53 protein-coding genes and 1 pseudogene (2 of these 54 running past the window's edge) are annotated in these 57,671 nt (G+C 59.1%); 42 read left to right on the forward strand and 12 right to left on the reverse strand.

The annotated features are described in order from the left end of the window. The 6 genes in view from ACQZ5K_RS19385 to ACQZ5K_RS19410 are tightly spaced (at most 52 nt apart) and all read left to right on the forward strand, a layout consistent with a single transcriptional unit that may run on beyond the window. Positions 1–561, forward strand: the 3' portion of a protein-coding gene (locus tag ACQZ5K_RS19385; protein WP_149622396.1) for an ABC transporter ATP-binding protein. 384 nt of this gene lie to the left of the window's left edge; the window shows 561 of its 945 coding nt (coding positions 385–945); its start codon lies off the left edge, out of view; the stop codon is at positions 559–561. 4 nt (positions 562–565) lie between these two features. Next, positions 566–1,519 carry an ABC transporter permease gene (locus ACQZ5K_RS19390; protein ID WP_149622397.1) on the forward strand — a complete coding sequence of 318 codons (954 nt, stop codon included), beginning with the start codon at positions 566–568 and terminating at the stop codon, positions 1,517–1,519. Further along, positions 1,516–2,466 (forward strand): ABC transporter permease, encoded by a 951-nt coding sequence (locus ACQZ5K_RS19395; protein ID WP_149622398.1) that lies wholly within the window; start codon positions 1,516–1,518, stop codon positions 2,464–2,466. The genes ACQZ5K_RS19390 and ACQZ5K_RS19395 overlap by 4 nt, the downstream gene beginning before the upstream one ends. Before the next feature lie 21 nt (positions 2,467–2,487). Next, a complete protein-coding gene (locus ACQZ5K_RS19400; RefSeq protein ID WP_236775762.1) occupies positions 2,488–4,188 on the forward strand; it encodes a peptide ABC transporter substrate-binding protein in 1,701 nt (566 codons plus the stop codon). Positions 4,189–4,240: 52 nt separating this feature from the next. Beyond that, complete coding sequence (locus ACQZ5K_RS19405; protein ID WP_236760056.1) at positions 4,241–5,218, forward strand: D-2-hydroxyacid dehydrogenase family protein; 978 nt, start codon at positions 4,241–4,243, stop codon at positions 5,216–5,218. Positions 5,219–5,265: 47 nt separating this feature from the next. Continuing rightward, positions 5,266–6,468 (forward strand): MFS transporter, encoded by a 1,203-nt coding sequence (locus tag ACQZ5K_RS19410; RefSeq protein WP_448741149.1) that lies wholly within the window; start codon positions 5,266–5,268, stop codon positions 6,466–6,468. Here ACQZ5K_RS19410 and ACQZ5K_RS19415 read toward each other — a convergent pair. Then, on the reverse strand, positions 6,465–7,376 hold the full coding sequence (locus ACQZ5K_RS19415; protein ID WP_448741150.1) for a LysR family transcriptional regulator: 912 nt from the start codon (positions 7,374–7,376) through the stop codon (positions 6,465–6,467). The genes ACQZ5K_RS19410 and ACQZ5K_RS19415 overlap by 4 nt on opposite strands. Before the next feature lie 123 nt (positions 7,377–7,499). Between ACQZ5K_RS19415 and ACQZ5K_RS19420 the strand changes: the two genes are divergently transcribed. The 8 genes and pseudogenes from ACQZ5K_RS19420 to ACQZ5K_RS19455 all read left to right on the forward strand — a co-directional run bounded on the left by ACQZ5K_RS19420 (position 7,500) and on the right by ACQZ5K_RS19455 (position 14,400). After that, on the forward strand, positions 7,500–7,700 hold the full coding sequence (locus ACQZ5K_RS19420; protein WP_236760055.1) for a rubredoxin: 201 nt from the start codon (positions 7,500–7,502) through the stop codon (positions 7,698–7,700). A gap of 25 nt (positions 7,701–7,725) precedes the next feature. After that, a complete protein-coding gene (locus tag ACQZ5K_RS19425; protein ID WP_149622403.1) occupies positions 7,726–8,937 on the forward strand; it encodes an NAD(P)/FAD-dependent oxidoreductase in 1,212 nt (403 codons plus the stop codon). Further along, positions 8,870–9,712: a hypothetical protein gene (locus tag ACQZ5K_RS19430; protein ID WP_236760054.1), complete on the forward strand. Its 843-nt coding sequence runs from the start codon at positions 8,870–8,872 to the stop codon at positions 9,710–9,712. The genes ACQZ5K_RS19425 and ACQZ5K_RS19430 overlap by 68 nt, the downstream gene beginning before the upstream one ends. Positions 9,713–9,758: 46 nt before the next feature. Further along, positions 9,759–10,487, forward strand: coding sequence for a transporter substrate-binding domain-containing protein (locus ACQZ5K_RS19435; RefSeq protein ID WP_174057913.1), 729 nt, complete (start codon positions 9,759–9,761; stop codon positions 10,485–10,487). An 85-nt stretch (positions 10,488–10,572) separates the two neighbouring features. Then, positions 10,573–11,307 (forward strand): PIG-L deacetylase family protein, encoded by a 735-nt coding sequence (locus ACQZ5K_RS19440; RefSeq protein ID WP_149622406.1) that lies wholly within the window; start codon positions 10,573–10,575, stop codon positions 11,305–11,307. A 22-nt stretch (positions 11,308–11,329) separates the two neighbouring features. After that, on the forward strand, positions 11,330–12,292 hold the full coding sequence (locus ACQZ5K_RS19445; protein WP_149622407.1) for a VOC family protein: 963 nt from the start codon (positions 11,330–11,332) through the stop codon (positions 12,290–12,292). A 1-nt stretch (position 12,293) separates the two neighbouring features. Further along, a pseudogene (locus tag ACQZ5K_RS19450) lies at positions 12,294–12,527 on the forward strand (RraA family protein); the annotation flags it as partial. A gap of 190 nt (positions 12,528–12,717) precedes the next feature. Beyond that, the gene (locus ACQZ5K_RS19455; RefSeq protein ID WP_149622408.1) at positions 12,718–14,400 is read left to right on the forward strand and encodes a carboxylesterase family protein; all 1,683 of its coding nucleotides are present in this window, start codon (positions 12,718–12,720) and stop codon (positions 14,398–14,400) included. A 474-nt stretch (positions 14,401–14,874) separates the two neighbouring features. Here ACQZ5K_RS19455 and ACQZ5K_RS19460 read toward each other — a convergent pair whose 3' ends face one another. Both ACQZ5K_RS19460 and ACQZ5K_RS19465 read right to left on the reverse strand, forming a co-directional pair. After that, positions 14,875–16,158 carry a HAMP domain-containing sensor histidine kinase gene (locus tag ACQZ5K_RS19460; protein WP_149622556.1) on the reverse strand — a complete coding sequence of 428 codons (1,284 nt, stop codon included), beginning with the start codon at positions 16,156–16,158 and terminating at the stop codon, positions 14,875–14,877. Next, on the reverse strand, positions 16,158–16,847 hold the full coding sequence (locus ACQZ5K_RS19465; protein ID WP_149622409.1) for a response regulator transcription factor: 690 nt from the start codon (positions 16,845–16,847) through the stop codon (positions 16,158–16,160). Before ACQZ5K_RS19465 ends, ACQZ5K_RS19460 begins: the two co-directional genes overlap by 1 nt. A 148-nt stretch (positions 16,848–16,995) precedes the next feature. Between ACQZ5K_RS19465 and ACQZ5K_RS19470 the strand changes: the two genes are divergently transcribed. The 4 genes from ACQZ5K_RS19470 (at position 16,996) to ACQZ5K_RS19485 (ending at position 24,089) form a co-directional block, all read left to right on the forward strand. Continuing rightward, positions 16,996–18,444, forward strand: a complete 1,449-nt coding sequence (locus ACQZ5K_RS19470) for an efflux transporter outer membrane subunit (RefSeq protein WP_149622410.1) — start codon at positions 16,996–16,998, stop codon at positions 18,442–18,444. Beyond that, entirely contained in the window at positions 18,444–19,517 is a 1,074-nt protein-coding gene (locus tag ACQZ5K_RS19475; protein ID WP_149622411.1) for an efflux RND transporter periplasmic adaptor subunit, read from the forward strand. The genes ACQZ5K_RS19470 and ACQZ5K_RS19475 overlap by 1 nt, the downstream gene beginning before the upstream one ends. Further along, positions 19,514–22,576, forward strand: coding sequence for an efflux RND transporter permease subunit (locus ACQZ5K_RS19480; RefSeq protein WP_174067484.1), 3,063 nt, complete (start codon positions 19,514–19,516; stop codon positions 22,574–22,576). Before ACQZ5K_RS19475 ends, ACQZ5K_RS19480 begins: the two co-directional genes overlap by 4 nt. Positions 22,577–22,820: 244 nt before the next feature. After that, positions 22,821–24,089, forward strand: coding sequence for a patatin-like phospholipase family protein (locus ACQZ5K_RS19485; RefSeq protein WP_236760052.1), 1,269 nt, complete (start codon positions 22,821–22,823; stop codon positions 24,087–24,089). A 31-nt stretch (positions 24,090–24,120) separates the two neighbouring features. Here the strand turns inward: ACQZ5K_RS19485 and ACQZ5K_RS19490 are convergent, their stop codons facing one another. Continuing rightward, complete coding sequence (locus ACQZ5K_RS19490) at positions 24,121–24,648, reverse strand: MarR family winged helix-turn-helix transcriptional regulator (protein ID WP_149622412.1); 528 nt, start codon at positions 24,646–24,648, stop codon at positions 24,121–24,123. 158 nt (positions 24,649–24,806) lie between these two features. On the opposite strand from ACQZ5K_RS19490, the gene ACQZ5K_RS19495 reads away from it, so the two are divergent. The 17 genes from ACQZ5K_RS19495 to ACQZ5K_RS19575 all read left to right on the forward strand — a co-directional run bounded on the left by ACQZ5K_RS19495 (position 24,807) and on the right by ACQZ5K_RS19575 (position 41,902). Next, entirely contained in the window at positions 24,807–25,355 is a 549-nt protein-coding gene (locus tag ACQZ5K_RS19495; protein ID WP_149622413.1) for a flavin reductase family protein, read from the forward strand. A gap of 47 nt (positions 25,356–25,402) precedes the next feature. Then, a complete protein-coding gene (locus tag ACQZ5K_RS19500; protein ID WP_149622558.1) occupies positions 25,403–26,695 on the forward strand; it encodes an acyl-CoA dehydrogenase family protein in 1,293 nt (430 codons plus the stop codon). Positions 26,696–26,751: 56 nt separating this feature from the next. Continuing rightward, positions 26,752–28,074, forward strand: a complete 1,323-nt coding sequence (locus ACQZ5K_RS19505) for an MFS transporter (RefSeq protein ID WP_448741151.1) — start codon at positions 26,752–26,754, stop codon at positions 28,072–28,074. Further along, positions 28,071–29,483, forward strand: a complete 1,413-nt coding sequence (locus ACQZ5K_RS19510) for a carbohydrate porin (protein WP_236760051.1) — start codon at positions 28,071–28,073, stop codon at positions 29,481–29,483. The genes ACQZ5K_RS19505 and ACQZ5K_RS19510 overlap by 4 nt, the downstream gene beginning before the upstream one ends. Positions 29,484–29,515: 32 nt before the next feature. Then, positions 29,516–29,923 carry a nuclear transport factor 2 family protein gene (locus ACQZ5K_RS19515; RefSeq protein ID WP_149622415.1) on the forward strand — a complete coding sequence of 136 codons (408 nt, stop codon included), beginning with the start codon at positions 29,516–29,518 and terminating at the stop codon, positions 29,921–29,923. A 37-nt stretch (positions 29,924–29,960) separates the two neighbouring features. Then, positions 29,961–30,563 (forward strand): glutathione transferase GstA, encoded by a 603-nt coding sequence (gene gstA, locus ACQZ5K_RS19520; protein ID WP_149622416.1) that lies wholly within the window; start codon positions 29,961–29,963, stop codon positions 30,561–30,563. A 194-nt stretch (positions 30,564–30,757) separates the two neighbouring features. Further along, positions 30,758–31,657, forward strand: coding sequence for a VOC family protein (locus ACQZ5K_RS19525; RefSeq protein WP_149622417.1), 900 nt, complete (start codon positions 30,758–30,760; stop codon positions 31,655–31,657). Positions 31,658–31,715: 58 nt separating this feature from the next. Beyond that, the gene (mhpA, locus tag ACQZ5K_RS19530) at positions 31,716–33,272 is read left to right on the forward strand and encodes a bifunctional 3-(3-hydroxy-phenyl)propionate/3-hydroxycinnamic acid hydroxylase MhpA (protein ID WP_448741152.1); all 1,557 of its coding nucleotides are present in this window, start codon (positions 31,716–31,718) and stop codon (positions 33,270–33,272) included. Continuing rightward, positions 33,250–34,404 (forward strand): MFS transporter, encoded by a 1,155-nt coding sequence (locus ACQZ5K_RS19535; protein ID WP_174057911.1) that lies wholly within the window; start codon positions 33,250–33,252, stop codon positions 34,402–34,404. The genes mhpA and ACQZ5K_RS19535 overlap by 23 nt, the downstream gene beginning before the upstream one ends. A 36-nt stretch (positions 34,405–34,440) precedes the next feature. Beyond that, positions 34,441–35,334 carry an acetoacetate decarboxylase family protein gene (locus ACQZ5K_RS19540; RefSeq protein ID WP_153315413.1) on the forward strand — a complete coding sequence of 298 codons (894 nt, stop codon included), beginning with the start codon at positions 34,441–34,443 and terminating at the stop codon, positions 35,332–35,334. A 13-nt stretch (positions 35,335–35,347) separates the two neighbouring features. After that, a complete protein-coding gene (locus tag ACQZ5K_RS19545) occupies positions 35,348–36,196 on the forward strand; it encodes a fumarylacetoacetate hydrolase family protein (RefSeq protein ID WP_149622420.1) in 849 nt (282 codons plus the stop codon). Positions 36,197–36,207: 11 nt separating this feature from the next. After that, positions 36,208–37,653 carry an aldehyde dehydrogenase gene (locus tag ACQZ5K_RS19550; protein WP_448741153.1) on the forward strand — a complete coding sequence of 482 codons (1,446 nt, stop codon included), beginning with the start codon at positions 36,208–36,210 and terminating at the stop codon, positions 37,651–37,653. Positions 37,654–37,836: 183 nt separating this feature from the next. Then, positions 37,837–38,553, forward strand: a complete 717-nt coding sequence (locus tag ACQZ5K_RS19555; protein WP_149622422.1) for a CoA transferase subunit A — start codon at positions 37,837–37,839, stop codon at positions 38,551–38,553. A 1-nt stretch (position 38,554) separates the two neighbouring features. Next, entirely contained in the window at positions 38,555–39,178 is a 624-nt protein-coding gene (locus tag ACQZ5K_RS19560) for a 3-oxoacid CoA-transferase subunit B (protein ID WP_448741154.1), read from the forward strand. Positions 39,179–39,678: 500 nt separating this feature from the next. Continuing rightward, the gene (locus ACQZ5K_RS19565; RefSeq protein WP_149622424.1) at positions 39,679–40,035 is read left to right on the forward strand and encodes a hypothetical protein; all 357 of its coding nucleotides are present in this window, start codon (positions 39,679–39,681) and stop codon (positions 40,033–40,035) included. 108 nt (positions 40,036–40,143) lie between these two features. Next, positions 40,144–40,758, forward strand: coding sequence for a hypothetical protein (locus ACQZ5K_RS19570; protein WP_448741155.1), 615 nt, complete (start codon positions 40,144–40,146; stop codon positions 40,756–40,758). Further along, positions 40,682–41,902 carry a methyl-accepting chemotaxis protein gene (locus ACQZ5K_RS19575; RefSeq protein ID WP_236760049.1) on the forward strand — a complete coding sequence of 407 codons (1,221 nt, stop codon included), beginning with the start codon at positions 40,682–40,684 and terminating at the stop codon, positions 41,900–41,902. The genes ACQZ5K_RS19570 and ACQZ5K_RS19575 overlap by 77 nt, the downstream gene beginning before the upstream one ends. A gap of 188 nt (positions 41,903–42,090) precedes the next feature. Here ACQZ5K_RS19575 and ACQZ5K_RS19580 read toward each other — a convergent pair whose 3' ends face one another. The 4 genes from ACQZ5K_RS19580 to ACQZ5K_RS19595 all read right to left on the reverse strand — a co-directional run bounded on the left by ACQZ5K_RS19580 (position 42,091) and on the right by ACQZ5K_RS19595 (position 46,269). Beyond that, positions 42,091–43,596 carry a tripartite tricarboxylate transporter permease gene (locus ACQZ5K_RS19580; protein WP_210247477.1) on the reverse strand — a complete coding sequence of 502 codons (1,506 nt, stop codon included), beginning with the start codon at positions 43,594–43,596 and terminating at the stop codon, positions 42,091–42,093. Between the two features lie 13 nt (positions 43,597–43,609). Then, positions 43,610–44,080: a tripartite tricarboxylate transporter TctB family protein gene (locus ACQZ5K_RS19585; protein WP_149622426.1), complete on the reverse strand. Its 471-nt coding sequence runs from the start codon at positions 44,078–44,080 to the stop codon at positions 43,610–43,612. A gap of 30 nt (positions 44,081–44,110) precedes the next feature. After that, entirely contained in the window at positions 44,111–45,187 is a 1,077-nt protein-coding gene (locus tag ACQZ5K_RS19590) for a tartrate dehydrogenase (protein ID WP_149622427.1), read from the reverse strand. A gap of 113 nt (positions 45,188–45,300) precedes the next feature. Further along, entirely contained in the window at positions 45,301–46,269 is a 969-nt protein-coding gene (locus ACQZ5K_RS19595; RefSeq protein ID WP_149622428.1) for a tripartite tricarboxylate transporter substrate binding protein BugD, read from the reverse strand. A 148-nt stretch (positions 46,270–46,417) separates the two neighbouring features. On the opposite strand from ACQZ5K_RS19595, the gene ACQZ5K_RS19600 reads away from it, so the two are divergent. Further along, complete coding sequence (locus tag ACQZ5K_RS19600; protein ID WP_149622429.1) at positions 46,418–47,161, forward strand: GntR family transcriptional regulator; 744 nt, start codon at positions 46,418–46,420, stop codon at positions 47,159–47,161. Here ACQZ5K_RS19600 and pyk read toward each other — a convergent pair. Genes pyk through ACQZ5K_RS19620 form a run of 4 tightly spaced genes read right to left on the reverse strand, consistent with a single transcriptional unit; the run spans position 47,158 to position 52,269 of the window. After that, complete coding sequence (gene pyk, locus ACQZ5K_RS19605; protein ID WP_149622430.1) at positions 47,158–48,588, reverse strand: pyruvate kinase; 1,431 nt, start codon at positions 48,586–48,588, stop codon at positions 47,158–47,160. The genes ACQZ5K_RS19600 and pyk overlap by 4 nt on opposite strands. 7 nt (positions 48,589–48,595) lie before the next feature. Then, positions 48,596–49,864, reverse strand: coding sequence for a glycerate kinase type-2 family protein (locus ACQZ5K_RS19610; RefSeq protein WP_149622431.1), 1,269 nt, complete (start codon positions 49,862–49,864; stop codon positions 48,596–48,598). Next, positions 49,861–50,949: a tartrate dehydrogenase gene (locus ACQZ5K_RS19615; protein ID WP_149622432.1), complete on the reverse strand. Its 1,089-nt coding sequence runs from the start codon at positions 50,947–50,949 to the stop codon at positions 49,861–49,863. The genes ACQZ5K_RS19610 and ACQZ5K_RS19615 overlap by 4 nt, the downstream gene beginning before the upstream one ends. A 21-nt stretch (positions 50,950–50,970) precedes the next feature. Beyond that, positions 50,971–52,269 carry an MFS transporter gene (locus ACQZ5K_RS19620; protein ID WP_149622433.1) on the reverse strand — a complete coding sequence of 433 codons (1,299 nt, stop codon included), beginning with the start codon at positions 52,267–52,269 and terminating at the stop codon, positions 50,971–50,973. A gap of 118 nt (positions 52,270–52,387) precedes the next feature. Between ACQZ5K_RS19620 and ACQZ5K_RS19625 the strand changes: the two genes are divergently transcribed. The 6 genes from ACQZ5K_RS19625 to ACQZ5K_RS19650 all read left to right on the forward strand — a co-directional run. Beyond that, on the forward strand, positions 52,388–53,302 hold the full coding sequence (locus ACQZ5K_RS19625) for a LysR family transcriptional regulator (RefSeq protein ID WP_149622561.1): 915 nt from the start codon (positions 52,388–52,390) through the stop codon (positions 53,300–53,302). 137 nt (positions 53,303–53,439) lie between these two features. Further along, positions 53,440–54,459 carry a LacI family DNA-binding transcriptional regulator gene (locus ACQZ5K_RS19630; RefSeq protein ID WP_149622562.1) on the forward strand — a complete coding sequence of 340 codons (1,020 nt, stop codon included), beginning with the start codon at positions 53,440–53,442 and terminating at the stop codon, positions 54,457–54,459. 49 nt (positions 54,460–54,508) lie between these two features. Then, positions 54,509–55,744 (forward strand): ABC transporter substrate-binding protein, encoded by a 1,236-nt coding sequence (locus ACQZ5K_RS19635; RefSeq protein WP_149622434.1) that lies wholly within the window; start codon positions 54,509–54,511, stop codon positions 55,742–55,744. Between the two features lie 94 nt (positions 55,745–55,838). Beyond that, a complete protein-coding gene (locus ACQZ5K_RS19640; protein ID WP_149622435.1) occupies positions 55,839–56,759 on the forward strand; it encodes a carbohydrate ABC transporter permease in 921 nt (306 codons plus the stop codon). Continuing rightward, a complete protein-coding gene (locus ACQZ5K_RS19645) occupies positions 56,756–57,619 on the forward strand; it encodes a carbohydrate ABC transporter permease (protein ID WP_149622436.1) in 864 nt (287 codons plus the stop codon). Before ACQZ5K_RS19640 ends, ACQZ5K_RS19645 begins: the two co-directional genes overlap by 4 nt. A gap of 14 nt (positions 57,620–57,633) precedes the next feature. Continuing rightward, positions 57,634–57,671, forward strand: partial view of a glycoside hydrolase family 127 protein gene (locus ACQZ5K_RS19650; RefSeq protein WP_149622437.1) — the 5' end (the start) only. It continues 1,918 nt past the right edge of the window; 38 of the gene's 1,956 nt are visible here — the first part of the coding sequence; it begins with the start codon at positions 57,634–57,636; its stop codon lies beyond the right edge, outside the window.

Genomic DNA, 57,671 nt, shown 5'->3' on the forward strand with positions numbered 1-57,671 from the left:
CTGGGGCAGGTGGGGCTGCCGCCGGACGCCGCGCGGCGTTATCCGCACCAATTTTCCGGCGGCCAGCGCCAACGTATCGCGATTGCCCGCGCGCTTATCGCCGAGCCGGAATTGATTGTCGCCGACGAGCCGCTTTCGGCTCTCGATGTCTCGATCCAAAGCCAGGTGCTCAACCTGCTGGACGACATCAAGAAGCAACACGGCATCAGCTACCTCTTCATCAGCCATGATCTCGGCGTCGTTCGCCATCTGGCGGACAGGGTCGCGGTTCTCTATCTCGGCCGATTGATGGAAGTGGCGGCGTCCGAAGACCTGTTCGTCACGCCGAGTCATCCTTATACGCAGGCCTTGCTTGCAGCCGTGCCGCGCATCGGCAGGGGGCGCCGGAAGAAAGAGCAGATCCTTATGGGTGAAATTCCGTCACCCTTGGCGCCACCTTCCGGCTGCGTCTTCCACACCCGCTGTCCGAAAGCACAGGATATCTGCAAACAGGAGCGCCCAGCGCTTCTGCCTGCACCCGGACGGGCCACCCAGCTTTCCGCGTGCCACTTCAAGGAGTGAACTGATGTTGAGATATACGATTTCGCGTCTTCTCCAGGCAGTTCTCGTCACTCTCGTGATGTCGCTACTGTTGTTCATGCTGATCGGCCTGATGCCGGGCGATCCAGTCGAGAACATGCTGGAAGGAAACCCGGCGCTGACCCCGGAGACGATGGCGCAGATGCGGGCGCTTTATGGAATGGACCAGCCTCTCTATACCCGCTACGGCCATTGGCTCTATTCCGCGTTCCAGGGTGACCTCGGCTACTCAAGTGTCTATTTCAGGCCAGTTCTGGACGTTCTATGGCCGGCGGTGATCCAGACCGCAAAGCTGCTTGTCGCGACGGAACTGATCAGCATTCCGCTCGCGATGCTGCTCGGAGCGCTTGCCGCTCGCAAGCCCGGCGGCTGGACGGACAGCATTATTAGCCTGCTTGCTTTCGCCAGTATCTCGCTTCCGGGCTTCTGGACATCGCTCATCCTGATTATCGTGTTTTCGGTAAAGCTGGGCTGGCTTCCGGCGAGCGGCACGCCTCTGATGAGCGACGCGGCGATCGGCGAGCAATTCGTCCATCTGATACTGCCGGTGACAGTCCTGACCTTTTTCCATGTCGGGCCTCTGGTGCGGTACGTCCGCGCCTCGATGATCGAGACCCTGAACTCGGACTTCGTCCGCACCGCGCGGGCCAAGGGTCTTTCGGAAATCACCGTCGTGATGCGTCATGCGCTGCGCAATGCCCTCATTCCGATGGTGACCGTGCTGGCACTGGGCTTCGGCTCGCTGTTTTCCGGCGCGCTGGTCGTCGAGACGATCTTCGGCATGCTCGGCATGGGTAAGGTCATCTATGACGCGATCAGCAATATCGACTTTAATCTGGCTCTCGTTGGCCTGCTGCTGGCGACTATCGTCACACTGTTCTCGAGCCTTCTCGCTGACCTCGCCTATGCATGGCTTGACCCGAGGATTACCCTGAAATGAGCACCGTCACCGCCGACAAAGCACCGGCAGACGCCGGATCGAATTCCGTCTGGAGTAAGCGCTGGGAGCGTTTCCGCCACAACAAGCTTGCGATGATATCGCTAGTGTTCGTCGTCATTCTGGCGCTGGCCTGCGCCATGGCCGGTTCGATCGAGTATCTGACGGGTATCGACGCGAATGCGACAAACCTCTTGCGGCGGTTCCGACCACCGTCGGCGCAGCATTGGCTCGGCACCGACGAACTCGGACGCGATGTGTTGCTGCGTTTGCTTTACGGTGGACAGGTATCCATCGCTGTCGGGCTGCTCGCCACGTTCATCACCGCGATTATCGGTATCGCGATCGGTGTCACAGCCGGCTATATTGGCGGTCAGTTCGACAATATTCTCATGCGAATGACGGACTGTATCATTGCCCTGCCGCTCATCCCGGTGCTGATCGTTCTGGGGGCAGTGGACCTGACGAAACTCGGGCTGAGCCAGACCGCGGCAACGTCGCCCACGGCAGTCTTTCTCCGGATTGTCATCATCATCGCGCTGGTGGACTGGACGACGATCGCCCGAATTGCGCGCGCTGGCACGATCAGCCTTCGGGATGTCGACTATGTCCGTGCGGCGACCGTCAGTGGTGCCAGCGGCCGCTACAATGTCTTCATCCATGTGTTGCCGAACATCGCCACACCGCTCATCGTCGCCATGACGCTATCGGTCGGGCGCATCATCCTGTTCGAGTCGACGCTCAGCTTCCTCGGCTTCGGCATCGTTCCGCCGACACCTACCTGGGGCAACATGCTGACCAACGCGCAGCAACTGATTATCTCGGCGCCCATGCTCGCCGTTTATCCGGGTCTTCTGATCTTCGCCACGGTGATGGCCGTGAACTTCGTCGGCGACGGCGTTCGATCGGCGTTCGACCCTCGTTCGGAAACACGTTCCGGATCGCATTGAACCAACTCAAACAGAAGTCTGATGGAGGAGAAAATGACGTCTGTAAGATCGAAATTGAGGAGATTCGCCAAAACCGCGCTGGCCACAGTGGCCCTCACCTCGTTGACCGTCGTCAGCGCGATGGCTCAGTCGAAAGACCAGCTCGTCGTCGGCCAATTGCAGTTTCTGACCAATTTCCACCCGTTGGTACAGGTCAACAATACGAAGCGACTGGTCGTGAACTATTCCCTTCGCCCTATCACCGCCTTCGACGAAAATGTCGTCAACCAGTGCGTTCTCTGCGAAAGGCTGCCGACCGTCGAAAACGGTCTCGCAAAGATCGTGGACCTGCCTGGTGGCAAAAGAGGAATGAAGGTAACGCTGAAGCTGAAGGAGGGTCTTGCTTGGGGGGACGGCAAGCCGGTGACTTCGAAGGACATCGAATTTACCTGGAAGATGGCCCGCGATCCGAAGATCGGCTTTTCCAACTATAATTCCTGGACGCGTGCATCCGAACTCGAAATATTGGATCCGCAGACCGTCATTCTGACGATCCCGCAAATCTTGTCCAGCTACAACTCTTGGGATCAGGTAATTCCGGAGCATCTGGAAGGGCCAGTCTACGCCGCCAATCCAACGCTGGACACCTATGTCAAGCAATCGCTCTACAATACCCAGCCTACAAATCCTGGCCTGTGGAACGGCTCGTATTTGCTCAGCGACTACCAGATCGGTACCCGCATTGTCTTCACTCCCAATCCGAATTGGCCGGGAACCAAACCACACCTGAAGAGGATCGTCCTGAGCTATCGCGATAATTCATCCTCATTGCTGCAAAATCTGCTCGCCGGTTCGGTTGAAGCTGTGCCGGTCAGCCCGGGTGGAATCAGCTTCTCGCAGATGCTGGACTTGAAGAACCAGCAGCCGGAAAAGTTTACGTATCACCTCGATTACGGCACCAACGTCGAGCGCATCGCGGTGAACTTCGACAACCCGATCCTGAAGGACAAATCGGTGCGTCAGGCGATCCTCTACGCGATCGACCGGCAGGCGATCAGCGACGAGCTTTTTGGCGGTCTCCAGCCGGTTGCCAACGGCATTCTCAGCAACGAGAACGCTTATTACAACAAGGATATGACCCTCTACGCCTATGACGCAGACGAGGCGAAGAAACTCTTGGAAAGCGCAGGATGGAAGCCGGGGAGGGACGGGGTCTGCGTGAACGACAAGGGGGATCGTCTTTCTCTCGAACTCGTTTCCACGGCCGGCAACCAAACGCGCGAGCAGATTGCCCAAGTGATCCAGAGCCAGCTCAAGGAGGTGTGCGTCGAGATTACCAACCACTTCGTGCCGCTGCAGGAATTCAACGGCGAAATGGCCCGCAAGCGTAAGTTCAAGGCGCTGATGATGTCGTCGATAGACTTTTCTCCCTCGGTTTCTCCACGCATTGCGCTGGGTTCGGACGCCATTCCGAAACCTGAGAACAACGGCGTTGGCAACAATTTTTCCGGTTATGCCAGCCCGGCGATGGACAAGGCCATTTCCGAACTCGAAACGGCCCTCGATCCCCAGATGGCGAAGGAAAAATGGGCAGAGGTCCAGAGGATTTTTGCCGAAGACCTGCCGATGCTGCCGCTCTATTTTTATCCGCGGGCCTACGTGACAGTGACCGACCTCACCAACTTCCGGCAAGGAACGCTGGACCCGCTGCAGATCTGGTCGGAGGAATGGCAGCGCAAATAGGCCGGAAACTCGGTCAAGCCTTTAGAACAGCATCGCGCGGGGATTTATGAACATGAACATCGCCATTCTCGACGACTATCTGGGAATTTCTCAAGTGGTCGCTGACTGGAGAGACTTGAAGTCCCGCGCCAATGTCGTCGTCTTTGACAAACCGTTGCCCTTGATGGACGAAGCGGCAAGAGAACTTGCCGACTTCGACATCATCTGCACGCTACGGGAGCGGATGCCGATCCCGGAAGAGCTGATTGCCCGTTTGCCGCGGCTTAAATACGTCGTCGTAACCGGCAAACGTTATGATACTGTGGATGTCGCAGCGGCGGCCCGTCGCGGCATTCTGGTCTCCAATACGCCGGTAAGCGGCGGCGGTGCCGGCGGGGTCGCCGAACTCGTCTGGGGCCTCATCCTCGCTTCAACCCGGCATATTGCTTCCGAAGATCGTATGATGCGCAGCGGCGGCTGGCAGCATCAGGCCGGCACCACCATCGGCGGCAAGACGCTGGGCATTCTGGGGCTCGGTGGACTCGGTAGGCGGGTGGCTGAAATCGGCCGTGTCTTCAACATGGAGATTCAGGCGTGGAGCCAAAATATGACCGCCGAACAGGCGGAAGCCGCCCATGCTCGCCTTGTGTCGAAAGAAGAGCTGTTCGCCAGCAGCGATATCATCACCGTCCATCTGGCGCTCAGCGACCGGACGCGCGGCATCGTCGGCGCTCCCGAACTGCGAGCGATGAAGAAGACCGCCTACCTTATCAACACCGCCCGCGGGGCGATCGTCGACGAGACCGCGCTGATCGACGCCCTGCGCTCAGGTTCGATCGCCGGCGCCGGTCTCGATGTCTACGAGAAGGAGCCGCTTCCGGTCGACCATCCCTTCCGCAGTCTGCCGAACGTGGTAATCACGCCGCATCTTGGCTATTTCACGCAGGAGATGCTTGGGACCTACTACGGCGATGCGATCCGTCTGATCGGCGCCTTCCTGGATGGGCGCCCGCGGCGCGTGGTCAACTCAAGGCCGGATACCGGTCCTTGAGGGTGTTGTCGCTTCTTCCGAAGATAGCACGTTCGCGGCTGGTACGATTGCTGACCAAGGGGCAGTTCGCGGCTTATACCGCGGGTAACTGCCTCTCACTGCTCGGTACGTGGATGCAACGGATAGCCTGCAGTCTCGTCGTCTGGGATATGACGCATTCGCCGTTCTGGCTGGGGGTTCTGGCGGCTGCCGACCTGTTGCCGACCGTGTTCGTCGGACCGATCGGTGGCGCTGTGGCCGACCGATGGGATGTACTGAAGCTGAATAAACTGTCGCAGCTTGCGATTGCCCTTATCGCGGTGCTGCTGACAGCATTCATGTATTTGGATCTCCTTACTCTAGGTGCATTGATTTCGATCATTGCATTGCAGGGTTGTGTTATCGCGCTTGGTCAGTCGGCGCGTATGACGATCGTTCAGGAGCTCGTGCACCGGGACGATATCTCGACCGCAGTCGCCATCAATTCCATGAACGTCAATCTCGCCCGATTGGTTGGGCCGGCTCTCGCCGGGCTGCTGATCGTCCAGTTCGACGTGATCTGGGTATTCCTGCTGAACACGCTCGTCACCATCGTCTTCGTCGCCGTGCTTCATCACCTTGCTCCGGCCGTCACGATATCGAAGACGAGGCCGAGCCGAAACGTGCTCGCTGAGATCCTGGACGGATTTCGTTACGTGGGGTCGAACCACAGCATTCGGGCAATGCTGCTTTTGCTTCTGGCCGGCGGTGTGTTCGTCCGCGCGATTGCAGAAATGCTTCCGGCCTTTGCCGCCCAGTTTTCTGCGGTGCCGACAACCGGCCTCGCGGTGCTGACATCGTCTATGGCATTTGGATCGATAATGGCCGGACTCACCATGAACACCTATCTCTCCACCTCAAGGCTTCCCCATCAGGTCACGCTGGGGTGGTTTCTCTCGGGCTGCGCGGCCATGGCGTTTGCTCTCGGAAGCTCGATCTGCATTCTGGCCGTTTTCGCTATGTTGATGGGCTATCTGTCCTCTGTAAGTCTCATCGCCACTCAGACATTTATCCAGTTGGCTATTCCGGCAGCGCTGAGGGGGCGTGCGCTCAGCGTGCATGGCCTTATATTCCGCGCCAGCCCCTCGCTCGGAGCACTGGGACTCGGCATGGCTTCGGACATCTTTGGCCTCGCTGCGGCGGCCTTCGCGAGCGCCGCCGTCGTGATCGTAATCACAGGCATTTTCCTGCCATCCGCATCCCGAATGAGCTTTCGGCCGGACGACGATTAAGCCGGCTGCGGACGAAGAAGCTTCAGACTCAGATCTCGCATAATGCGGAACGCTGCTTCGTGCAGTCTGTTTGAAAGTCTCCGAGCCGGTCGAACAAGCTGGACGGCAAGGATGAGTTCCGGCCCGACGATCTTGCGCAGCTCCAATCCTTGCTCAGCCTTCGGCCCTTTCGACGCTAGAGTGCGTATAGATGCGACAGTGAATCCATAACCATCCCTGACAAGGTCGAACATGGTGTCGAGAGGGTCCAACTCAAAGACGATATTGAGCTTCTGTCCGAGCCGTGCCAGTTCCGAATCGAGCACGACCCGTGTGCTGTTTGGACGACATGCGATCACCATCGGTACCGCCGCAAGGGATTCCAGAAGCACCGGTTTGTCGTCCTCGAAAGCGCCTTCGCGGCCGATAAGATGAAGATTCTCGTCCACAAGCTTGTGGATCTCTAACATAGGCGAGGAGGGGGCATCATACATGATCGCCATATCCAGTTGCCCGGATAGGATCCATTCCTGCAATTGATTGGACCGACCGTGGACCAGCATGACCTGCGCGTCGGAAAGCTCTTCTCTCAGTTTGCGGATCAGCGCTGTTGCGATGCCGGTGGAGATAGTAGCGGGCAAACCGATCGCTACCTTGCCGGACTTCCCGGTGCGGGAATTTTCGATGTCCTCGTAGGTGCGCTCAATTTGTCTGAGAATTCCACGAGCATTGTCGAGCAGCCGCTCACCTGCTTCCGTCAACTCAACGCCTCGTCCGTTCCGGATGAGCAAACGTTCCTTAAGCTCCGTTTCAAGGTTTTGAACCTGTCGGCTGAGTGCGGGTTGGGCCACGTGTAAAAATGCCGAGGCCCGACTAAAACTGCCCAGTTCCGCCACACGGACGAAATATCCCAGTTGCCGAATGTCCATATTTTCTCCTCGATCATCTGATATGCCAAATCGGCATGTCTGTTAGTATGGCAGATCATCTAGTGATAACCAAGATGACATTGTAGATTTGCCGAGATGCATTTTTTCTTGGAGGAGAAAACCTTGCTCTCTGCAGAAGCCACTGAGCGGCCCGATTTTAAAGTATGGCAATGCGTGCTTTGCGCCTATGTCTACGACGAGTCGGTTGGTGATCCCGATGGGGGCGTGCCGGCAGGCACCCGCTGGGAAGACGTGCCCGATGACTGGGTCTGTCCTGAATGCGGTGCCCGCAAGAGCGAATTCGATATGGTTGTCGTCGGATGAGCGCGATTAACTCGTTGAGCCTGTCATGTCCGGTGTTCTGATCCTCGGTGCTTCCCATTCGGGTGTCGCGACGGCGGCAGCCCTGCGTAGCGCAGGTTACGACAATCCGGTCGCGCTGGTAACTCAGGAAACCATACTGCCGTACCACCGTCCTCCTCTTTCAAAGGAGGCGCTCTCCAAAGAGGACTACTCTCCGACCCTGCTGAGGCCGGAGAGTTTCTATAAGTCGAACCGTATCGACCTTATACAAGGTGTGCGTATTGTCAGCCTCGATCTGGACCAGCGTTACGCGCTGTGCGAGGACGGTGCGCGCTATCCGTACGAGCGACTGATCCTCGCCTGCGGGGCGGAACCGCGCCGCCTCTCTGCCGCGATCGATCCTGAGGGGGTTGCTCGCTATCTGCGGACATACGAGGATTTCAGCGAACTGAAAAGCCGTCTTGCACATGCCACGTCGGTCGCCATCATCGGCGGCGGACTGATCGGCGTGGAGATCGCTGCCATGGCGGTGCAGAAGGGGCTGCGTACCACGGTCATCGAGGCGGGCGCGCGGCTGATGGAGCGCACCGTCAGCAAGTCGATCGCGAACTATGTGCTCGACCGCCATCAGGCCAAAGGGCTAAATGTGAGGTTCGGGGCCGTTGTGACGGCGATCAACCGAAACGAAGCCCGGAATGTGGACATCGTCACCCTGAATGACGGTGAGGCAATCGAGGCGGACCTTGTCGTCGTAGCAATCGGCGCGGCGCCGAATGACGCACTGGCACGCGCGGCAGGGCTGAAGGTCCGTAACGGCATTCTCGTTTCCGAAGAAGGTCAGACCTCGCGCCCCGGCGTCTACGCGGTCGGCGACTGCGCCGCATGGTACGATCCGGCGCATGGTTGCCATGTCCGAAACGAAGCCGTCAACCCCGGACAGGATCAGGCCAAAGCCGCCGCTGCGGCGATCGCCGGGACGGCGCCCCCGCCGAAGCGCCTGCCGCGCTACTGGTCGCATCAGGCCTCCATCCAGATCCAGATGTCCGGCGATGTGCACGGTGCCGATATGGAAGCGGTACTGAACGCACCAGCCAGTGGTGCATTTTCGCTGCTGGGTTTCAAGGCGAACCGTCTTGCCGCGGTCCAGACAATCAACGCGGCGCAGCAGTTCGGGAGGTTGCAGGAGATGATTGGAATGGATCGCGATGCGCTGGCGGCAGCGCTCGATGTTGAGTTCCCGCCGCCGCATCGCCACTGAATTACGCCGGTATCAGTTTAAGGAGGATCACTTAATGCAGGCCGCTTCCTATACGGAAAAGGAACCGACGCGCTTTCGCCGCGGGCAGTCCTGGAAAATAAACATGTTTGGCCAGAACTCGGATATTGCCGCGCCCGATCCACAAGCCTTTCGGCTTGACCTGAACGCCCACCAGAAGCTCGACTCTCACTTCCACATTGTCGACCAGTTCCAGGTGTTCATCGCCGGCAGTGGCACGATCGGCCGTGATGAGGTGCGGCTCGTCACCGTGCATTATGCGGACCATCATACCGGTTACGGTCCGCTGATTGCCGGTGCGCAGGGGCTTTCCTATCTGACGCTGCGCAGCAAGACCGATGCGGGGCTCGTCTATCTGACCACGCCGAACGTCCGCGAAAAGCTGCGGCCGACCAAACGCCGCCATCGCACGTCGGATGCCGTGGCGCTATCGATTGAACCCGTCCTTCGCAATCGCACCGACCTAACCGTCGACACCGTAATCGAGGAACAGCCCGGCGATGACGGCATGAATTGCAAGGTTCTCCGGCTCGGTCCGAACATGACCGCGCAGACTCCCGATCCGGCCCGGAGCGGTGGCCAGTACCTGATCGTGCTCAACGGCAGCCTGGTCTATCAAGGCGAGACCTACAAACCGTTCTCCCTGCTCTTCGTCCGGTTCGACGATCCGGCACCAATCATTTCCGCTGGCGATGGCGGTCTTGAGCTGATGGTGACGCAGTTTCCCACCGAGGACGACTGGATGAAGTCCATCTAGTCTCAAGAGGCCGATGAAGGCTAGGTCGGCAGGGAGGAGGAAAACCGTGACCGAGTTCGATATCGAGACGATCCGCAACGAGATCGCGCCATCTGGCATACTGGTATGCGCCCTCAACCACGGCAATGTCGTGCTTGTCAGTCGCGGACAAACTGACGACACGCCAACCGGAGTTTCGGTGGACCTTGCGAGGGCTCTGGCTGAAAGACTCTCGCTGCCGATCCGCTTCCGGCACTACGAAAAGGCCGGGGCGGTGTCCGGCAGCGCCGACACTGGGGAGTGGGATATCTGTTTCCTGGCTATCGATCCCGAGCGTGCTGAGCGGATTGCCTATAGCGAGCCCTATGTCCTGATCGAAGGTGCTTTCCTGGTGCGCTGCGTGCTCGACGTATCAAGTTTGCCCGACATCGTACGGCTTCGATTGAAGATCGGCGCAGTCAAGGGCAGTGCCTACGAACTCTTTCTGTCTCGAAACGGTGGTGCCGGCGAGCTGATTCGGTTCGACAGCTTTCCGGAAGCGCGCGATGCGCTGGAGGCGGGCGAACTCGACGGTCTAGCCGGAGTCAGGCAGGCCATGCAGAAAGTTGCCGGCGATCAGCCCGGATACGAAGTGACGGCAGAACCGTTCATGGCGATTCCCCAAGCAGTGGGCGTCAGCGTAAGCAGACCTCTGGCAGCGGCGTTCGTAAAAGCGTTTGTTGATGAAAAGAAGGTGGCTGGCTTCGTGCGCACCGCGCTCGACAGGTCAGGCCACCCAGACGTTGTTGTTCCTTAAATGCAACAGTTTCGTACACTCTCGTCTGTGAAAGGCTTCCACTGAAATTTTGTGCGGAAGCGGGTCAGTAAATAGGAGAAAGAAGTTGTTAGTTCGAAAAGCTGCTCTCGTCATCAGCGCCCATGCTGCAGACTTCGTCTGGCGTTGCGGCGGCGCGATCGCCGTGCATGCTCAGAAGGGCTACGAGGTCACGGTTGTCTGCCTTTCCTTCGGTGAACGGGGCGAGTCCGCCAAGCTCTGGAAGGAACCCGGCATGACGCTCGAAAAGGTCAAGGCGGCTCGCCGCGTGGAGTCGGAAAAGGCGGCGAAGGCGCTCGGCGTGCACAACCTGATCTCCTTCGATCTCGGTGACTACCCGCTGCGCCTGACGGACGAGGACAAATACAAGCTGGTCGATGTCATCCGCGACGTGCAGCCGGCATTCATGCTCAGCCACTCGCATTACGACCCCTATAATACCGATCACATGTATGCGACGCAGGTGGCGCTGGAAGCGCGCATGATCGCCCAGGCCTGGGGCCACAACCCCGGACAGAAGGTGCTGGGCGCGCCGCAGCTTTATCTGTTCGAGCCACACCAGACCGAGCAGATGGGCTGGAAGCCGGACGTCTTCCTCGACATCACCGAAGTCTGGGACAAGAAGCGCGCCGCCATCGAGTGCATGGAAGGCCAGGAGCACCTTTGGGAGTTCTACACTCGCGTTGCCCAGAACCGCGCCAACCACTTCCAGCGCAATTCCGGCGGTCAATCCGGCGGCCGCGCTGCCAAGTATGCAGAGGGTTTCCAGTCCGTGTTCCCGCGGACGGTCGACGAGCTCTAGCGCTTGTCGGGAGGTGGTGGAAATGGAGCGCTCGTTCGATATTGCCCATCTGGCGCATGTGGAAATGTATACCGACAGGTTCGAAGAAAGCTTGGATTTCTTCGTGCGGGTCTACGGCCTGACCATTTCCGGCCAGGACGAAAACTCGGCCTATCTGCGCGCCTGGGATGACTATGAGTTCCACACGCTGAAACTCACTCGCCATCACTCGACAGGCGTCGGGCACATCGCCTATCGCGCGGCTTCGCAAGAGGCACTGACGCGGCGGGTGAAGGCGATCGAGGAAAGCAAGTACAAGGTGATCGGTTGGGTGACGGGCGACCTCGGCCATGGCAAGGCGTTCCGTTTCGAAGACCCCTTCGGGCATCTCTTCGAGATCTACTGGGACACGGTGCGCTACGAGGCGCCGGCGGAGGAAAGGCCGAAGCTCAAGAACCTCGCGCAGCGGTTCCATGGGCGCGGCGCTCATCCCCGCAGGCTCGACCACCTCAATCTTCTGGCCGGGGACGTCACGGAGTTCCGTGCCTTCATGGACACCTGCCTTGGCTCGCGCGTCACCGAGATGATCCGGCTCGACAACGGGCGTCTTGGGGGCTGCTGGTTCACGAACAACAATAAGACTTACGATCTTGCCTGCACGGAAGAGCATGGTGGGGGTGAGGGGCGGCTCCACCATGTTACCTACGCCACCGATACGCGAGAGGACATTCTGCGCGCGGCCGATATCTTCCTCGAAAACGGCGTGCACATTGAGACCGGCCCACACAAGCACGCCATCCAGGGCACCTTCTTCCTCTATGTCTGGGAGCCGGCCGGCAATCGCGTGGAGCTCGCTAATTCGGGAGCGCGCCTTATCCTGGCGCCGGACTGGGAGACCGTCGTCTGGACCGAGAGCGAACGGAAAAAGGGACAGGCCTGGGGGCTGAAGACAATCGAGACGTTCCACACGCATGGTACTCCGCCGGTTAAGAGAAAAGGACACTGACATGGGAATTGTTGTGCAGACGGTTGCGCGGACCGAACAGTCCGTCATCGACAGGCTGAGGGAGGCCGGTGTTGCCACGGTCCACGAGGCGCAGGGCCGCAAGGGGATGCTGGCGAGCTACATGCGCCCGATATATGCCGGCGCGCAGATTGCCGGCTCGGCGGTAACGATTTCCGCGCCTCCCGGCGACAACTGGATGTTACATGTCGCCATCGAGCAATTGAAGCAGGGCGATACGCCTCTTGAAGCTTGTTGCGGACCCGCAGTTTTATCTGAATTGCTTGCGTAAACCTTACAGAGGGCAGCCTCAATCTATCAAATGTCACTAGGCCCACCGGTTTCTGGGTCGTCTCTTTACGGAAAATCTTTCCGCTAGGATTCAGAATGCCGATCGGCCGCGTGATCTAATCTGGGAGGAAAGTACCATGACGACGAATTCCAAGCGCAGATGGCGTGTAAGCGGCGCGATCGGCATTCTGGCCGCTGCTTTCGTTTGGGCGCAGGGTTTTACCGAATTTGCGCAGGCGATACCTCTGACGGAAGCCGTGATTACGGGTGGCAAGGTGCAAGGTGTTCCAAGCGACACGTCAGGTGTGATGCAGTTTCTGGGCATTCCTTTCGCCGGTGATGTCGGCGGGGAAAATCGCTGGAAACCTGCACCACCTGTGAAAGGCTGGGAGGGAACCCTGTTGGCAGACAAGTGGGGCAATCAGATGCTTCAGGACCCCAACGTGCTTAGTGACGCGCCCGTCAGCGACAATGGATTGAACCTTGCCATATGGACACCGGCCGAAAGTACTGAGGAAAGGCTGCCGGTCTACATGCTGATCCATGGCGGTGCGAACCGGCTGGGCTCGAGTGCAATGAAGGATATTTATGCCGCGGAGTTGGCCGCGAAAGGTGTCGTTGTCGTTTCAGTTCAGTATCGCCTCGGAGCGCCGGCCTGGCTGGCGCTGCCGGAAATGGCAACAGAAAATCCGGATGGGCCAAAGGGCAACTTCGGCGTTCTCGACCTTGTCGATGCACTCCATTGGATCCGGAACAATATCAAGGCCTTTGGTGGCGATCCGGCCACGGTTACGATCGGCGGACAATCGGCTGGTGGCGAAAATACTGTTGCGCTGCTTCGGACGCCGTTGGCGAAAGGGCTCTTCAAACGAGCGTTCATCCAGTCCAGCTTCACCGGCTTCCTGCCAGGAAAGGTGGTGGATTTCGCCAAGAAATCCAAGCAGAACCAAGAGGCGATCAATAAGCTGTTCGATAAGGAGATGACGCTTGCGAATCTGCGCGCTATCGATACGAAGACCTGGCTCGAAAAATGGCAGGGAGGAAAGGAAACACTCTACGGCGCCATGGCCGGCGCCGTCGCAACGAATCAGTTCTATACGATCGATGACTACGTCTTCACCAAAGATTCGGTGAACTTGCTGCAGCCGGGTGATTTCGACGAGCTCGACATCATGATCGGGCAGACGGCCGACGAATACACCAGCCTGCGGCCGAACGACTTGAAGATGACCGCGGAGGAACAGCACCATGCGATGCTTACGGCGATCCGTCCGCATCAGGCTGGGAACGTGGATGAAGATGTCTTCCCGCTCTATGCCACGGACGATCCGGTGGAAGCCTATCGTCTGTCGCTACGCATGCTCAACGATTTTATGTTCGAGTATGTTCGGGTGGGAGCCGAGTTTGCCAAGACGCATAGCAAAGCCAATGTCTACCTCTATTATTGGGATCATTGGCCGCCGGGCAAGGATCAGGGTTTTCGCCGTGCCTGGCACGCTGGTGACAACTGGTACTTCAATGGTTCCCTCCGTCCGGACAACCACAATCAGCTACCCTGGACCGATCCTGACCTCTCAATGCGCGATATCGCGGTGACTTATCTTGCGAATTTTATCAAGACAGGGGATCCGAACGGCCATGATGTTCCACATTGGGGACAGGTGGCCTCTCAATCCGGCGGCCAGTTCATGCGCTTCCACGAGGGGCAGGCGGAAATGCGGACTTCGACGGTCTACCCCACGCGGGATGCCTACCTTCGCAGCAAGATTCTTCAGGGCATCGGCATCACGGAAGCCGATCTTCGAGGTGCCAGCAAATAATACCGAGGCGACCCATGTCATGATCCGCAGCAACGTCTTGGAACGGGCCAGGCAATTCTACGACGCGAGTTCGTTGCATCGGGACGCAAGCGCGGGCCATCTTCTTGTGTGGTACAAGACCGGCATCGCGCACGGTGCACGCCGATCGAGAGCCTTCCCGCGGAACGTCCGAACGGGTCGTTCGTAGACTGTCTTCGATCCGGAGGCAAATTAGCTCACCGCACGATCTCAGTCGACGAAGTGAGATCGGTTTCAGCGACACCTGCGATTGTTGTCCGCTCGTACGGATCCGCTAGCAAGCGGACCGTCCGCAGCTGAACCCCTGCCAATTCTTAAGCGCGCAGTGCAGGAAGATTCATCAGCTTATCGTGCGATAAACATCGAGCGAGCTCACCAGACCGATATCAGGATCATGACGTGGCAGGGTATCGCCCGCCACTTCGTGATCGGACTGTCTCCATCCCTGCTTCAATCTCACCGCCGTTCCAATTTTTGAGCGGCCGGCTTGGGAATCTCCAGCATCACTGCCAGCCCGCCACCGGCCGCTGTCGATGCCGAAACGCGGCCGCCATGCTGTTCGACCGCGTGCTTTGTGATGGCGAGGCCCAAGCCAAAGCCGTTTGGCGCAGCCGTGTCGCTTCCGCGCGCAAACGGCTGGAATATCCAGTCGACTTGAGGCGCAGGCACACCTGGCCCTTCATCCGTGACCGTCACGCGAAGGGCTCCATGAATAATCTCCGAGCGAATGGAAACGCGAGAGTTGTCGGGGGAATATTTCAGGGCGTTGCGGATGACATTCTCGAAGGCGCGATAGATCAGCTCCCCGTTGACCTCGGCGATGAAGGTGGCGGAGCCGTCATGGGACACAGTAATCCCACGCGCCTGTCCCTCAAAAGCCGCGTCTTCGATGATTCCGTTCAGCAGATCCATCAGATCGAGAGTTTGAACGACGTTGCTACCGGAGCCGGCGGTCAATCGCGCGAGGGTAAGTATCTCGCCAACCAGCCCGTCGATGCGCTCGATCTCACGGTCCATGCGCTCCATCATTATCTCAAGCTTCGAAGGATTCTGCCGCAGCACCCCAATCGCCGCCTGAAGGCGGGACAGCGGCGAGCGCAGTTCATGGGACACGTCGTGAAAAAGGCGCTGTTGGACCTCCTGAAGTTCCTGCAGGCGCGCGGCGCTGGCATCGAAGTCATGAGCCAGAGCCGTTACCTCGTCCTTCCGACCGTCCATTTTGTCACCGATGCGGACGTCGAATCGGCCATGAGCGAGAGCGCTCAGGCCGTGACGGAGATGGGCGACAGGACGAATGAGATAGCGAGCGAGCCAGAAGGCGGAGATCGCGCTTGCGATCAGGGCCGATGCCCAGGGCACCAGCTTCGGCCAGGTCTCCGCGATAACCCCCGGTTCCTGCGCGATGATCGTCGCGCGGTAGCAAGCGTCACCCACAACGACGTTGCGCATGTTCGTTGTAGCGACATCCGGGCAAGCACTCGCCGGACCGATGTCGGATATGGAAAGGTCGACCGGCTGAGGCACTGCCCTTGCGGCTCGCGCGAACGATTTGGCAGCTTCCTCCTCTTCTAGCGCCAGCAACTGTTGCGCTACGTCAAGCGCGAAAACCCGCTGCTGGCGGGCGATGTCCTGAGAGAGCGGGCCGACATCGAGCATAGCGCTGATTGCAAACAAACCTGCGATTGATGCAGCCATCATCAACCATGTGATGGTGAAGAACTTCCAGAACAGGCCACGCATCATCGGTCTTGCAGGAGTTGATAGCCCTGTCCCCGCACCGATTGTATCCAGGATTGGCCGTCATCCCTGCTGCCGAGCTTCTGGCGGACGCTGCTCAGGTGAACGTCGATCCGCCGGTCAAACGGCGTCAGGGGGCGTCCGAAGGCGTGCTTCGATATTTCCTGCTTGGAGACGAGCTGACCGGCATTACGGGCAAGCACCTCGAGCAGGGTAAACTCGGTGCCTGTCAGTTCCAGACGCTTTCCACGCCATTCCGCCGTCCTGTTTCCCGGATGCATGGCCAATTCGCCAGCCCGGAGCACTTCCTGCGAGATGCCGGCGCCAGAGGAGCCGGCCCGGCGCAATATGGCCTTCAGCCTTGCCGCGAGCTCGCCGGGTGAGCACGGCTTTGGTACATAATCATCGGCGCCGAGATTGAGCCCCGCGATCCGGTCGACGTCATCGCCCTTGGCCGTCAGCATCAGGACGGGCACCGGACTCGATCGTCTGATGCGCTGCAGGACATCAATGCCGTTCATATGCGGCATCATGATGTCGAGGACGATGATGTCGACGGTGCCTGATGCAGCCTGAACGATCGCGGCGCGCCCGTCCTGCGCGGTCGCTACGTCGAAGCCCTCCTCGGAGAGATACTCCTTGAGGAGTGTCGTGAGATCGGCGTCGTCGTCGATAAGAAGAACCTTTGCCATTCGGAAGCCTATCATTCGTTCAGAGGGCAGCCATACAGGACAAATCCCTGTCGGACAGTGAATTTTACCTATCTTAACACCGGCTTGACCGCACTTGACGTTAGATCCGCTACGGACAGGCAAATTCTTCGCTAGTCCGGGCAGGTCAATGAAAATTGTATTCAGAAAAAGATCCAATCCGCCTTTGGCGGTCACGCTCTGCCTGCTCCTGTCCGGTTGCGCGACATTCGTGGAGCTTCAACCAGCCGACGTCAAGATCGCAAGTGTCTGGCATGCGACCGTGCCGCATGGCGGCAAGACATCCACCCTCGTGTCGTGGTGGTCAACCTTCAACGATCCTTCGCTGACTTCTCTCATCGGCTACGCCCAGGAGCAGAATCCGAGCCTTGCCTCGGCCGCCGCCGACATCGACAAGGCGCGCGCGACATTGGCTTCCGCACGGTCGAGCCTGTTTCCGAGTATGGACGGCTCGGCCTCCGTCGCGCGTTCCGCCACCGATGGCGACGCCACCAACCGCGTCGCCGCTGCGACGACATCGAGCGGCGGCCTTGATGCCTCCTGGGAGATCGACCTGTTCGGCAAGACGCGGCAAAAGAGCGAAGCGGCTCAACTCCGGGTCCAAGAGCAGATCGCCAACTGGCACGACACCCGGGTATCACTCGCCGCCGAGGTCGCCGACTATTATGTACAGTACCGGGCCTGCCGGCAGCTCGAGAACGCCTACAGCGTCGAACTCGCCTCACAGCGCGAAACGATACGGGCGACGGAGACCGCCGCGACATCGGGCTTCACCTCCGCCGCCGACCTTGCATTAGCACGGGCAAGTGCTGCTTCATCCTCATCGACGCTGACGGCGCAACAGGCCGAATGCGCGGTGCTGGTGAAATCGCTCGCCCAGGTCACCGGCACTGACGAGGCACGGGTCCGGCAACTGCTGGCGAAGGGCAAGACAGACATTCCGACGCCGAAGAACTTCAAGCTCGCGGCTGTGCCGGCAGAAGCGTTGCGGCAGCGTCCGGACATCGGCGCGCTCGAACTGGAGCTTGCCGCTTCCATCGCTGATGTCGGAGCGGCGAAGGCCGATCTTTATCCGAGCCTAAGTCTTGATGGCTCGCTCACGATCAGCAGTTCGACCCTGACGGGCGAATCGCTGCCCTGGTCCTTCGGTCCGGCGCTAACGATTCCGCTTTTCGACGGTGGATCGCGTCACGCCGCCGTCACAAGCGCTATCGCCGATTACGATACGGCGGTCGCCAACTACAAGTCAGGCGTGCTGAGCGCGGTCGCCGAAGTCGAGACTGCGCTTGTTCGGGTGGACAGCACCCGTAGACGGATCGGTGACGCCGGCAGCGCGGCGCGCAACTACAGGACCTATTTCAATTCGGTTGATGCCAACTGGCGGGCGGGTGGTGTCAGCCTGCTCGACCGGGAGGAAGCCCGGCGCTCTGCGCAATCGGCAGAGATTTCGCTCATCGAAATCCGGCGCGACGCGGTGCGCTACTGGATTGCCCTCTACAAGGCGCTCGGTGGAGGCTGGAACGCCGATCCCGTTACCCCGGCACAGCGCCAGACGAAATCACAAGGAAATTCTCTCTGATGCGAACAGCCCCGTTTTTTGTTGCTCTCTTCGCGGGGGCAAGCCTTGCCTTTTCCGGTCAATCTTCGCTCGCGCAGCAAGAAGAAGCTGCGGCCCTCACCGTAGCCGTCGTGAAGCCGTCTGAGCGCCAGTGGGCGGAGACCGTGCCGGCGAGCGGCTGGCTGAAGCCATGGCACGAGGCTATCATCGCATCAGAAATCAGTGGGCTTCGCATCACCGATGTTCTCGTCGATGTCGGCTCGGTGGTCGCGAAGGGTCAGGCGCTTGTTCAACTGGCGGACGAAACCGTACTTGCGGATTTGCGCAAAGAGGAGGCGTCGGTCGAGACCGCCAAGGCAGACCTCGCCAAAGCGAAGGCGAATGCCGACCGCGCGCGGCAGGTTCGTGGCAGCGGCGCGCTTTCGGACGAGAAGGTCACTGAATACCTGATCGCCGAGCAGACCGCCGAGGCGAGCCTCAAGTCCGCCGAAGCCGCGCTGGACAGCCAGAAGATCAAGGTCAGTCAGACCAAGATCGTCGCGATCGATGACGGGCTGATCACCTCCCGCTCCGCGCAGCTTGGCGCAGTGGTCTCCTCAGGAACAGAGCTGTTCCGGCTCGTCCGTCAGCAACGCGTTGAATGGCAAGCCGAGGTCTCAGCCCGATATTACCCTCACATCAAGGAGGGCCTTGCTGCAGCGATTGCCGGCCCTGGCGGCAGGCGCATCGAGGGGAAGGTAAGGCTGGTCGGACCGACGGTCAGCACCGATACGGGCCGCGCGATCATTTATGTCACGCTGCCACCGGAGGATCATCCTCCGGTCGGCATCTATGTCACCGGACAGATCGAGCTGCAGTCGACCAGCGCCCTCACGGTGCCCGAGACCGCGCTCGTGTTCCGCGACGGCATCAACTATGTCTTTACGGTCGATAAGGATCGGCGCGCCTCTCGCGTGCGTGTCGAGACCGGACGCCGCAATGGTGGCGAGGTGGAGGTTCTGTCCGGCATCGATCGATCAACCTCGGTTGTGAAATCCGGTGGCGCCTTCCTCTCGGATAAAGCGCTGGTACGGGTTGAAGGAGAAGCGCAATGAACTTCTCCGCCTGGTCGATCCGCAATCCCGTTCCATCCATTCTGCTTTTTGTTCTGCTGACCGTCGGCGGTCTGCTCGCCTTCGAGCGGCTCGCCGTCCAGAACTTTCCAGACATGGACCTGCCAACGGTGAAGATCACCGCGACGCTCGAGGGCGCGGCTCCGACGCAACTGGAGACCGAGGTCGCCCGCAAGATCGAGGACAATCTCGCCTCGCTTAGCCTGCTCGACCATATCACCACGACAATCACGGACGGGTCCGTGTCGATCAGCGTGTCTTTCGAACTGGAAAAGGACAGCGAGGAGGCTCTCAACGAGGTCCGTAACGCAGTCGACAGCACGACGGATCTGCCGGCCGACATGGAGTCACCGAGCGTCACCAAGGTCACAGTCCAAAGTTCACCGCTGCTCACCTACTCCGTCCGCTCGACCCGGCTCAACGAGACGGAACTTTCTTGGTTTGTCGACAACGACATGACAAAGGCCCTGCTTTCCGTATCCGGTGTAGGCGAGGTAAGCCGAGTTGGGGGGATCGACCGCGAAGTGCATGTCGATTTGAACCCGCAGCTCATGGGATCGCTGGGAATTACGGCCGCGACGGTTTCGTCCCGTCTCAAATCCGTTCAGGCGGACAGTTCGGGCGGACGCGGCGAGATCGGTGGTAGCAGGCAAACGATCAGGACTCTCGGCGCCGTCGCCTCGGTCGAGGAGCTTAAGGCGCTCGCGATCCCGCTGCCGAGCGGCGAATTGGTGCGTCTCGATGAAATTGGCACCGTGACGGACAGCTTCTCCGATCGCTCGTCGCTTGCCTATCTCGATGGGCAGCCGGTGATAGGCGTGCAGGTCAAGCGCTCGAACGGCTTTTCGGACACGGGCGTCGCAGCCGACATCCAGGCCGCGATGAAGACGTTCGCGGCCGCCAATCCCGATGTGGAGATCGTAGAGGCCTACAGTACGGTCGGGCCGATCATCGAGAATTACGACGGCTCCATGCACATGCTCTACGAAGGCGCGATTCTCGCCGTCGTCGTGGTCTGGCTGTTCCTGCGCGACTGGCGAGCAACCTTCTTGTCCGCGGTGGCGCTGCCCCTGTCGGTTATCCCGACTTTTCTGGCGATGTATTTCGCGGATTTCAGCCTGAACACCGTAACGCTTCTCGCCCTTTCCCTGGTGGTCGGCATCCTCGTCGATGACGCCATCGTGGAAGTCGAGAACATCGCGCGCCACCTCAACATGGGAAAATCGCCAATGGAGGCGGCACTTGAGGCCGCCGACGAGATCGGCCTTGCCGTCATCGCCACGACCTTTACGCTCGTCGCCGTGTTCCTGCCGACCGCCTTCATGAGCGGTATTCCCGGCCTCATCTTCCGCCAGTTCGGTGTCACCGCAGCCGTCGCGGTGCTGGCTTCGCTGCTGGTCGCGCGCCTGCTGACACCAATGATGGCCGCCTACATGATGAAGGCGCATCCGACTGAGGAGAAGGACGGACGCATCATGCGCACCTATATGGCCATCATGAAAGCCTGCCTCAGCCACCGGAAGCTCACGGTTCTCGGTGTCTCCGTCTTCCTCGGACTTTCATTATCGGCAATCCCTCTTCTCAAATCGGGATTCCTGCCGGCCTCCGACGACGCACAGACGAAGGTAACGCTCACACTGCAACCGGGGAGCACCATCGAGCAGACAGACGCTGTGACGCGCCAGGCCGCGGACATTATCGCAAAAATGTCGGACGTGACCCACGTGTTCGCAGCCGTCGGCAGCGCCTCCTCGGGGGGCGGCCTGGAGTCCTCAACAACAAATGACGTCACCTCGGCAACCCTTGTCGTTGATTTGACATCGATCGGCGATCGCGACCGCAAGCAGTCCCAGATCGAAAATGACATCCGGCAGGCGCTCGCGGCGTTGCCCGGTGTGAGGGTCGAAGTCGGAACGGGCGGCAATGGAACGACGCTTGAGATCACGCTTGCCAGTGACGACTCCAATGCCCTCGATCAGGCGGGCAACGCGCTTGAGGAGCAGTTGCGCACGCTTAAGGGCATCGGCGCCGTTACCTCCAGTGCCTCACTCCAGGCGCCAGAAATCCAGATCGTTCCTGATTTTACCCGGGCAGCCGCACTTGGTGTCACATCGGAAGCGATCTCCGAAGCGGTCCGCGTCGCGACCAATGGTGACTATTCCTCGTCAATGGCAAAGCTCAATCTGCCACAGCGGCAGGTATCGATCCGCGTGCGGCTCGATCCCGACAACCGAACGACGCTGGACGACATCGCCAATCTCCGCGTCAGCGGCGCGAACGACAGCGTAGATCTCGGTTCCATCGCCGCGATCGGCATCGGCGGCAGCCCGTCGGAGATCAATCGCATCGATCGATCGCGCAACGTCACGCTCTCGGTCGAACTCAACGGCCGGATCCTTGGTGACGTCAACCGTGAAGCCCAAGAACTGCCTGCGCTGAAGAACCTTCCACAGGGCGTCCACCTTGTCGAACAGGGCGAACTGCAGCGCAGTTCTGAATTGTTTGAAAGCTTCGGTATTGCCATGGCTATCGGTGTGTTCTGCATCTATGCCGTGCTGGTGCTTCTCTTCCACGATTTCCTGCAACCCCTCACCATCCTCATGGCATTGCCATTGTCGCTCGGTGGAGCACTTCTGCCGCTCATCGTCACCGGCACGAGTTTCTCCATGCCGGCGGTGATCGGACTGCTCATGCTGATGGGCGTGGTGACGAAGAACTCCATCCTGCTGGTCGAATACGCCATTATGGCACGGCGCGGCGGTATGGAGCGGTTCGATGCTCTGGTGGACGCCTGCCACAAGCGGGCGCGGCCCATCATCATGACCACCATCGCCATGGGATGCGGCATGCTACCCGTTGCACTCAGCCTCACTGGCGGCGATGCGAGCTTCCGCCAACCCATGGCGATCGTCGTGATCGGTGGGCTGCTGACCTCCACATTCCTTAGCCTGCTCGTTATCCCGGTCATCTTCACCTTCGTCGACGACTTCCTTGACCTCCTCAAGCGGCCATTCCGCGGCAAGCAGAAGGAAAAGGCATAGCCTATGCCTGCAGAATCTGGCTAACCGGCTGGGAGATAAGAGCATGAATTGCGTTAGGCCAGGCACGATCATTGCTTCGAACGGCTCAATTGGACCGGATCGCCACCGTCAGAGACCACAATTTTGTCGCCATCAAAGGAGATGGATCGACACTCTGACCGATCTGGCAGCAACGGCGTTCTCTATTCCGAATACATCGGGACGGATCATTGAGTGCTATCGCAGTTTTCAGCAAGGATGCCGAATGGATCCACGTTTCGCCTTCAGATGGTTCGCATTTAAGCGTTTGACGCTGTCAGCTTTGGCCGAGTTGGCACGTGTTGATGGCTCGCTTTCCCGTTCAGTTACGCGAAAAATGAGCAAGCCACGGACCAGCGTGCTTCCCTTTATCCTTGTCATCGCTATCTGCATGCCTGTGTACGGCTGCGTGACGACAACCCGGGCTGTCTATTCCGCCAGCGAAGCGGCGGTTGCCGAAGTCGATGGTTTCGATAACATTCGTGCTTATGCCGATGCTCCCGAGGGCAGCATTGGAGACGAGACACAATGGTTGCCCCGCACGACCGACAAGAACCTCAACGTTCTCTGCGTTTCGGGTGGAGGTTCTGGAGGAGCATTTACGGTTGGCGTTCTGTCCGCCTGGAGCAATCAACATACACGGCCAGTATTCGACGTTGTCACAGGTGTCAGTACAGGTGCGCTGATAGCACCTTATGCATTTCTCGGTCCCGCATACGACAAGGCGCTCGCCGATCTTTACACTGGTGGCCAGGCGAGAGAGCTCGTGGATATGAGGTGGATGGGTACCGGCCTTTTGGGGACGAGCATCCTCAAGGGGGAGCGCTTGCGGCAGATGGTCTCCGACTACATAACGAGCGATATCCTGCAAAAGATTGCAGCCGAGCACCGCCGGGGACGACGGCTGTTCGTTCTTACGACCAATCTCGATTCGCAGCGCGGTGTGGTCTGGAACATGGGCGCTATTGCAAACAGCGGCCGGCCGGATGCGCTCGGGCTTTTTCGGGATGTCCTGATCGCCTCCGCCAGCATACCGGGCGTCTTTCCGGCGGTGACAATCAAGTCCAAATCCGGGTCCCGGCAGATCGAGGAGTTGCATTCCGACGGCGGCTCATCGATGCAGTTCTTTGGCTTGCCCGACGCTGTGCTCGCCTCGCCGGGCAGACAGGCGCCGCTTAACAAGCGCAATCCAGACATCTACGTGATCGTGAACAACGCCCTGATGCCGGAGTTCGCCGAGACGAAGAATTCGACGATCTCGGTGGCCGGACGGTCCTACGCAACGATGGTTAAATCTCAGACCAAACAGGCTTTGCTTGCCCTCTATAACCATAGCCAAAGAACCGGCAGTCGATTGAGGATCGCATGGATCGACAAACAGATCCCCTATTCAATGCTCGATCCCTTCAATACCAACTATATGCGCGCTGTTTACGCGGACGGTTACAATCAGGCGATGGTCGGCACGGTATGGAAGAGCGCGCCGATCTTTTGAGCCGGGCGTCACGACAAAAGGCGGTATCTGGTCAGGAAGGCAGAAGAGAAATCAACTTTGTCAGGGTTGCAACCAGATCGCGCCGTTCTGAGATGTCGAGAACACGAATGCCCTGGAGCAGATGAGATGACCTTGCAACTTCTTCCCTCGTCCTGCTCAAAAGCTCCCGACCTGCCTTCGTGATTTCAACGTATATCGTTCGCTTATCTGAAGGATGCGGTACGCGCTTAAGGTAATTTCGCTGCTCCAGTTTGGTTAACCGCCCCGTGATGGCGCCTGTCGTCACCATGCAGAGTTCAGCAAGATCACTCGGCCGAATCGGGCGACCCTCTGGACGTTGAGCAAGGTGGGTCAGGACATCGATATCACCCACTCCGAGACCAAAAGGCGTGAGAATTGCCTGAAGAGATTCCTGATCCAGCTGATAAAGGTGCCGTATTCTCATTGCGATCGCTATCGGAGAGCTGTCTTCACCGGGAAAATCAATCTCCCACTGTCGAACGAGTTCATCGAACACCTTTTGGGTCTGAGATACAAGGCGATCGCTGCTGTCTAACATGTTGAAATCCAATCCCATGGGCTTAGCCACTACTTACCAAAGCCAGGCATGATGCGCAAAGGGGTCCACGCGTAGCCGCGTCCAACACTAATCATCCAGGACCCTTGACACAAGATAATTTAGATCTAAGATACCTCTAAACGATATGGGAGGTATCGATGAAATTTAATGCTGTTACTGCTGCGCCGCCACTTCCTTGTTCGCCACAGGTACAAGCTTACCCGAGCCGGAACGCGTTGAAGGACGTCTTTGGTCGTCTCCCGTCCGGAGTGGTGATCGTCACAAGTATTGCAGAAGATCAACCCACGGGCGCGACTGTCAGCTCCTTCAGTTCGCTATCGTTTGACCCACCTTTGGTCGTCTTCGGCCTCGCGCAAAAGTCAAAGACGCTACAGGCGATTTTGCACTCGAGGAAATTTGCTGCTCACATCGTTTCCGAGCCCAACCGCGAGCTCGCCCTCCGGTTTGCATCCGACGCGCATGACAAGTTCGAAGGGTTGGCATGCACACTATCTCAGAACGGAGTTCCTCTCCTTCCAGGGTTCGATGCGTCCATCGAATGCTCCTTGGACAGTACACAGACTATCGGAGATCACCAACTCCTGATCGGCAGGGTTCTTGCCACCTCGATCAATGATGAAGTCAGCGCGCCGGTGGCGTGGTTTCGCCGGGACTTTCATTCATGTGTCCCCTTTGCCGCCCCGTGAACACAGGGCACCATCAGCTCCAAAAAATAAGGAATTTCAGCGTGGACATGAACTTGAAGCTGTTTAGGGAGTCGCCCACGAACGTGCTTGAATCGCCTTACTCCAGTGAGATCGGACGCGGCGTTCGGGAAAAAGCCGCTGATCTCGTTCCCCTGTTGCGCAAGAATGGGTTGGAGGGTGAGAAGCTCGGCGCCCTGAGTCGGGAAAGCCTGCACGCGCTTAACGATATCGGCGCATTTCGTCTTACGCTGCCGACGGATTTCGGGGGTTATGCACTCGGAGCGCGTGACGTGGTCGAGATTGTCAGCGAAATCGGTCGCGGCGATGGTGCCGCGGGCTGGATCGTGTTCGTGGCGGGTGGCCTGCGCAATATTATCTCCTTTCCGGACGATGCGGTCCGCGAGATCTTCGGCGAAGGGCAGAATTGGGTCGGACCGCTTGCCGCGGGAGCCTCAATCTTTGCGACCAAGGTTGGCTCCGCCCGCCGCGTCGACGGGGGCTGGATGCTCCGTGGCTCATGGCACTTCGGCAGCGGCTGCAAGCATGCAAAATGGATTGCCGTTGGCGTCGATTACGAGCGTGCCCCGGGACAGATGAGCCGTGCAATGGCCATCCTTCAAGCAAACCAGGTCGAGATCGTCGACAACTGGCATGTGATGGGAATGAAGGCGACCTCATCGAACAGTCTCACGGTAGAAGAAGAGCAATTCGTTCCCGATCGACGCTTCATGGACATGCGTGATTTCCCGATGAGGATGGATGAAACGCGCCGTCGCTATAATGGCCTCGCCAGCAAATTCGATGCGCGTGGCCTCATGCTTCTCACCAACCTCACTCACATGGCGATTGTGCTTGGGATGGCTCGGGGCGCATTCGAGTGCTACGTCGAGATGGCCAAGAAGCAGCAACCCTTCAATTTGCCTTATGCAAAAGTTGCGGAAATGGCCTCGACGCAGGTCTGCGCGGCCAAGGCCTACGCCATGATCAAGATGGCGGAGGCGGTTGCCCACCGCAGCGCCGACATTCTCGATCGCCACGCACTCGAAGGCATCGAAATCACCAACGGCCAGGAACAGGCAATGATGATGGAGTCCGTCTACGCGACGAACTCCCTCGATGCCGTCCTCAGCATGCTTCAAATCAGCATCGGGTCGGCGACCGCGAGCGAAAACAATCCAGTGCAGCGATTTGCCCGCGATGTGCGCGTCGCTCTGCTGCATGGTGCGGTTCGTCTCGACCCGACGGCAGAAATTTTCGGGAGGCAACTTATGGGGATTGAACCATTTCCGATGTTCGCGGGCGGTCTTCCAGACCGGTCGGCACCCGCATCGGTCGCATAAATTCGGCGCTTGTGCGGTAGGAGGCCGCGCAAGCAGCAACTCGGGAGGAGTGAGTTTTGGAACAGGGAGTAGGAGCGCGCGCGGTCGGCAGGCCGCCTGCGGCGCGTGGATTTGAATACAGCGCGGACGCCTGGAGGGTTCTCGGCGCACTTTGGCTGGTCGTGCTTTTGGTGGTGGCGGTGCCAAGCGCTGGCATCGCCGTAATTAACGCCCGCATGATCGCAGATCTCGATCTCGATCGTTCAGTCTTTGGTTTGGGATTCGGACTGTTCGTTATGATGATGGGCTTCCAGGGGCCGGTCGTGGCGATATTCATTCAAAAGTTCGGATATCAACGCACCGTTACGTTCGGCTGTTTCGTCCTGCTTATCGGGTCCGTTGCAATGGCGTCAGTCGTCAACACCGGCTGGCAGTATGTCATCGCGTTCGGAGTGGTCGTCGGGACCGGCGTATGCGTTGCCGGCATGCTGCCTGCGCAAGCGGCTATTGCGCGGTGGTTTCATGTCCGCCGCGCCCTGGCAGTCTCGGTCGTGCTTTCGGCCATCGAGTTTGGTGGGTTCCTGTCGCCGCCGGCCCTTGACCGCCTTCTGGCGGTCTCGGACAATAACTGGCGCCTCGGCTGGTGGGTGATCGCAGGCCTCGCCGCCGTCGCCTTGCTTACCGCCCGGTTCGCCCTGATCGAACGCGATGTTGAGCGGCTTGTAGCTGAGAACCCAACGACCGTTCAGACGAGGGGGGAGACTGCTGTTTTCAAGAGCCAGATCCACTGGCCCCTGAAAGAGGCGGTCAGAAGCAGGGCATACTGGCTTATCCTTGCCTACATGAGCGTCGCCGGCGTGGCTTGGGTTTTCCTGATGGCGCACGGCGTAGTCCATCTCCAGGACATCGGCTATTCGTCGGCGGACGCGGCTATGGCCATGGCCATCACAATCGTCGCCTCCTTCATCGGCAATATGACGGCTGGTTTTCTGGGGGACCGCATGTCACCGGCAATCATCGCTGCAGTTAGCATGGTGCTCGTCACGCTTGGCTTCTTTCTGCTGAGCCATCCGGAGGGCTTTGCTGGGATACTGCTTTACGCCGTGCCTGCGGGGATCGGTTACGGTGCTTCGCAGGTCTGCATCATGGCACTTCTGGGAAACTACTTCGGGCGAGAATCCTTCCCGTCGATGTTCGGTTCGATGATGCCGGTTTCCACGCTATGCGCGGCATCGGGAGCGGCTGGCGCCGGAGCGATTTTTGACCGGACCGGATCTTATGCGCTGATGTTCAACATCATTATCGGCCTTTGCGTCGTTGGCGCGCTCGCGGTGCTGCTGGCCTCGCCGCCCAAGCCGATGAGCATTGAGGGAGATCGTGCCGGGGGAGCAGGCCGATGAGAGAATTTATCGACATGTGGGAGGGGAAAATGCGCATTCGACTTGGTTGTGCCGCCTCGATTGTTCTTATGACTGCAGCTGTCGCTTGTGCAGACGACGATGGTCTTGCCATCGCGGTTCCGCCAGTTAATCCGATCGGCAGCGCCCAGGAACCCATATTCGTCGGACCATTGTCGGACGCCGGCAAATGGCTCCACGACAGTGGCATCGATATTCACCTCGATTATGTGGACATCTACCAGAACGCACCATCTTTTGGATTCGAGGGAGGATCTTCCGCAAATTACGGAATGTTCGTCTTCGGGGCCACGGGTAACCTGACGCCTGACCTGAGGATCAAATGGGTCGAAACAATCAACTACCCATCATACAACACCGACAATTATCTCTTCGATCTGTCGAACGCGTTTTTTCCGGTACCCGTTGTGGATTCACGGACTGATCTGACGCGCCTGACGGTCGAAGCCGATCTCCTTGATGACCGGCTTCAGATCGAGGCGGGCAGAATGGGACTCGGACAAGACTTCATGACGCGGGGTTTTTGCGGGGGGCTCGGATGTCTGAACTCGACGCTGGCAACAACTCTCAATATGCCGGGGGAAGCGCTTTCGGTTTGGGGTGCGCGCGCAGGCTATCATTTCACGCCCAATACCGCGATCGGTTTCGGGATCGTTGAGGACAATCCAGACAACTGGCAGGAGGGAAATGGCTGGGACTGGGGCAAGGGTGATGCCGAGGGCGTAATTGCGATCGCGAACCTCACACACCAGGAGTCGTTTTTTGATAATCCGAATCCATTGAAATTTGAGCTTGGTGCCTATTATCGCTCGACGCGTTATGAGGATGCTCTCTACAATTCTGGCTGGGGCAACCCGACCTTTGGGCCGGCACCCACCATCGTCGAACACGAAGGCACGACCGGCGTCTACGGACAGGTCCGTAAAGTCGTCTGGAGCGCGCCGGGCGCTGGGCCCGTTCCGGAGAACATCGCGCTCTATGGCGGATTGTTTCACACCTTCGGCGATGGTCAGGCCTATCCTTGGGAGGCCTATGCGGGGGTCGAATATTCGGGCTTCTGGGCAGAAAATCCGGTCGCCACGATTGGCGCGTCGATCCATTACATCGGGCTGAGCGAAAAGCGAGCGGAATACGAGAGGAATGCGCGGCTGTTCTTTTCCGGCATAGATGAAAAGCAGCCGCGGGATACGTTCATGTTCGACGTCCATGGAAGCGTTGGACTTTTCGAGCACGGTGTTCTCGATCTCGGCGCCGCCTATATCGTCAACCCCAACACGTCTGTGCTCGCAGATTATTCCTCCGGCCGACAGAAAGACGGCTTTGTCTTCTATGCCACCCTTGCCTTCGACATCAGCGGCGGCCTTGGACTCTCCCCGTTGCGCCGGCCGTGAGGACGTCGTTGCTGACCACAAAGGACAATGTCATGGAACATGAAAACAAAGAACAGCTGGAACGCAACAAGCATCTGGTTCGGGAATTCTATCGTCGGGTCTTCGATGGTCAGAACCCTGATGCTGTGAAGGACTTCGTGACTGAGGACTACCGCCAGCACTGCGACCATATACCCAGCGGTCTGTCTGGGCTCGAAGGTTTCGTGAGGACGATTTTCCCGAACGGGCCGGTGCCAGAACCCGCGGAGATGCTTATTCCTCCGGCATTCGTCGTCGCCGAGGGAGACATGGTTGTTGTCGCTGCCTGTTTGCCTCAACCGGAACCGGACGGCAGCGGCAAAACCTACGATTATTTCATTTTCGATGCCTTCCGCGTTCGTGGCGATAGGCTTTCCGAGCACTGGAGCAGTGTGAACAAGATCGCACCCCCCAAGCATTGATACCACGCACAACAGCCTCGATTGGGAGTACCAACATATGAAGCTTTACCAAGTCCCCGGAACCTGCTCGACCGCATCACGGATCGTTCTGGAGGAGGTAGCGATTCCGGTCGATCTCGTGAACGTCGATCTGCAGACCAAGAACCTGCGGGACGGAATGAGCTATCTGGACGTCAATCCCAAAGGACAGGTTCCGGCGCTCGTTCTCGACAGCGGCGAGGTCCTTACCGAAGGCGCGGTGATCATGCAGTATGTCGCCGACCAGGCACCGGCTTCCGGGCTTTTGCCGCCACCGGGCGATTTCAACCGCTATCGTGTGCTCGAATGGACGAACTACATCGCAACCGAGTTGCACAAGACCTTCTCGCCGCTCAATCGGCCCAACACGCCGGTGGAATATCGCGACTTGACGAAAACGACCTTCCTGCCCCGGGTTTTCGGTGTCATCGACACTCGTCTCGCCAGTAGCCCTTATCTGGCCGGGGAAGCGTTCACGATCGCCGACGCCTACGCGTTTGTGGTGCTGGGCTGGGCGAAGAGAGCCGAACTTGATCTCTCGGCCTGGCCGGCAATCGTCGCTTATTTAAAGCGCATCGGCGAGCGTCCCTCCGTCAGAAAGGTACTGAACACGGCGACCTGAGGCCCGACACAATTCCGAGCGGCGAGCCGCAAGGCTCGCGACCCGGCTACATGCAGGCAGAACCTGCATGCTTCGAACATCTCCGACAAGTTTGTGGTCTCCGCATAGCAGGGTGCGGGGAGGGTTGTTTTGCGGACTCTAACGCGAAAAAGCACCACGGGAAAAAATTCATTCATTCAAGAGAAGGAACCGGAATGACATACCTAATTCGACAGATGGGACATGTGGTCATCTCTTCGCCCGATCCGGTCGGCGCTGCGAAGGACCTTTGTGACGTCGTCGGTCTTCGCATCACCGAGCAGGAAGGTGACAGGGTTTATCTCTCAAGCAACGACCGGCATCACGAGGTGACCTACGTCAAGGGCGACGGCAAGGCGATTGCCTGCGGGCTGGAGGCCGTCAGTCCAGATGCGGTCGACGAAGTCAAGCGGAGAGCCCTGTCCGATGGACTCACCGTGCTCGACGACACACCGCTCGGCAAGCACTACGATAAGGCCGTTCGCCTGATCGCGCCGGGAGGTAGTATCTTCGAGGTGCATACGCCGATCGCTCGCAATCAGCCACGTCGTTATAACTATTCGACGCCCGGTGCACGGCCCCGCCGCATCGAACATATCAACTCATTTGCGCCGGATACCCAGGCCTTCGGCGAGTTTTGCGAGAAGGTGCTTGGCATGAAGCTGTCGGACCAGACCGGGGAAGATGGCCTGCGTTGGTATCGAGCCGAGGACGGGTTTCACCACACCATCGCCATGGGGCCGGGGGAGAGCGGCCTTCACCATTACGCCTTCGATCTCCACTCGCTCGAGGATCTGGCGGCAATCGCCGACAATCTCACCCTTAAGGACAGGGCGCTGGTCTGGGGCCCGGGTCGGCACGGCGCCGGCGGCAACATCTTCACCTACTACGCCGACCCGCATGGCTGCCTGGTCGAAAATTCGATTGAGCTGGACCGCATCGATAATGACGCAACCTACGAGCCACGCACCTGGGACATTTCCGAAGGTCTGGCCGGTCGCTGGCTCAATCTGTGGGGCACACCTCCCACACCGGAGTTCCTGCGTCCGGGCATCGCCTTCGACCCGGATTTCTGAGCGTCTGGATTTCAGAAGCGGTCGCCGGTTGTTCATGTGCGGTTGAGGGAGGAAAGTCATGACAGAATACGATGTCATCATTATCGGCTATGGACCGACAGGCAAGGTACTTGCCCGGCAGCTTGTCGACGTCGGGCACACTGTGACGGTCGTGGAGCGCTGGCCGCAGGCCTATCCGTTGCCGCGTGCGATCGGCTACGACCACGAGATAAAGCGCATTTTCCACGCTCTTGGCATATCCAGTGAAGTCGCCGCCATCTCCCGGGAGATGGGTCATTACGTCTGGTACAATGAAGACTGGAAAGCGTTGATCGATATCGACGAGACCCGAGAATCGATCTCCGGCGGCCCGACCGGATATACGTTCAACCAGCCCGACCTTGAACAGATCCTTCACGAGGATCTTCTGCACCGCGACGGGATCTCCTATCACCTCGGCATGGAGGCCGTCGCAGCACACGACGCAGATGATCATATTGAGGTCGAGCTGGCCCGATTCGACGCGCAGACCCTGACCATCGATCATTCAGAAACACGAATGCTGACCGGCCGCTATCTGGTTGGCTGCGACGGAGCCAACAGCTTCGTACGCAAGATGATGGATGTATCCGTTATCGACCATGGGTTCGACGAATCCTGGCTCGTCGTCGACGTCAGGCCACACGATCCGGACAAGCTCTCCATTCCCAATGCGGCTCAGTGGTGCAACCCGGCACGCCCCACCACGATCGTGCCAAGCGGTGTGCGCAACAGGCGCTGGGAATTCATGCTTCGCTCCGACGAAACGCCCACGCAGATGTGCGAACCCGACAGGGTTTGGGAACTTTTATCCCCATGGCTTTCACAAGAAGACGGCGAGCTCATCCGCAGCGCGAGCTATCGATTCCGCTCGCTGCTTGCGGGTGGCTGGCGGAAGGGCCGGATGCTGATTGCCGGTGATGCCGCCCATCTCATGCCACCCTTCATGGGGCAAGGCATGTGCGCCGGATTGCGCGATGTTTGGAATCTCGGTTGGAAGCTCAACCGGGTCCTCGACGGTTCCGCGCCAGAAAACCTGCTCGACACCTACGAGGCCGAGCGTTCTCCCCATGTGGACGCCGTCATCAGAATCTCGATGGCGATGGGACAGGTGATCTGCGTCCCCGATCCCGAAGCAGCTCGCCGCAGGGATGAGGCCTTTTTTGCCGGAAACCTGCCGCCACCGCCGGCTTTCCCGCCGTTGTCCGGTGGCATCATAGCGCGAGACGGTGATGGTAAGCCCATCGGCGGCGCCGGTGAACTTCTCCCGCATGACGATCTGGCGCGCGGCGATATTCGGGTTCGTCTCGATGATCTGGTCGGCCGGGATTTGGTCTTGGTCACACGCATTGCGGTCGATGACGGGCGACTGGAAAGACTTGGCATCCGCCAAATCTTTCTCGGCGAAGCCGGCTGGCGGGATATCAACGGGCGCCTCACTCACTGGCTCGATAGCCGTGGTGCTGTCGCCTACCTCGCGCGACCGGATTTTTACGCTTTCGGCACCGCTGCCAATACCGATGAGATCGATACCTTGCTTGAGACCGTTGAAGGCATGTTGGGGGGAAGAGAGCATGTTCTCAATGAAGTCGCATAGCGCCACCGTCGCACTGATATTTGGGCATATCGCCGGGATGATCGATCTTGCGGCCTTGCCAGTATGGGTGGGGACGCTCTCGGCCGGCTTCGGGTTCGGGAACACGCATGCGGGCGGACTGGTTACCGCATTCCTGCTCGGCGTCGTGCTGGCAAGCCTCGGAGTAGCGCGAATGTTCCACAAACTCCCCGGCCATTTGCTGGCGCCGGGTGGCTACGGCGCAAGTGCAGTCTGCTTCGTTTTGATGTCACAGCTTCCGCCGGGGTTCGGAACGTTCCTCGTCCTGCATGCCCTTGCCGGTATGGCCACGGGAGCGGCGCTTTCGTCAACGCATGGAACAATGGGACGGACGGCCAATCCTTTGCGGATCTTTGCGCTCGGCTCGGCCGGATTCGGCGTCTTCGCGCTCGTATTTCTCGGGACCGCGCCAGCGGTCATCGCCCAAAGCGGGCCTCCAACCTTTTTTATGATCCTTGCCGCGATCATGGGAACGGCGGCGCTCGTGACGTCGATATTCTTCCCCAGGCAGCAGGCGGGGACGGAAGTCCAGCACTATACGGCCGCTCGCATCCCTGCCGCCGCTTGGCTTGTAACCATTGGAGTGATGCTGATGAACTTCGTCCAGGCCCTGACCTTTTCCTATGTGGAAAGGATCGGCATGGCGAGGGGCTACGGCGAGGGAGAGGTTCAGACAGTCCTCCTGTCGATCGGGATCGTCAATATGTTCCCGGCATTGATCGCCGCCGCGCTCCAGAAGCGGTTACCGCCGCTTGTAGTTGGCATTGCCGGCGCCGCCGTTCAGGCTCTTCTTTCCGTTCTCATCACCGGGTCGAACGATTTCCTGCTGTATGCAGTGCCGTCGCTCTTCTTCGCTGCGGTTATGATCTTCACCCACACATTTCTGTTTGGCTTCCTCGCCAAGGTCGATCCCTCCGCTCGGGCTGCGGCCGCTACGCCTGCAATGACGATGGCGGGCTCTGCGATCGCGCCTCTCCTGGGTGGCGTCCTGTCGGATGTGATCGGCTACCATGCCATTGGCCTAACGGCCGCCGTGGTCGCCTGCGTGACCGTGGCGCTGTTCGCCCGGGCCCGTCTGTCCACGCGCGTGATCCAGCAGGCCGGGACAACGTGACATTTGCTGCCTAGACGCTTTCAAGGAGATCAAAACATGGGCTTCACACCAAACCCCGATCATCGCTACCGAATGCCTGTCGTTTTCGGGCCGGCGGTAGGTCCCCGCCAAAGGCCCGGCGGCGGCATGTGGTCACTGGAAGAAACCGGCACGATGAATGCGGAGTGGATGGCGATCACATATCGCACCGACCCCGAGAAGCTGGCGGCTCTTCTTCCGCCTGGCATGAGCTTGCGAGGCGAACCACTGCTCAGCGTTTCCTGCGCCTGGTTCAAGAACCTCTACTGGCTTGCCGGTCGAGGTTACGGAATTCTGTCGCTTGATTTTCCGGTTACTTATCAGGGTAAAACCGAGACCCTTGATGGCTCTTTCTGCCCGGTGATCTGGGAGGGCCAACCTGAGGCGATCCTGACCGGCCGCGACGAGATGGGCTTCCCGAAACTCTTTTGCGACATGCCCGAAATTGCCTGGGACCGCGAAAAGGGTACGGCTTCATGCGAGACGTCCTGGTTCGGCTTCAAGTTCTTCGATATCGCGCTCACGGATATGGTGGAGGATGATGCCCCCCCGAGCCTGCCCGGTTCGGGCGGTGGCGCGGCCATGTACTATAAATATGTGCCCCGCACGAACCCGCGCAAGGGGGGTGGCGCCGACGTCGCCTATGTCACCACACCGGCGCCGCGGCCAGGCGAAGGGCGTCCCGACGCCATCAGTTTCGAGGGCTACGACTTCAAGCGGTGGAGGGCCAACGGCAGCTTCAATTGGCACCGCGCCACGTTCGAGCAGCTCCCGACTACCTTTCACATCGTCAACACCATTGCAGACCTCCCATGTCTCGAAATCGTCAGAACCGAGATGGTCGCCTTTTCGGGCCCTGGCATCGGTGTATCCGTAAACAGCATCCGGCCGGTCGAACCGGCGACAGAGTAAACAGGAAAAAGATATGAAACTCGCCAGATTTGCGGTCGAAGGAAAAACCAGGCTCGGGAGGGTCGAAGGCGACTATGTCTTCGATCTCACGAATGTCGCGCCAGACCTGAATGGCTCCATGAAGCTCTTGATCGAAAGGTTGCACGAACTGCGATCTGCCATTCAGTCCGTGAATGCGCCCTGTTTCCAGCTATCCGAAGTACGTTTGCTTGCGCCGATCGATGATCCCCGCAAGTTTCTGGCCATCGGGATGAACTACAAGGCTCATGCGGAGGAGGCTGCCGCCGCAGGGATCGCGACGCCGAAGTCGCAGCTCTGGTTCAACAAGCAGGTCACCTGCATCAATGGGCCCTTCGACGACATTGTGATCCCGAACGTCTCCGAAAAAGTCGATTACGAGGCCGAACTGGGTTTCGTCATCGGAAGACGGTGCCGGCATGTCAGCCGCGAGGACGCCCGGTCCGTTATTGCAGGCTATTTCGTCGCGAACGACGTCACGGCGCGTGACTGGCAGTTCCGCTCGCCCACCTATACGCTCGGCAAGAGCTTCGACACGCACGGTCCGATCGGGCCGTGGATCACCACCGACGACGAGATCGCCGATCCTCACAATTTGACCCTTACGCTCTCCCTCAATGGTGAAGAGCGCCAGCGGACCTCGACTGGCGACATGATCTACAACATCTGGGATCAGATCTCCTACCTCTCAACCGTGATGACCCTCGAACCGGGCGATATCATCGCAACCGGAACGCCGTCGAACGTGGGAATTGCGACAGAAACGTTCATGAAGCCGGGGGACGTCGTGCGAGTGGAGGTGAGCGGCCTCGGTGCAATCGAAAACCACTTTGTCGCCGAATGAGGAGAAACGACATGAACGTAGATCTTTTGATTTCCGGAAGCAGCGTGCTCGCGTCACAAAACAAGACGTTCCAGCGGCTTAACCCCTATAATAACGAGGTCGCTTCAGTTGTAGCCGCCGGCTCACCGGAAGACGCGATCGCCGTGGTGCGCGCCGCACACGGGGCCTTTCCTGCTTGGTCTGCAAAAGGTCCGCATGAGCGACGAAAGCTCCTTCTCAAGGCGGCGGACCTTATGGAGCAGCGCTCCGGTGATTTCATCGCGGCTACCACCGAGGAAACGGGTGCGACTGGACCTTGGGGCTCCTTCAACGTTGCCGTTGCTGCGAAGATGCTGCGAGAGGCGGCATCAATGACGACCCAGATTACCGGGGAAATCATCCCCAGCGAGAAGCCCGGCAGCATGGCAATGGCTGTCCGCCAGGCAGTTGGAGTGTGTGTTGGCATCGCTCCCTGGAATGCCCCGGTCATTCTTGGTACGCGCGCAATCGCCACGCCTTTGGCCTGCGGCAATACGGTGGTTCTCAAGGCATCCGAGATGTGCCCCCGAACCCATCGGATGATCGGTGAGGTGCTGAATGATGCAGGAATTCCTGCAGGTGTCGTGAATGTCATAACGAATGCTCCCGAGGATGCCGCCCGCGTCGTCGAAGCGCTTGTTCGGGCGGCGGAGGTGAAGAGAGTGAATTTCACGGGTTCGACGCGCGTCGGCCGGATCATCGCAAAGCTGTGCGCGGAGGAGCTCAAGCCTTGCTTGCTGGAACTTGGTGGCAAGGCCCCATTCATCGTGCTTGACGATGCGGATGTCGAGGCTGCGGTCAATGGGGCGGCGTTCGGGGCTTTTATGAACATGGGCCAGATATGCATGTCGACGGAGCGCATAATCGTCGTTGAAAGCATCGCTGACCAGTTCACGAAGGCGCTCGCTGAGAAAGCCGATAAACTGCCCGCGGGTGACCCCAATGGCCCGAATGTTTTGGGGGCGTTGGTGAGTCTCGAGGCTGCGTTGAAGATGGACGCAATTATTGCGGACGCTTTGGACAAGGGCGCCAAAATCGTCGCTGGCGGCAGGCGGAATGGGGCCGTGGTCGAAGCGACTGTCCTCGATCATGTCACACCGGCGATGCGCATATATAGCGAGGAGTCCTTCGGACCGGTCAAACCGATCATCCGTGTGAAGGATGTGGAGGAAGCTGTCGCAATCGCAAACGACACTGAATATGGTCTTGCCGCTTCGCTCTATACGAACGATGTCACGGCCGGCTTGAGAATCGCGGCGCGCATAAAATCCGGCATTTGCCATATCAACGGACCTACAGTTGCCGATGAGCCGCAGATGCCTTTCGGCGGCGTCAAGGAATCAGGCTGGGGACGGTTCGGTGGCAAAGCCGCGATCTCGGAGTTCACGGATCTTCGGTGGATCACCATCGAAGATCCGAAGCAAGGCTATCCATTCTAATTAAGCCAGACCGCATTCCACGTGTTTGCTCGGCCGGTGCCTGGCCCGCATCGCGCAGGCTGCCGGACTATTTGCCGGCCGACCGGGACGGCTTGGTGACCGAGAGGTCGCTGAGCCGGACCCAAGCCACCCGCTATGACGTTGTTTCGTTCGCAAAGGTACCGCCCAGATCCGGAGAGGGAGATGAAAAAAGTCGTTGTAAATCCACAGGAAGCTCTGGCCGATACGTTGTTCGATGGAATGACAATTCTGGCCGGCGGCTTCGGTGTCTGCGGTATTCCCACCGTTCTTATCGAGGCAATACGTCAGTCGGGCGTGAAGGACCTCACAGTTATCTCGAACAATGCCGGCATCGACAATTTCGGACTCGGCATCTTGCTGGAAAGCGGTCAAATCCGAAAGATGATTTCTTCCTATGTCGGCGAGAACAAGCTGTTTGCCGCACAGTTCCTGTCCGGCGCACTCGAACTCGAATTCAACCCCCAAGGAACCTTGGCCGAACGGATTCGAGCAGGCGGTGCCGGAATTCCTGGGTTTTACACGAAGACAGGCGTTGGAACGGTTGTTGCTGAAGGCAAGGAAACGCGGATGTTCGGCGATGCCGAGTATATTTTGGAAACCAGCCTGACCGCGGACCTCGCTATCATCCATGCGTTCAAAGGGGATACCGAAGGTAACCTCGTCTATCGAAAAACCGCGAGGAATTTCAATCCCGTGATGGCGACCGCGGCTAAAGTGACCATTGCGCAGGTTGAGCACCTTGTGCCTGCGGGGACTATTGATCCCGACGGCGTCCATACACCCGGCATCTACGTACGGAGGGTACTGCAGGTGCCGAATCCTGAAAAGCGGATCGAACAACGGACCGTTCGGCCCAAATCGCACAAGGAGGTTGCCTGACATGGCGTGGACCCGCGAACAGATGGCTGCGCGAGCCGCGCGTGAACTGAAAGACGGCTTTTACGTGAATCTTGGGATCGGTATACCCACACTGGTCGCAAACTTCATACCGCAAGGGGTGCGGGTGACGCTCCAGAGCGAGAACGGAATGCTTGGGATGGGGCCGTTTCCCATCGATGGAGAAGAAGATGCCGATTTGATCAATGCCGGCAAACAAACCATCACAGAGGTCCCAAACAGTAGTTACTTTTCGTCGGCTGAGAGCTTTGCAATGATCCGGGGCGGTCATATCGACCTGTCTATCCTTGGTGCAATGCAAGTGTCCGAAAGGGGCGATCTTGCCAATTGGATGATTCCGGGCAAGATGGTGAAGGGCATGGGTGGCGCCATGGATCTCGTTGCCGGCGTCAAGCGCGTGATCGTATTAATGGAACATCAGGCTGGTGGGGTGCCCAAGCTTCTGGAGGAATGCACGCTCCCGCTCACAGGGCGTCGGGTTGCCGATCTGGTTATCACCGATCTCGGCGTCTTCGAAATCGATCGAAAGGGTACAGCGGGGATGTGCCTTATCGAGTTGGCACACGATGTGTCCCTGGCCGAAATTCGATCAAAAACGCCCCCGTAGTTCCACGTTCGCCTCACTTAGCAGCACCGTTCATATCCGCAGGTTTACTCGGCGCCAAAGATTTTCGGAATCGTCTTGCGGCTATATATGCGGCGGCGTCCGCATGATCATATGTGGCCGGGACTGAGAAAAATAGCTTTCGGCTGGAGATAAATCATGTCCTGGTTTGATAAAAGCCGCCAACGCAAACCAAACGCAGCAGCCGGATGTCTTCCGTTCGAAAACTAAGTCGCAACTCGCGATTCAAGCTCCAGAGCTGCGATCTGGTGTCGTCGCTCAGGTAGTGGAGATCAGCTGAACCTCCATACGTCGAGCTCCATTTCTTCGAGGCCCACACCCCAACGTGGCTAGGTCCCATCAACGTTTAGACGCCGAATGCTCCGTGCCTTGAGATAGTGCCAGGCGGAGATCCACCGGTGTGCGAATACTTCGGCTAACGTGTTAGCACAGTCTTATCGTTTCGAAGCTAAGCTGTACCACTGACGAATTGGGGGGTATTCATGCTGTCGATCAGGAACGTTCTCACAATGGTGTTTTTACTATTCAGCCTTGCACTGTGTATACTTTGTGGCAGCGCGCTGAACGCTTCCTATTCCAGTTTCCGCACCTACAGCACCGTGTCAGCCTATACAGCCGTCAACCGCGCGGTTTTTGACATCCTTCTTGGTTACCGTCTGGAGCGGGGTCACAGCGTGACGATTCTCGAGGCGACGCTTGAGCAAGGACGCGCCCGACTTCAGGATGTCCCGGTCGATCGCGCAATGGTCGATCAGGGAATGACGGCTCTCAGAATGGCTGGAGCTGCGATACAGTCGGCCGAACTCGCCGGTTCCTTGAAGAAGATCAACTATTTCTAGGGAGAAAACGAAACCCTCCGCAAACGCGCCGATACGCAGTTCGTTACCGAGCTCGCTCAGCGGGATCAGGCTGTTGGTAAAGCCTATACGAGCTTCGGCCAGGAATTCTTGAAAGAGCTTGAGATTGCCTCTGCCATGACCGAGAGCAATATACGCTCGCTAGACAACAAACTTGTCGATCTGTTGCAGATCCGCGCCGGGGCTTGGGCTACTCGCGCAGCCGTTGGTGCGGCTTCCATCGTTCTGAACAAGGCGGCTACCACTCAACAGCCTCTCGCTCAAGACGATCTTGTAACGTTGATGATGCAGAACGGCCGATCCTTCGCGAACTGGGATCAAGTTCGCAATCTTGTCGATCATCCCACGACCGACCGCTCTCTGAAGGACAGCTTCAACACGGCGGAAAACACCTATTTCAAGGGTCCGCTTTGGGACCTTGTTAACTCGATGCATGTGGATCTCGCTGACGGTCGCAGCGCGATGGTCGACCTGAAGGACTGGCTGCCTGCGAGCAGCAAGGGCCAGGCCAGCGTTGCGGATGTTGCCCTGGTGGCGATGAAACTTCTTGATGAAAAGGCAGAGCCTGGCGCAATCCGCTCTCGTGGGTGTTGCGTCATACCTGGCCATCCTGCTGGGCGCGATCGCCATGACGATCGTCGGAATGTTCATCGTCATCCGGCGCGTCACCATCCCCATCACCCACCTAACTGGGTGCATGAATAGCCTAGCGCAGGGGAACCGCGACGTGACCGTTCCGGGTGGAAAAAGGACCGACGAGATCGGCGGCATGGCGCGGTCGGTCGAGGTTTTCCGGCAGGCCGCCATCCGAAACGCCGAACTTGAAGCAGAAGCGATAGAGAACAGCCGCAGAGCGGAAGCCGAGCGTCTGGCCATCGAAGAGCGCGCCGCGGCCGAAGCGGAAGTCCGCCTTAACAACGCCACCGGCGCGCTGGCCAAAGGGCTCAGAAAATTAGCGTCGGGAGATATGCTTTGCGAGATCAAGGAGGAGCTCGCGCCCCAGTTCGAAGCACTGAGAATGGATTTCAACTCGTCCGTTGCTCAACTGAGGGAGGTGTTGATGGCTGTTGCCGATTCGTCCGGCAACGTTCATGGAGGTTCCAGCGAAATCTCTGGCGCATCGAACGATCTTGCGAAGCGAACGGAGAGCCAGGCGGCCTCACTGGAAGAAACTGTGGCTGCGTTGGAAGAGATTACAGTGAACGTCCAGACAGCGTCCGTCCGCACTTCCGAGGCTCGCGATCTGGTTCAGGGCGCACGGAAAAAGGCCGATCATTCCGGTGAAGTGGTCGGAAACGCCGTCGAGGCCATGGGACGGATCGAGCAGTCATCCAGGCAGATCATTCAGATCATCAGCGTCATCGATGAGATCGCCTTCCAGACCAATCTCCTTGCCTTGAACGCCGGGGTCGAAGCTGCCCGAGCCGGCGAGGCAGGCAAGGGCTTTGCCGTCGTAGCGCAGGAGGTCCGCGAACTCGCCCAACGTTCCGCGCACGCAGCCAAGGAGATAAAGACCCTTATCGCTAACTCTGAAGCGGCCGTTTCGGAAGGCGTCAAACTTGTCAGGGAGACAGGCGGAGGGCTGGCCGATATCGTCGATCTCATCCAGGCGATCAACCAACATATGGACGCGATCAGCATAGCCGCCAGGGAGCAGGCGTCAGGGTTGAAGGAGATCAACTCGGCAGTAAACCACATGGACCAGGCGACGCAACAGAACGCAGCCATGGTCGAAGAGATGAATGCCGCGAGCTTCGGCCTTGCGCAAGAGTCAGAGAAGCTGGCGCAGTTGCTTTCCAACTTTCGAACCTCCGGGAGCTCTGCGGAAAGAAATCGTCAGGCGGCTTGAGCTTCACGCCTGATGGCAATCCCCTTCCTCAGGGTCGGTCGGCACCGGGGGCTGATCAAATGTCATTGCCACTCAGCTGACCAGCTTCTTTTATTGTTTCGGCGGCGATCTCACGAGCCTTAACTATGTCTTTCTTGGTGGCGAAGATGTTCGCAATGTTGGCCAAAGCGGCTGATCGAACCGTCTGCTCAATCGTCCTCAACGAATACTTGGTCGCGCTTCGAACGGATGGATGGTAGCAAGGCGGCAATCACGCACAGCAGCCCTATCGCCAGAAGAGAGGCGGCAATGGGGTTTGTGACAAATACCGTCGGATCACCGCGCGAGATGATCATGGCCCTGCGTAAGTGTTCCTCAAGCAGCGGTCCAAGCACGAAGCCGAGCAGTAGCGGCGCCGGTTCGCAGCCGACGCGGATGAGGACATATCCGAGAACGCCAGAAGCAATGATGGCGTAGACATCGAACGGGTTGTTGTTAATCGAATAGCAGCCGATCGAGGCAAAGATGACAATCGCCGGGAATAGCATTCGATAGGGGATCGTCAGCATTTTCACCCATAACCCGATAAGCGGGAGATTGAGGATGACAAGCAACAGGTTGCCGACCCACATGGACGCGATAATGCCCCAGAACAGGGCGGGCTGACTATTGATCACATCAGGGCCGGGCGTGATCCCCTGAAGAATAAAGGCTCCCACGATCAGGGCCATGACGGGATGTGCAGGGATGCCGAGAGTGAGTAGCGGGATGAACGACGTCTGGGCGGCAGCGTTATTGGCGCTTTCTGGACCGGCCACGCCTTCGATTGCGCCATGACCGAACTCTTCCGGCGTCTTGGAGAGGTTCTTTTCCGCAGAATAGCTGGCGAACGAGGCGAGCACATGTCCGCCGCCGGGGAGGACGCCCAGGATCGAGCCGAGCGCAGTGCCTCTCAAGACCGGACCCGCGATTCGGCGGAAGTCCTGTTTGCTAAGCCACAGATTAGTCACTTTATTTACACCCACTTCACGCGTGTACTCGTGCTGCAGATTGCGGAAGATTTCTGCAACGCCGAATACGCCAACGGCGATCGAGACGAAGTTGATGCCTTGCGACAGTTCCAGATATCCGAAGGTGAAGCGTTCTTCGCCGGTGTAGATGTCCTGCCCGACGGTGCCCAGCAACAGGCCGACGATGATCATCCCTAGCGCCTTTAGCACAGAACCATGAGCAAGAGAGATCGATACCAGAAGGCCGAGAACGATCAGCGCGAAATATTCCGGCGCGCCGAATTCAAGTGCGACCGCGGCAAGAGGCGGCGCAGCAATCGCCAGCAGCATGGTTGCCACGCATCCCGCGAAAAAAGACCCAAGGGCTGCCGTGGCCAAAGCCTGACCCGCCCGTCCTTTCCTTGCCATCTGATAACCGTCGATGGCGGTCACCGCCGAGGAACTTTCCCCCGGCAGATTGATGAGGATCGCCGTCGTCGATCCGCCGTACTGAGCGCCATAATAAATGCCGGATAACATGATGAGCGATGTCACGGGCGAGAACGTGAAGGTTATCGGCAGCAGCATGGCAATCGTCGCAGTCGGCCCGATGCCGGGCAACACACCAACCAGTGTGCCAAGCAGCACGCCGACAAAGCACCAGACGATATTGACAGGCGTCATCGCCGTTTCGAAGCCAAGCGCGAGATTGGAAAACAGATCTATCATAGAAGCCACCTCAGAAGCCGAGAGCCGGACCGAAGGTCGGCAGCGATACGGCAAGACCGATCTTGAAGATCACGTAGCACAGGACGGACATGACGAACGCGCTGACCAGGGCGGACAGAGGCGCGTTCTTCCGCGAGGCTTGGGCCGCCATGAAGGTACAAAGGAAAACGACCGGAATGAGCCCTAGAGAACGAGCCCCGGCGCCAAAGACCGCAAGCGCCAGGCACACGAGGATGAGACCGCGCCAGGGCACGGCGCCATCGACTGGCTCCGGCGGCTTGCGCAATCCATCGATCAGGATCAGCATTCCAAATATGGAAAGTGTCACGGCCAGCACGATCGGAAAAAAGCCCGGGCCCATCTGCAGCGCGGTTCCGAAGTCGTAACTCGAACTCTGCACGATGAAGAGGGCCGCGATCCCGATGAATATACCGCCCGCAATCACGTTGTGGCGGCTGTACTTGACCGACGAGTCTTCCATTTTTTCCCTCCCGAACCTCGACACGAACTGTCAGAGGATATTGGACCCTGCGATAGCCTCGCAGACGGCGTCGGTGACCTGCTGCGTATTGGCCTTGCCTCCGACGTCTGGTGTGAGGATGCCGGCTTCTGTGACGCGTTCGACCGCAGTCATGAGCCGCGCGGCGGCATCCTTTTCACCGAGATGCTCGAGCATCTGGGCTGCCGTCCAGAAGGTGGCGATGGGGTTTGCGATGCCCTTGCCGGTGATGTCGAAGGCCGAGCCGTGGATCGGCTCGAACATCGACGGGAAGCGGCGTTCCGGATCGATGTTGCCGGTCGGGGCGACGCCGAGCGAGCCTGCCAGCGCGCCGGCAAGGTCCGACAGGATGTCGGCATGCAGGTTTGTGGCAACGATCGTATCGAGGCTCTTCGGGTTCAGCGTCATGCGCACGGTCATCGCGTCCACCAGCATCTTGTCCCAGGTGACGTCCGGGAATTCCTTCGACACCTCGGCGGCGATCTCGTCCCACATGACCATGCCGTGACGTTGTGCGTTCGACTTTGTGACGACGGTGAGCAGTTTGCGCGGGCGCGATTGAGCCAGCTTGAATGCATAGCGCATGATGCGGGTGACCCCGACGCGGGTGAAGATCGCCACTTCCGTGCCGACTTCTTCCGGCAGGCCCTTGTGGGCGCGCCCGCCATGGCCGGAGTACTCGCCTTCAGAATTTTCGCGCACGATAACCCAGTCGAGATCACCCGGGCCGCAATTGCGCAGCGGCGGGGTGATGCCCGGCAGGATCTTGGTTGGGCGCACATTCGCATACTGGTCGAACCCCTGGCAGATCGGCAAACGCAGGCCCCACAAGGTGATGTGGTCGGGCACATCCGGCGCACCCACAGCGCCGAAATAGATTGCATCGAATTTCTTGAGCGTTTCCAGCCCGTCCGCCGGCATCATCACGCCGTGCTTCTTATAGTAGTCAGAGCCCCAGTCGAAGGTTTCCGAGTGGATCTTGAAGTCACCGCTGCGCTTTTCCAGCGCTTCGAGAACCTGAAGACCCGCAGCAATCACTTCCGGCCCGATGCCATCCGCAGGAATGGCAGCTATCTTGTATTCACGCATAAGAAACCTCGAAACATCGATTGAGAGCAAGCCGTGTCCAAAAGGACACGGCAAATGGTCGCCCGGAACGTTCGTTCCGCCGATCCCTTGCAGGGACCCGCCAGCGGGATGCCTTATTTTCCCGTCTCGCTGACCAGTTTCGTAAGGCGATCTACTTCGGCCTTGAACTTTTGATCGAGGGCCGCAGGCGTTGCGAGATCCGGCGAAACCGGCGACGTTCCGAGACTTGCGAACCGTTCGATAACTACGGGATCCTTGAGGGTGCCCCGAAGCGCCTCGGCCAGCTTGTTGCGAATAGGCTCGGGCGTATTCTTCGGTGCCCAAAGTGCATGCCAGGCGCTCAGTTCAAAATTCTGGATGCCGCCTTCGGCAACCGTGGGGACATCGGGCAGTACGTCTATTCGTGCCTTCGTCGTTACGGCATAGGCATGAACTTCGTTTGCCTTGATCTGTTGCACCGTATTGGTCGTCTGGTCGCATGCCAGATCGATGCGTCCGCCGATGAGATCGGTCATTGCCGGTCCCATGCCCTTGTAGGGGACAAGCGTGATCTTGGTGCCGAGCGCGTCCTGAATAAGACGTCCACATAGATCGGAAACCGCGCCGGTTCCTGCCGTTCCGAACGTCACCTGAGGGCCACTCTTCTTCACGTAGGCTACGAGTTCGGCAAATGTCTTCGGCTCGAAATTTTTCCTGCCGACGATCGTCATCGGCACTTCGGTGATCAGCCCGATGCTCGAGAAATCTTCAATCGGCTTGTACGTCAGCTTCGGATAGAGAGCCGCGAAGGTCGCGACGCCGATGTGGTAGAGCAGAAGGCGATATCCGTCTGGATCTGCCTGAGCCACGGTCGCCGCTCCGAGCGAGCCGCCGGCTCCGCCCATATTTTCCACGAGAACCTGCTGTCCAAGAGATTTCGACATGGATTGAGCGACAAGTCGGGCGACCGTGTCGCTGGGGCCGCCCGCCGCAGCGGGGACCATGATGGTAATCGGCTTTTCTGGATAGTTCTCCTGGGCGTGGGCCAGAACGCTCGACGTTGCCAGAAGGGCGCCTGTGAGCGCCACAAGCATTTTCTTCATCGCGACTTCCTCCTCAAGTGCGCGCCAGAGTGCCTCCACACTCTGTTCCATGCTTACTTGCATGCAAGATGGAATGTATCGAAGTATCCGTGTTTGTCAATTGGCTCGATCGTCACTATAAAGGATGCTGAATAATCGAAGGTTCGTTATGATTACAGCAAACGATGTCGCCGGCGTGATTCCGCGAGATGTGCCTCAGGACGCCCCAGACAGTGGCGTTGATACGGCGGGCGCCGGTCGCGTGACCGCTGCTTACAGTGCGATCAAGGAGGCAATTCGGTCGAATGTCTTTCCTCCCGGGTACCAGGCGGCGGAGATCGAGATTGCCCGTCAATTGGGAATGAGCAGAACCCCGGTCCACGAGGCCATGGCACGGCTTCAGGAAGACGGGCTGGTTCGTATCCTTCCCAAAAAGGGTATCATTATCTGTGCGCTGTCGCCTGCTGACATTGAGGAAATCTATGAAGTGATTATCGCTCTGGAGGGAGCAGCAGCAGCACGCCTCGCACAGTTACAAATGAAAGAACGAACCCCTGTCGTGCAGATACTGCAATCAGCGACCGCCTCAATGGTCGGGGCACTGGCGGAGAATGATCTGGAGGCTTGGGCGGCAGCTGACGAGCGATTTCATGAGGAGTTGGTTGCCAGGAGTGGCAATCGACGTCTCATGCGTATGGCCGGCACGGTTGCGGATCAACTGCATCGCGCCCGAATGTTCACTCTCAATTTACGTCCCCTTCCAATCCACTCTTCAGATGAGCACTGGGAGATAATCCAGGCGATTGACAAAGGGGACGCGGAAGCCGCCAGTCGCGCCGCACGATCACACCGCCAGCACGCGCACGACGCTCTCGTCCCCCTAATCGCAAAGTTAAACCTGCGGAATCTCTAGCATTTGCCGATTTGAGCAACGCGAAGGTTGTTGGTGCTTCCAGATTGGGAGAAAGGAAAGCCGGTCACGACGACGATCAGGTCATTCGCTCTGGCAAGGTCTGTATCGATTGCTGCCTGCTCAGCCCGCTGGATAGATTGTTCGTAAGTGACGATATCTTGCGAACGCAAGCCGACGACACCCCAGAAGAGGCTGAGTTGCCGAGCCACCTGTTCAGAAGGCGTCAGCGCCATGATTGGCAAAGCAGGGCGCGCCCGCGATATTCTTGCTGCGGTCGTTCCGCTTGCGGTATAGGCGACGATTACAGGCGCCTTGACTGCCACAGCCACGTTTGCTGCTGCGGTCGCTACCGCATGCGGCGGCGACTGTGCGATCTCCGGCTCGGTTGCTTCCATAATCGGACGGTAGAGCTTGTGCTTCTCGGTCTTTTCTATGATGCGGTCCATCATCTCTACAGTTTCGATCGGATAGGAACCGGTGGCAGATTCTGCCGACAGCATCACTGCGTCCGCGCCGTCGTATATTGCGCCGGCGACATCCGAAGCCTCTGCCCGTGTCGGGGTCGGCGCCGAAACCATGGAATCCAGCATCTGCGTTGCGACGATCACCGGCTTTGCCGCCATCCGGCATGCGCGGATGATCTCCTTCTGCTTGCCGGGGACGTCTTCGGGCGGGATTTCGACGCCCAGATCGCCCCGTGCAACCATGATCGCATCCGAAAGTGCGACGATATCGTCGATCTCGTCCAGCGCAGATGGCTTCTCGATCTTGGCGACGAGCCCGGCGCGGTTGCTGACTAGCGAACGTGCCTCGATCATGTCACGCGCTTTCTGGACAAATGAAAGCGCGACCCAGTCGACCCCAAGCTCAAGGCCGAACTCGAGGTCTTTTCGGTCCTTTGTGGTCAGCGGCGATATGTCGAGTACCGCGCCCGGGACATTGACACCCTTGCGGTTGGAAATCGGGCCACCGACAATCACCTCTGCATCGAGATGCTCGTCATCGATGCTAATGGTGCGTACCCGCACCCGGCCGTCATCGATCAGCAGATCATCGCCCGGTTTGACGGCTGCAAAAATCTCGCGATGGGGGAGCGGGATATCCATCAGGCCCTTGCCGGGCTCTGTGCTGCAGACGAAGCGGATTGCAGCGCCCTTCTGGAGGTCGAGACGCCCATCCCCCAGTATGCCAATACGGATCTTCGGTCCCTGGAGATCCTGCAGTATGCCGATCGCCGTGTCTAATTCCTTCTCCATCGCCCGGATATGGCGATAGACAGCGGCATGATCGTCGCGGTTTCCGTGGCTGAAGTTGAGCCGGAAGGTATCGACGCCTGCATTGAAAAGCGCCTTCAGAATTTCGGGCGAGTTGGAGGCGGGCCCGACCGTTGCGACGATCTTGGCCCTGCGATTGCTGCGAATGAACATGGTGTTTCTATCCAATCAGGATGGCACGAATGTCGTTGACATTGGTAAGCGTCGGCCCGGTGACCACGAGGTCATCGATCGCCTTGAACGCGGTGTAGCTATCGTGGCCCGAAAGGGCCGCGCGCGGTGTGATGCCGGCCTGGCGCAGGCGGGACAAGGTTGTCGGCGTAACGATGGCTCCGGCGGCGTCCTCGACACCGTCTATCCCGTCCGTATCGCCCGCGATTGCCCAGATGCCGTCTGCTTCATTCAGGCCAATGGCGAGACTTAGCAGGAACTCGGTGTTGCGCCCGCCGCGACCAGTGGCGTCAGGCGGAAGCGAGACAGAGGTCTCGCCGCCGGACAGGATGACTGCCGGACCGGCAATCGGGTTGCCATTCTGCCTCGCAGATAGCGCGATCCCGGCAAATACGGTTCCAACTTCTCTTGCTTCCCCCTGTAGCGCATCACCAAGAATCAGGGACGTCAGTCCGTAAGAGCGGGCGGTTTGTGCTGCGGCAAAAAGCGCCATGCCTGGTGAGGCGATCATCCTGACCTCAGAATTCCGGTTGTCCCGACCTGCGGCTGCACCGCCATTAGCCAGGACCTCAACGGCTGTCTCGGGAAGGTTCAGCCGATATCGACTGACGATTTCCCTGGCGTCATCCACGGTCGTCGGGTTTGCGACCGTGGGGCCGGAAGCGATTTCGGATGGGCCGTCACCCGGCACATCGGAGATGACCAGGCTGACGACACGGGCTGGATAGGCAGCCTGTGCGAGGCGGCCACCCTTGATCCCGGAAAGCTGTCTACGCACGGTGTTCATTTCGGAGATCGTGGCGCCGCTTGCCAGAAGTACCCTGTTGACCGTCTTCTTGTCATCGAGCGTCATGCGTCCGGCAGGGGAAACAAGAAGCGAGGATCCGCCGCCGGAGATCAGGGCAATCACCAGATCGTCTGATCCGAGGCCGCTCACAGCTGCCATGATGCGGGTTGCTGCCTCGACGCTCATCTCATCAGGAACCGGATGGGATGCTTCGATGATTTCGATACGCCCGGCGGGTACGGCGTGGCCGTAACGGGTTACGACGATTCCGGTGAGATCCACATCACTCCAGGCGGTATCGAGAGCCGCGGCCATTGCGGCCGAGGCTTTGCCGGCGCCGATGACGACGCAGCGGCCCTTGGGCCGTTCCGGCAGGTGGGATGCGACCACCTTGGCCGGATCGGCGCTCGCAACCGCTGCGTCGAAGATTCGACGCAGCACATCGCAGGCGGACGCATCGTTCCAGATCATTCTGCGGCAACCAGAATATTGGACCCTGCGATAGCCTCGCAGACGGCGTCGGTGACCTGCTGCGTATTGGCCTTGCCTCCGACGTCTGGTGTGAGGATGCCGGCTTCTGTGACGCGTTCGACCGCAGTCATGAGCCGCGCGGCGGCATCCTTTTCACCGAGATGCTCGAGCATCTGGGCTGCCGTCCAGAAGGTGGCGATGGGGTTTGCGATGCCCTTGCCGGTGATGTCGAAGGCCGAGCCGTGGATCGGCTCGAACATCGACGGGAAGCGGCGTTCCGGATCGATGTTGCCGGTCGGGGCGACGCCGAGCGAGCCTGCCAGCGCGCCGGCAAGGTCCGACAGGATGTCGGCATGCAGGTTTGTGGCAACGATCGTATCGAGGCTCTTCGGGTTCAGCGTCATGCGCACGGTCATCGCGTCCACCAGCATCTTGTCCCAGGTGACGTCCGGGAATTCCTTCGACACCTCGGCGGCGATCTCGTCCCACATGACCATGCCGTGACGTTGTGCGTTCGACTTTGTGACGACGGTGAGCAGTTTGCGCGGGCGCGATTGAGCCAGCTTGAATGCATAGCGCATGATGCGGGTGACCCCGACGCGGGTGAAGATCGCCACTTCCGTGCCGACTTCTTCCGGCAGGCCCTTGTGGGCGCGCCCGCCATGGCCGGAGTACTCGCCTTCAGAATTTTCGCGCACGATAACCCAGTCGAGATCACCCGGGCCGCAATTGCGCAGCGGCGGGGTGATGCCCGGCAGGATCTTGGTTGGGCGCACATTCGCATACTGGTCGAACCCCTGGCAGATCGGCAAACGCAGGCCCCACAAGGTGATGTGGTCGGGCACATCCGGCGCACCCACAGCGCCGAAATAGATTGCATCGAATTTCTTGAGCGTTTCCAGCCCGTCCGCCGGCATCATCACGCCGTGCTTCTTATAGTAGTCAGAGCCCCAGTCGAAGGTTTCCGAGTGGATCTTGAAGTCACCGCTGCGCTTTTCCAGCGCTTCGAGAACCTGAAGACCCGCAGCAATCACTTCCGGCCCGATGCCATCCGCAGGAATGGCAGCTATCTTGTATTCACGCATAATGTTTCTCCAATAATCGTATCAGTGTTGGATGGAAGCAGTTCGCCCGGTCTGACGCGAAGCACCGCGCGCAAGTAGCAGGGTGACGACGGCCGAAACGATAAGCAATGCGGCGACGAAATAGAGACCCCCGGCGAAGCTTCCGGTCATATCCTTGATCCAGCCGATCATGGACGGGCCGACGAAGCCCCCAAGGTTGCCGATCGAGTTGATCGTCGCAATGCCCGCAGCAGCGGCCGGTCCCGACAGGAAAAGGGTCGGCATGCTCCAAAGTGGTGGTTTTGAGGCGCTGATGCCGATGTTGACGAGCGTCAGGGCAGCCAATACCGCGAAAACAGTCGTTGCGCCGGTCGCCAGGGCAAGTCCGGCAGCAGCGAGTAGGCAAGCGCCGACAACGTGCCAGGTGCGCTCGCCGGTCTTGTCGGAGTGGCGAGCCCAAAGGATCATGCCGATGACCGCGAAGACAGCCGGGACGGCATTGATAAGACCGACCTGGAAGGAGGAAAGTCCAAATCCCTTGATGATTTGCGGTGCCCAGATGCCGAGCGTGTACAGGCCAGCGGACGTGCCAAAATACACCAGCGACAGCGCCAGTACCCGCAGGTCTGCCAAGCCTGCCCAGACGCTGTGGCTCGCCTTGGGCTTGCCAGCCTGCTCCTGCTCCATAGTCTTCACCAGCCAGGCGCGCTCGTCGGCGGAGAGCCAGTTGGCCTTTTCCGGACGATCAGTCAGATAGAACAAAACCACGACGCCAAGGATCAGAGCAGGGATAGCCTCGATGATGAACATCCACTGCCAGCCTGCGAGGCCCCAGATGCCGTGCATCTCCAGCAACGCACCGGAAATCGGCGAGCCTATCGCTGTCGCAAGCGGGGCGGCTGCCATGAACATCGCCGTTACGGCGGCACGCCTGCGCGCCGGGAACCAGTAGCTCAGATAAAGGATGATACCCGGGAAGAAACCTGCTTCAGCAACGCCCAGAAGAAAACGAAGCGTGTAGAAGCTTGTCGTACCCTGCACAAGCGCCATGGCGCCGGAGACGATGCCCCAGGTGATCATCACCCGCGCAATCCAGATGCGCGCGCCAACCTTGTTCAGGATCAGGTTTGAAGGCACTTCGAAGAGAAAATAGCCAAGAAAGAAAATGCCGGCGCCGACGCCAAAGACAGTCGATGAAAACCCGAGGTCCTGGTTCATCGTCAGCGATGCGAAACCGATATTCACGCGATCGATGAAGGCGATGAGATACAGGACCATTATGAATGGCACGATGCGCCACGTAATCTTGCGCAAGACGCGCGTTTCCAGTTCGCTGGTCATAGCGAGCTCCTCCCAAAAATTCTGACGCCTCCTGCGTCACTACAAAACAATAGCTGGGGCTTGCATCGGATCACATCCTCATACAATTATATAAAAAAATGAAATAATGGAGATCAGGGTGGAGCTTGAGCAACTGAAATGTTTCGTGGCGGTCGCGGAAGAACTGCATTTTGGACGGGCTGCGCAGAAGGTGGGTCTTCTGCCCGCATCTTTGGGCAGGCACGTCAAACTGCTGGAAGAGGCGCTGGGGGCACCTTTGCTGGAGAGAACCACGCGAAATGTTTCGCTGACGGAGGACGGGATCGTTCTTCTGGAAGAAGTGCGTCCCATTCTCGGCCGCCTTGACGAGCTGGAGCAGCGGTTCAGGGCCGAAAGGCATCGACCAAGCACTGTTCTCCGGATTGGCGCCATAGACAGCGCGGCGGCCGGCCTTGTTCCTCAAGTGCTTCATGATCTCAGAGAGGAAAAGCCGGACCTTGTGACGCAACTTGTCGAGGACAAATCAATCCGGCTTATTCCCAAGCTGTTGGCCGGCCGCCTAGACCTCATCTTCATTCGTCCCAGGGAAGGGATGAGCCGCAATCTGGGCGTGAGGTTGCTCCTGGAGGAAACGCCCGTGGTGGCCGTGCCGGAAAGCCACATGTTGGCGGACCTGTCGGAGGTCACGGTTGCGGATCTGCTGGACGAGCCGCTCATCGTTCCGGAGCGCCGGTCCCGGCCCCACAGCTACGACCTGACACTCGACATCTTCGCACAGGCCGGAATTCATCCGCGTATCGCCCAAGTGGCCGATGAGAAGCAGACGATCATCAACTTGGTGGCCGCCGGCATAGGATGCGCGGTAGTGCCGCGCTGGACCTCTAAGCTTACTGTTTCCGGCGTCCGTTACATTCCCTTGAGATCGCTTGACGGTCGCCCGTTGAAAACGCTGCCGTTGGCCGTCGCGTGGGTTAAGGCAGTGCGCCACCAGGCAAGGGACGCGGTGCTGGATCTGCTCGACCGCTACGCCGATCGATACGCTGCCCTATCGTGACGTCGTCTGTCACTACTCGGACGAACGAACTTTTTCAAATTCAATATCATCATCGATTTTTCTGAGAAAAGCTTTTCTCATATTGACATTCGCCTTGCGAAAAGGTTTTCTCACCTCCTATCGAAGAGGAGGTGGGACTGAGCAACCAACGCACCAGAGCAGGACGTATCACGATCCACGATGTTGCTCGTGCCGCCGGCGTCAGCGTTTCCACCGTCTCCAAGGCGCTGAATGACAATGGTCGGATGGCGGCTGCGACGCGTGCCCGAATAAAGCAGGTGGCGGAGAGTGTCGGTTTCCGCCCCAATGCCCTGGCGCGGGGCCTGCTCTTTAACCGCTCCTTCACCATCGGCCTCCTGACGAATGATACCTATGGCCGCTTCACCCTGCCAGTGATGGCGGGCGTGTCCGAAGCGTTGGTGGATCAAGGCGTCTCGGTCTTCCTCTGTGCGATCGAGGATGATCCGGCCCTGGGAAAAATCCACGTGAACGCCATGATGGACAAGCAGGTGGACGGCATCATCGCCACGGGAAAACGCATCGACCGATCACTTCCGGTCGATCTTACCGGGCTTCCTGTTCCAGTCGTCTACGCGTTCACCGAAGGCGCGCCGGATAGCGTGACGCTAACGTCGGACGATGGGCATGGGGCAGGTCTTGCCACCGATTGGCTGCTCGGCCTCGGTCGGCGGCGGCTGGTGCATGTCACCGGGCCGGAAAGCTTCGCTTCGGTCCGCGAGCGCGCCTGTGCCTTTCGCGCCAGCGCGGGTGAGGGGGCGGAAGTGCTCAGCGGCATCTGGGCGGAGAGTTGGGGGCATGAGGCCGTCGGCCGCCTCTGGTCGCAGGCAGGAGAAAGGCCTGATGGCATCGTCTGCGGCAACGACCAGATCGCGCGCGGCGTAATCGACGCACTGCGCGAGCGAGGGATCCGGGTGCCGGAGGACGTCGCCGTCGTCGGCTTCGACAACTGGGAGATTATGGCCGCCCAGGCGCGCCCGCCGCTGACCTCGGTGGACATGAACCTGAAAGAACTGGGCAAAGAGGCGGGCCGGACCGTGCTGGCGCTTGCCGAAGGCAAGTATATCGAGCCGGGGCTGCGCAAACTGCCGTGCCGGCTTGTCGTGAGGCAATCCTGTGGAGGCAGGCCGCCTGATTGAAGTGAGGAGACGGAGTAGTCGATGACGCTCCGCGATATGGAGGAAAGTCATGCTCAGAAAATTATTGGCCGCGACATGCCTGTTTTCGGCTGCGATGCTGTCGTCCGCGTCAGCGGAAACTGTCTCTATGTGGGTTCGCTCGGGCATCGGCGATTCCTTCAAGGAGGTAGTCAAGGCGTATAACGCCAAGGGTGGCGACAGGGTCGAACTGACCGAAGTGCCTTTTGCCGAGCTGGTTCAGAAATACGCCACCGCAATTGCGGGCGGACAAGCGCCTGACGCGCTCTCCCTCGACTTAATCTACACGCCGGCCTTTGCCGCGGCTGATCAGCTCGAGGACATGACGGACTGGGCGAAGTCGCTGCCCTATTTCAATTCGCTCTCGCCGGCCCATGTGAAGCTCGGCACCTATGAGGGCAGGATCTATGGTTTGCCCCTGTCGGTGGAGACCTCGATCTTCGCCTGGAACAAAGAACTCTATAGGAAGGCCGGACTGGATCCGGAAAAGGCGCCGGCAACCTGGGAAGAGATCACCGCCAATGCGGAGAAAATCCGTGTGCTGGGCGGCGACACCTACGGCTTCTACTTCTCCGGTGGCGGCTGCGGCGGATGCATGATCTTCACCTTCACGCCGCTCGTATGGGGTGCAGGCGCCGACATCCTGTCGGCAGACGGCAAGACGGCGACCCTCGACACGCCTCAGATGCGCAAGGCAATCGACGTCTACCGGAACCTGATCGCTAAGGACACGGTTCCGGCGGGTTCGGCGAGCGACAACGGTGTTAATTTCCTGTCGATCACCAATGGCAAGATCGGCCAGCAGAGTCTTGGCGCCTTCGCAATCGGGACGCTGGTCACGCAACATCCCGAGATCGATTTCGGAGTGACTCTGATTCCGAGTGTCGATGGCAATCCCTCCTCCTTCGCCGGCGGCGATAATTTCGTCGCGACCAAGGGCACCAGACGGATCGGTAACGTCAAGGCCTTCCTGGAGTACATCTATTCTGTCGACGGCCAGAAGATCATGGCGAAGTTCGGCAGCCTGCCGACGCGTTCGGATATTGCCGACGAGGTGCTTGCCGGCCTCGATCCCCGCCTCGGCGTCGCCATGAAGGCGGTATCGGTCGCCAAGACGCCCTATACGCTGCAGTTTAACGACCTCATCAATTCGGCGAACGGCCCCTGGGCGACTTTCACCAACGCCGCGATCTACGGTGATGATGTCGACGGCGCCTTCGCCGACGCGCAGTCGGACATGCAATCGATCATCGACGCGGCACAATAAGTAGCGCCGAGCGGAACGGACCACTCTCCCGCCCAAACCGCAGGAGGAGCAGAAAGGCTCCTCCTTGCTCCAGCCAATCGAAAGCGAACGTACCATGACGACGCCCCACGTCCCATCCCGGCCGCCCCGTGCGCTGCGCAAGCGAAGCAGATCAGACCTGTCGGGCCTTATCTACATTGCGCCGGCTATGGCCCTGGTCACGTTGTTCTTTGTGATCCCCGTGCTGTTCACGCTCTGGATGAGCTTTCACCGCTGGCCCCTGCTCGGCGCGCCCCGCTGGATCGGGCTCGGAAACTACGCCCGCATGCTGACGGATGCGCGCTTCTTCACCGCCCTCGGCTTCACTGCCCACTACACGGTGGTGGTCACGATCGCCATTTTCGCAATCGCCTTTCCTCTCGCCTTCTTCGTGGAGAAGCAGAGACGGTTCGTTTCAATCTATCGCACCATCATCTTCCTGCCTGTCGTCGTCGGCCTTGCCTCGGCGTCGCTGCTATGGGTGTGGCTCGCCAATGTCGACAGCGGGCTTTTTGCGCCCTTGCTCCAAGCGCTCGGCCTAACGTCCAGCCGGGTGAACCTGCTCGCGACTTTTGACATGGCCTTCCTCACCGTCATCATCATGGTGGTCTGGAAGGTCGCGGGCTTCACCATGATCATTCTTCTGACCGGACTTCAGGCGATTCCGGCCGAACTGACGGAGGCCGCGCGCATCGATGGTGCCCGCCGCTGGCAGCGCTTCCGTCATCTGACGCTTCCGCTGATGCGCCGCACACTGGCGCTGGCGCTGATCCTGTCGATCACCGGCTCGATCCTTGCCTTCGACCAGTTCTACATCATGACGTCCGGTGGGCCGCAGAACCGGATGATTTCAGTGGTCTACTACATCTTCAACCAGTCCTTCGTATCCTTCAATCTTGGCTATGGCGCAGCGCTGTCCATCGCGCTTCTGGCCATTCTTGTCGCCATCAGCATCGCACAACTCCGGCTGCTCAAAGTGGGAGACGACCGTCCATGAAGACCCGTCGGAATATTCGAGCCCGCAAGGTGTTCTTGAGCCGCATCGCCTATCACGGCGTCGGTATCGGAACGGTATTCTTCTTCCTTGCGCCGTTCCTTGTCAGTTTCCTCGCCTCGTTCCGGTCGAACAGTGAAAACGGGCAGCCGCCGCTACCGCCGTGGCCGATCAACGGCATCAGCATCGATGCGTACCGGACGCTGGACGGGTTTGGCTCCGGCGTTTGGCAGCACACACTCAATTCGCTTGTCGTGTCGCTGGGCACCGTTGTCCTGACCGTGGTGGTCAGTGTGCTTGCCGGCTACGGTTTCTCGCGCTGCCGCTTCCCGTTGAAGAACGCGCTCTTCGTGCTGATCATCACCACGCTGATGATCCCGTTCCAATCGATCCTCACTCCGCTCTTCATCATTCTGGCGAAACTCGGCCTCAACAATTCGCTGTTCGGGCTGATGCTGATCTACGTGACGCTGCAACTGCCCTTTTCCGTCTTTATGATGCGTAACGCCTTCGATGCAGTGCCTAAGGAAATCGAAGAGGCTGCCCGTATTGATGGAGCACGGGATTTGAAGCTGCTTTTGCGCGTCCTGACGCCGCTTGCGATGCCCGGCATCGCGACGGTCTCCATCTTTGCCTTTCTCAATGCGTGGAACGAGTTCTTGGCCGCACTCGTACTGCTCTCCAGCAACGAGAACTATACGTTGCCGGTCCTGATGACGGCAGTTCGTGCCGGGCGGCTCGGCGCGATCAACTGGGGAGCCGTCCAGGCCGGCGTCACCGTCATGGTCGTGCCCTGCCTTTTCGTCTTCCTTCTCCTGCAACGCTACTACATGCGCGGCCTGATGGCCGGGGCCGTGAAATGAAAGAGAGTAAGCCCATGAACAATACCCCCAAAACTCGCCAGTTCCGCCCTGT

Source organism: Agrobacterium sp. 22-226-1 (assembly GCF_053522345.1).

Excerpts from the sequence above, each read along its gene's own strand:
- ACQZ5K_RS19645 (WP_149622436.1), top strand. The coding sequence starts at position 56,756 with ATGAAGACCCGTCGGAATATTCGAGCCCGCAAGGTGTTCTTGAGCCGC.
- ACQZ5K_RS19515 (WP_149622415.1), top strand. The coding sequence starts at position 29,516 with ATGGAACATGAAAACAAAGAACAGCTGGAACGCAACAAGCATCTGGTT.
- ACQZ5K_RS19395 (WP_149622398.1), top strand. The coding sequence starts at position 1,516 with ATGAGCACCGTCACCGCCGACAAAGCACCGGCAGACGCCGGATCGAAT.
- ACQZ5K_RS19590 (WP_149622427.1), bottom strand. The coding sequence starts at position 45,187 with ATGCGTGAATACAAGATAGCTGCCATTCCTGCGGATGGCATCGGGCCG.
- ACQZ5K_RS19460 (WP_149622556.1), bottom strand. The coding sequence starts at position 16,158 with ATGCGTGGCCTGTTCTGGAAGTTCTTCACCATCACATGGTTGATGATG.
- ACQZ5K_RS19560 (WP_448741154.1), top strand. The coding sequence starts at position 38,555 with ATGGCGTGGACCCGCGAACAGATGGCTGCGCGAGCCGCGCGTGAACTG.
- ACQZ5K_RS19445 (WP_149622407.1), top strand. The coding sequence starts at position 11,330 with ATGGAGCGCTCGTTCGATATTGCCCATCTGGCGCATGTGGAAATGTAT.
- ACQZ5K_RS19475 (WP_149622411.1), top strand. The coding sequence starts at position 18,444 with ATGCGAACAGCCCCGTTTTTTGTTGCTCTCTTCGCGGGGGCAAGCCTT.
- ACQZ5K_RS19415 (WP_448741150.1), bottom strand. The coding sequence starts at position 7,376 with ATGGACATTCGGCAACTGGGATATTTCGTCCGTGTGGCGGAACTGGGC.
- ACQZ5K_RS19525 (WP_149622417.1), top strand. The coding sequence starts at position 30,758 with ATGACATACCTAATTCGACAGATGGGACATGTGGTCATCTCTTCGCCC.
- ACQZ5K_RS19595 (WP_149622428.1), bottom strand. The coding sequence starts at position 46,269 with ATGAAGAAAATGCTTGTGGCGCTCACAGGCGCCCTTCTGGCAACGTCG.
- ACQZ5K_RS19535 (WP_174057911.1), top strand. The coding sequence starts at position 33,250 with ATGTTCTCAATGAAGTCGCATAGCGCCACCGTCGCACTGATATTTGGG.
- ACQZ5K_RS19620 (WP_149622433.1), bottom strand. The coding sequence starts at position 52,269 with ATGACCAGCGAACTGGAAACGCGCGTCTTGCGCAAGATTACGTGGCGC.
- ACQZ5K_RS19585 (WP_149622426.1), bottom strand. The coding sequence starts at position 44,080 with ATGGAAGACTCGTCGGTCAAGTACAGCCGCCACAACGTGATTGCGGGC.
- ACQZ5K_RS19490 (WP_149622412.1), bottom strand. The coding sequence starts at position 24,648 with ATGTTAGACAGCAGCGATCGCCTTGTATCTCAGACCCAAAAGGTGTTC.
- ACQZ5K_RS19465 (WP_149622409.1), bottom strand. The coding sequence starts at position 16,847 with ATGGCAAAGGTTCTTCTTATCGACGACGACGCCGATCTCACGACACTC.
- ACQZ5K_RS19485 (WP_236760052.1), top strand. The coding sequence starts at position 22,821 with ATGGATCCACGTTTCGCCTTCAGATGGTTCGCATTTAAGCGTTTGACG.
- pyk (WP_149622430.1), bottom strand. The coding sequence starts at position 48,588 with ATGTTCATTCGCAGCAATCGCAGGGCCAAGATCGTCGCAACGGTCGGG.
- ACQZ5K_RS19545 (WP_149622420.1), top strand. The coding sequence starts at position 35,348 with ATGAAACTCGCCAGATTTGCGGTCGAAGGAAAAACCAGGCTCGGGAGG.
- ACQZ5K_RS19615 (WP_149622432.1), bottom strand. The coding sequence starts at position 50,949 with ATGCGTGAATACAAGATAGCTGCCATTCCTGCGGATGGCATCGGGCCG.
- ACQZ5K_RS19480 (WP_174067484.1), top strand. The coding sequence starts at position 19,514 with ATGAACTTCTCCGCCTGGTCGATCCGCAATCCCGTTCCATCCATTCTG.
- ACQZ5K_RS19550 (WP_448741153.1), top strand. The coding sequence starts at position 36,208 with ATGAACGTAGATCTTTTGATTTCCGGAAGCAGCGTGCTCGCGTCACAA.
- ACQZ5K_RS19510 (WP_236760051.1), top strand. The coding sequence starts at position 28,071 with ATGAGAGAATTTATCGACATGTGGGAGGGGAAAATGCGCATTCGACTT.
- mhpA (WP_448741152.1), top strand. The coding sequence starts at position 31,716 with ATGACAGAATACGATGTCATCATTATCGGCTATGGACCGACAGGCAAG.
- ACQZ5K_RS19500 (WP_149622558.1), top strand. The coding sequence starts at position 25,403 with ATGAACTTGAAGCTGTTTAGGGAGTCGCCCACGAACGTGCTTGAATCG.
- ACQZ5K_RS19640 (WP_149622435.1), top strand. The coding sequence starts at position 55,839 with ATGACGACGCCCCACGTCCCATCCCGGCCGCCCCGTGCGCTGCGCAAG.
- ACQZ5K_RS19495 (WP_149622413.1), top strand. The coding sequence starts at position 24,807 with ATGAAATTTAATGCTGTTACTGCTGCGCCGCCACTTCCTTGTTCGCCA.
- gstA (WP_149622416.1), top strand. The coding sequence starts at position 29,961 with ATGAAGCTTTACCAAGTCCCCGGAACCTGCTCGACCGCATCACGGATC.
- ACQZ5K_RS19455 (WP_149622408.1), top strand. The coding sequence starts at position 12,718 with ATGACGACGAATTCCAAGCGCAGATGGCGTGTAAGCGGCGCGATCGGC.
- ACQZ5K_RS19600 (WP_149622429.1), top strand. The coding sequence starts at position 46,418 with ATGATTACAGCAAACGATGTCGCCGGCGTGATTCCGCGAGATGTGCCT.
- ACQZ5K_RS19540 (WP_153315413.1), top strand. The coding sequence starts at position 34,441 with ATGGGCTTCACACCAAACCCCGATCATCGCTACCGAATGCCTGTCGTT.
- ACQZ5K_RS19425 (WP_149622403.1), top strand. The coding sequence starts at position 7,726 with ATGTCCGGTGTTCTGATCCTCGGTGCTTCCCATTCGGGTGTCGCGACG.
- ACQZ5K_RS19565 (WP_149622424.1), top strand. The coding sequence starts at position 39,679 with ATGCTGTCGATCAGGAACGTTCTCACAATGGTGTTTTTACTATTCAGC.
- ACQZ5K_RS19405 (WP_236760056.1), top strand. The coding sequence starts at position 4,241 with ATGAACATCGCCATTCTCGACGACTATCTGGGAATTTCTCAAGTGGTC.
- ACQZ5K_RS19390 (WP_149622397.1), top strand. The coding sequence starts at position 566 with ATGTTGAGATATACGATTTCGCGTCTTCTCCAGGCAGTTCTCGTCACT.
- ACQZ5K_RS19610 (WP_149622431.1), bottom strand. The coding sequence starts at position 49,864 with ATGATCTGGAACGATGCGTCCGCCTGCGATGTGCTGCGTCGAATCTTC.
- ACQZ5K_RS19400 (WP_236775762.1), top strand. The coding sequence starts at position 2,488 with ATGGAGGAGAAAATGACGTCTGTAAGATCGAAATTGAGGAGATTCGCC.
- ACQZ5K_RS19575 (WP_236760049.1), top strand. The coding sequence starts at position 40,682 with ATGACGATCGTCGGAATGTTCATCGTCATCCGGCGCGTCACCATCCCC.
- ACQZ5K_RS19470 (WP_149622410.1), top strand. The coding sequence starts at position 16,996 with ATGAAAATTGTATTCAGAAAAAGATCCAATCCGCCTTTGGCGGTCACG.
- ACQZ5K_RS19555 (WP_149622422.1), top strand. The coding sequence starts at position 37,837 with ATGAAAAAAGTCGTTGTAAATCCACAGGAAGCTCTGGCCGATACGTTG.
- ACQZ5K_RS19635 (WP_149622434.1), top strand. The coding sequence starts at position 54,509 with ATGCTCAGAAAATTATTGGCCGCGACATGCCTGTTTTCGGCTGCGATG.